Annotated in this window: 47 protein-coding genes and 2 tRNA genes (2 of these 49 running past the window's edge); 24 read left to right on the plus strand and 25 right to left on the minus strand. The window is 64.8% G+C overall.

Annotated elements, in window-relative coordinates:
* The 3 genes from ACI48I_RS02990 to ACI48I_RS03000 form a co-directional block, all read left to right on the plus strand.
* Positions 1-2,580: the 3' portion of a response regulator gene (locus ACI48I_RS02990; protein ID WP_227496694.1), read on the plus strand. The gene continues 330 nt to the left of window position 1, outside the view; the window shows 2,580 of its 2,910 coding nt (coding positions 331-2,910); its start codon lies beyond the left edge, outside the window; its stop codon occupies positions 2,578-2,580.
* 26 nt (positions 2,581-2,606) lie between these two features.
* A complete protein-coding gene (locus tag ACI48I_RS02995; protein ID WP_498573297.1) occupies positions 2,607-4,832 on the plus strand; it encodes a hybrid sensor histidine kinase/response regulator in 2,226 nt (741 codons plus the stop codon).
* Positions 4,833-4,965: 133 nt separating this feature from the next.
* Positions 4,966-5,766, plus strand: a complete 801-nt coding sequence (locus tag ACI48I_RS03000) for a sulfite exporter TauE/SafE family protein (RefSeq protein WP_193688567.1) — start codon at positions 4,966-4,968, stop codon at positions 5,764-5,766.
* A gap of 91 nt (positions 5,767-5,857) precedes the next feature.
* Here the strand turns inward: ACI48I_RS03000 and lgt are convergent, their stop codons facing one another.
* A complete protein-coding gene (lgt, locus tag ACI48I_RS03005) occupies positions 5,858-6,667 on the minus strand; it encodes a prolipoprotein diacylglyceryl transferase (protein WP_498573298.1) in 810 nt (269 codons plus the stop codon).
* Between the two features lie 2 nt (positions 6,668-6,669).
* A complete protein-coding gene (locus tag ACI48I_RS03010) occupies positions 6,670-7,560 on the minus strand; it encodes a LysR family transcriptional regulator (protein WP_498573299.1) in 891 nt (296 codons plus the stop codon).
* Between the two features lie 126 nt (positions 7,561-7,686).
* Here ACI48I_RS03010 and ilvD point away from each other — a divergent pair, with 126 nt between their 5' ends.
* Positions 7,687-9,372 (plus strand): dihydroxy-acid dehydratase, encoded by a 1,686-nt coding sequence (ilvD, locus tag ACI48I_RS03015; RefSeq protein ID WP_498573300.1) that lies wholly within the window; start codon positions 7,687-7,689, stop codon positions 9,370-9,372.
* A gap of 186 nt (positions 9,373-9,558) precedes the next feature.
* Here the strand turns inward: ilvD and ACI48I_RS03020 are convergent, their stop codons facing one another.
* On the minus strand, positions 9,559-9,783 hold the full coding sequence (locus ACI48I_RS03020) for a TIGR04438 family Trp-rich protein (protein WP_193688571.1): 225 nt from the start codon (positions 9,781-9,783) through the stop codon (positions 9,559-9,561).
* Positions 9,784-9,956: 173 nt separating this feature from the next.
* Here ACI48I_RS03020 and ACI48I_RS03025 point away from each other — a divergent pair, with 173 nt between their 5' ends.
* Positions 9,957-10,265, plus strand: a complete 309-nt coding sequence (locus ACI48I_RS03025; RefSeq protein ID WP_193688572.1) for a c-type cytochrome — start codon at positions 9,957-9,959, stop codon at positions 10,263-10,265.
* Positions 10,266-10,381: 116 nt separating this feature from the next.
* Here ACI48I_RS03025 and ACI48I_RS03030 read toward each other — a convergent pair whose 3' ends face one another.
* From ACI48I_RS03030 to folD, 5 genes are all read right to left on the minus strand, one after another.
* Positions 10,382-11,515: a branched-chain amino acid ABC transporter substrate-binding protein gene (locus ACI48I_RS03030; RefSeq protein WP_193688573.1), complete on the minus strand. Its 1,134-nt coding sequence runs from the start codon at positions 11,513-11,515 to the stop codon at positions 10,382-10,384.
* 289 nt (positions 11,516-11,804) lie between these two features.
* Positions 11,805-12,176 carry a hypothetical protein gene (locus ACI48I_RS03035; RefSeq protein WP_193688574.1) on the minus strand — a complete coding sequence of 124 codons (372 nt, stop codon included), beginning with the start codon at positions 12,174-12,176 and terminating at the stop codon, positions 11,805-11,807.
* Positions 12,173-12,598 (minus strand): DNA polymerase III subunit chi, encoded by a 426-nt coding sequence (locus ACI48I_RS03040; protein ID WP_193688575.1) that lies wholly within the window; start codon positions 12,596-12,598, stop codon positions 12,173-12,175. Before ACI48I_RS03040 ends, ACI48I_RS03035 begins: the two co-directional genes overlap by 4 nt.
* A gap of 92 nt (positions 12,599-12,690) precedes the next feature.
* Entirely contained in the window at positions 12,691-14,775 is a 2,085-nt protein-coding gene (locus ACI48I_RS03045; protein WP_498573301.1) for a M3 family metallopeptidase, read from the minus strand.
* 30 nt (positions 14,776-14,805) lie between these two features.
* The gene (gene folD, locus ACI48I_RS03050; RefSeq protein WP_227496695.1) at positions 14,806-15,714 is read right to left on the minus strand and encodes a bifunctional methylenetetrahydrofolate dehydrogenase/methenyltetrahydrofolate cyclohydrolase FolD; all 909 of its coding nucleotides are present in this window, start codon (positions 15,712-15,714) and stop codon (positions 14,806-14,808) included.
* A gap of 326 nt (positions 15,715-16,040) precedes the next feature.
* On the opposite strand from folD, the gene aceE reads away from it, so the two are divergent.
* From aceE to ACI48I_RS03075, 5 genes are all read left to right on the plus strand, one after another.
* On the plus strand, positions 16,041-18,737 hold the full coding sequence (aceE, locus tag ACI48I_RS03055; RefSeq protein ID WP_193688577.1) for a pyruvate dehydrogenase (acetyl-transferring), homodimeric type: 2,697 nt from the start codon (positions 16,041-16,043) through the stop codon (positions 18,735-18,737).
* Between the two features lie 94 nt (positions 18,738-18,831).
* Positions 18,832-20,487: a dihydrolipoyllysine-residue acetyltransferase gene (gene aceF, locus ACI48I_RS03060; RefSeq protein ID WP_498573302.1), complete on the plus strand. Its 1,656-nt coding sequence runs from the start codon at positions 18,832-18,834 to the stop codon at positions 20,485-20,487.
* A 12-nt stretch (positions 20,488-20,499) separates the two neighbouring features.
* Positions 20,500-22,305, plus strand: coding sequence for a dihydrolipoyl dehydrogenase (lpdA, locus tag ACI48I_RS03065; protein ID WP_498573303.1), 1,806 nt, complete (start codon positions 20,500-20,502; stop codon positions 22,303-22,305).
* An 87-nt stretch (positions 22,306-22,392) separates the two neighbouring features.
* The gene (locus ACI48I_RS03070; RefSeq protein ID WP_498573304.1) at positions 22,393-23,310 is read left to right on the plus strand and encodes an NAD(P)-dependent oxidoreductase; all 918 of its coding nucleotides are present in this window, start codon (positions 22,393-22,395) and stop codon (positions 23,308-23,310) included.
* A 144-nt stretch (positions 23,311-23,454) separates the two neighbouring features.
* Positions 23,455-23,778 carry a hypothetical protein gene (locus tag ACI48I_RS03075; protein WP_193688581.1) on the plus strand — a complete coding sequence of 108 codons (324 nt, stop codon included), beginning with the start codon at positions 23,455-23,457 and terminating at the stop codon, positions 23,776-23,778.
* 13 nt (positions 23,779-23,791) lie between these two features.
* Here the strand turns inward: ACI48I_RS03075 and ACI48I_RS03080 are convergent, their stop codons facing one another.
* The gene (locus tag ACI48I_RS03080) at positions 23,792-24,211 is read right to left on the minus strand and encodes a DUF2141 domain-containing protein (protein WP_498573305.1); all 420 of its coding nucleotides are present in this window, start codon (positions 24,209-24,211) and stop codon (positions 23,792-23,794) included.
* A gap of 114 nt (positions 24,212-24,325) precedes the next feature.
* Here ACI48I_RS03080 and ACI48I_RS03085 point away from each other — a divergent pair, with 114 nt between their 5' ends.
* Complete coding sequence (locus ACI48I_RS03085) at positions 24,326-24,847, plus strand: sterol desaturase family protein (protein ID WP_498573306.1); 522 nt, start codon at positions 24,326-24,328, stop codon at positions 24,845-24,847.
* Here the strand turns inward: ACI48I_RS03085 and crtB are convergent.
* The 7 genes from crtB to ACI48I_RS03120 form a co-directional block, all read right to left on the minus strand.
* Entirely contained in the window at positions 24,765-25,742 is a 978-nt protein-coding gene (gene crtB, locus ACI48I_RS03090; protein ID WP_498573307.1) for a 15-cis-phytoene synthase CrtB, read from the minus strand. The genes ACI48I_RS03085 and crtB overlap by 83 nt on opposite strands.
* Positions 25,739-27,229: a phytoene desaturase gene (locus ACI48I_RS03095; RefSeq protein ID WP_498573308.1), complete on the minus strand. Its 1,491-nt coding sequence runs from the start codon at positions 27,227-27,229 to the stop codon at positions 25,739-25,741. The genes crtB and ACI48I_RS03095 overlap by 4 nt, the downstream gene beginning before the upstream one ends.
* On the minus strand, positions 27,226-28,401 hold the full coding sequence (gene crtY, locus ACI48I_RS03100; protein WP_498573309.1) for a lycopene beta-cyclase CrtY: 1,176 nt from the start codon (positions 28,399-28,401) through the stop codon (positions 27,226-27,228). Before crtY ends, ACI48I_RS03095 begins: the two co-directional genes overlap by 4 nt.
* Positions 28,398-29,699 (minus strand): glycosyltransferase, encoded by a 1,302-nt coding sequence (locus tag ACI48I_RS03105; protein WP_498573310.1) that lies wholly within the window; start codon positions 29,697-29,699, stop codon positions 28,398-28,400. The genes crtY and ACI48I_RS03105 overlap by 4 nt, the downstream gene beginning before the upstream one ends.
* A gap of 41 nt (positions 29,700-29,740) precedes the next feature.
* Positions 29,741-30,727, minus strand: coding sequence for a polyprenyl synthetase family protein (locus ACI48I_RS03110; RefSeq protein WP_193688588.1), 987 nt, complete (start codon positions 30,725-30,727; stop codon positions 29,741-29,743).
* Positions 30,728-31,017: 290 nt separating this feature from the next.
* A complete protein-coding gene (locus tag ACI48I_RS03115) occupies positions 31,018-31,203 on the minus strand; it encodes a hypothetical protein (protein ID WP_193688589.1) in 186 nt (61 codons plus the stop codon).
* Positions 31,204-31,336: 133 nt separating this feature from the next.
* Positions 31,337-31,993: a TetR/AcrR family transcriptional regulator gene (locus tag ACI48I_RS03120; protein ID WP_193688590.1), complete on the minus strand. Its 657-nt coding sequence runs from the start codon at positions 31,991-31,993 to the stop codon at positions 31,337-31,339.
* A 112-nt stretch (positions 31,994-32,105) separates the two neighbouring features.
* Between ACI48I_RS03120 and ACI48I_RS03125 the strand changes: the two genes are divergently transcribed.
* Genes ACI48I_RS03125 through ACI48I_RS03135 form a run of 3 tightly spaced genes read left to right on the plus strand, consistent with a single transcriptional unit; the run spans position 32,106 to position 36,407 of the window.
* On the plus strand, positions 32,106-33,290 hold the full coding sequence (locus ACI48I_RS03125; RefSeq protein WP_193688591.1) for an HlyD family secretion protein: 1,185 nt from the start codon (positions 32,106-32,108) through the stop codon (positions 33,288-33,290).
* Positions 33,291-33,299: 9 nt separating this feature from the next.
* Positions 33,300-34,904: a DHA2 family efflux MFS transporter permease subunit gene (locus ACI48I_RS03130; RefSeq protein WP_193688592.1), complete on the plus strand. Its 1,605-nt coding sequence runs from the start codon at positions 33,300-33,302 to the stop codon at positions 34,902-34,904.
* A gap of 30 nt (positions 34,905-34,934) precedes the next feature.
* Positions 34,935-36,407 (plus strand): efflux transporter outer membrane subunit, encoded by a 1,473-nt coding sequence (locus ACI48I_RS03135; protein ID WP_498573311.1) that lies wholly within the window; start codon positions 34,935-34,937, stop codon positions 36,405-36,407.
* 49 nt (positions 36,408-36,456) lie between these two features.
* On the opposite strand, the gene ACI48I_RS03140 is transcribed toward ACI48I_RS03135, so the two are convergent.
* Positions 36,457-36,996, minus strand: coding sequence for an REP-associated tyrosine transposase (locus ACI48I_RS03140; RefSeq protein WP_193688594.1), 540 nt, complete (start codon positions 36,994-36,996; stop codon positions 36,457-36,459).
* 196 nt (positions 36,997-37,192) lie between these two features.
* Here ACI48I_RS03140 and ACI48I_RS03145 point away from each other — a divergent pair, with 196 nt between their 5' ends.
* The 7 genes from ACI48I_RS03145 to ACI48I_RS03175 all read left to right on the plus strand — a co-directional run bounded on the left by ACI48I_RS03145 (position 37,193) and on the right by ACI48I_RS03175 (position 46,158).
* A complete protein-coding gene (locus ACI48I_RS03145) occupies positions 37,193-38,926 on the plus strand; it encodes a DUF8614 domain-containing protein (protein ID WP_498573312.1) in 1,734 nt (577 codons plus the stop codon).
* A gap of 170 nt (positions 38,927-39,096) precedes the next feature.
* The gene (locus tag ACI48I_RS03150; RefSeq protein ID WP_498573313.1) at positions 39,097-40,725 is read left to right on the plus strand and encodes a methyl-accepting chemotaxis protein; all 1,629 of its coding nucleotides are present in this window, start codon (positions 39,097-39,099) and stop codon (positions 40,723-40,725) included.
* Between the two features lie 85 nt (positions 40,726-40,810).
* Positions 40,811-41,491: a hypothetical protein gene (locus tag ACI48I_RS03155; RefSeq protein WP_498573314.1), complete on the plus strand. Its 681-nt coding sequence runs from the start codon at positions 40,811-40,813 to the stop codon at positions 41,489-41,491.
* Between the two features lie 121 nt (positions 41,492-41,612).
* Positions 41,613-42,731, plus strand: coding sequence for a BON domain-containing protein (locus ACI48I_RS03160; protein ID WP_498573315.1), 1,119 nt, complete (start codon positions 41,613-41,615; stop codon positions 42,729-42,731).
* 169 nt (positions 42,732-42,900) lie between these two features.
* Positions 42,901-43,737 carry an HDOD domain-containing protein gene (locus ACI48I_RS03165; protein WP_227496696.1) on the plus strand — a complete coding sequence of 279 codons (837 nt, stop codon included), beginning with the start codon at positions 42,901-42,903 and terminating at the stop codon, positions 43,735-43,737.
* A gap of 207 nt (positions 43,738-43,944) precedes the next feature.
* Positions 43,945-45,387, plus strand: coding sequence for an NfeD family protein (locus ACI48I_RS03170; protein ID WP_498573316.1), 1,443 nt, complete (start codon positions 43,945-43,947; stop codon positions 45,385-45,387).
* Between the two features lie 9 nt (positions 45,388-45,396).
* Positions 45,397-46,158, plus strand: coding sequence for a slipin family protein (locus tag ACI48I_RS03175; protein WP_193688601.1), 762 nt, complete (start codon positions 45,397-45,399; stop codon positions 46,156-46,158).
* Here the strand turns inward: ACI48I_RS03175 and ACI48I_RS03180 are convergent.
* The 6 genes from ACI48I_RS03180 to ACI48I_RS03205 form a co-directional block, all read right to left on the minus strand.
* Positions 46,155-47,363 (minus strand): MFS transporter, encoded by a 1,209-nt coding sequence (locus tag ACI48I_RS03180; protein ID WP_498573317.1) that lies wholly within the window; start codon positions 47,361-47,363, stop codon positions 46,155-46,157. The genes ACI48I_RS03175 and ACI48I_RS03180 overlap by 4 nt on opposite strands.
* Before the next feature lie 108 nt (positions 47,364-47,471).
* Complete coding sequence (locus ACI48I_RS03185) at positions 47,472-48,074, minus strand: rhomboid family intramembrane serine protease (RefSeq protein ID WP_193688603.1); 603 nt, start codon at positions 48,072-48,074, stop codon at positions 47,472-47,474.
* A complete protein-coding gene (gene rhlP, locus ACI48I_RS03190; RefSeq protein ID WP_193688604.1) occupies positions 48,067-48,891 on the minus strand; it encodes a rhombotarget lipoprotein in 825 nt (274 codons plus the stop codon). The genes ACI48I_RS03185 and rhlP overlap by 8 nt, the downstream gene beginning before the upstream one ends.
* Before the next feature lie 117 nt (positions 48,892-49,008).
* The gene (locus ACI48I_RS03195) at positions 49,009-49,605 is read right to left on the minus strand and encodes an IMPACT family protein (protein ID WP_193688605.1); all 597 of its coding nucleotides are present in this window, start codon (positions 49,603-49,605) and stop codon (positions 49,009-49,011) included.
* 65 nt (positions 49,606-49,670) lie between these two features.
* Positions 49,671-49,746 (minus strand) — tRNA-Lys (locus ACI48I_RS03200).
* Between the two features lie 87 nt (positions 49,747-49,833).
* Entirely contained in the window at positions 49,834-50,349 is a 516-nt protein-coding gene (locus ACI48I_RS03205) for a hypothetical protein (RefSeq protein ID WP_227496698.1), read from the minus strand.
* 216 nt (positions 50,350-50,565) lie between these two features.
* Between ACI48I_RS03205 and ACI48I_RS03210 the strand changes: the two genes are divergently transcribed.
* Genes ACI48I_RS03210 through ACI48I_RS03220 form a run of 3 tightly spaced genes read left to right on the plus strand, consistent with a single transcriptional unit; the run spans position 50,566 to position 56,252 of the window.
* On the plus strand, positions 50,566-53,526 hold the full coding sequence (locus ACI48I_RS03210) for a type VI secretion system Vgr family protein (protein ID WP_498573318.1): 2,961 nt from the start codon (positions 50,566-50,568) through the stop codon (positions 53,524-53,526).
* 12 nt (positions 53,527-53,538) lie between these two features.
* Entirely contained in the window at positions 53,539-55,257 is a 1,719-nt protein-coding gene (locus tag ACI48I_RS03215; RefSeq protein WP_498573319.1) for an esterase/lipase family protein, read from the plus strand.
* Complete coding sequence (locus ACI48I_RS03220; protein WP_498573320.1) at positions 55,254-56,252, plus strand: T6SS immunity protein Tli4 family protein; 999 nt, start codon at positions 55,254-55,256, stop codon at positions 56,250-56,252. Before ACI48I_RS03215 ends, ACI48I_RS03220 begins: the two co-directional genes overlap by 4 nt.
* Positions 56,253-56,442: 190 nt before the next feature.
* Here ACI48I_RS03220 and ACI48I_RS03225 read toward each other — a convergent pair.
* Together ACI48I_RS03225 and tfpB are read right to left on the minus strand one after the other, a co-directional pair.
* A tRNA-Lys gene (locus ACI48I_RS03225) sits at positions 56,443-56,518 on the minus strand.
* Positions 56,519-56,577: 59 nt separating this feature from the next.
* Positions 56,578-57,671 carry the 3' portion of a type IV pilus assembly ATPase TfpB gene (tfpB, locus tag ACI48I_RS03230; RefSeq protein ID WP_498573321.1) on the minus strand. The gene runs 730 nt beyond the window's last position, so only the last 1,094 of its 1,824 coding nucleotides appear in the window; its start codon lies beyond the right edge, outside the window; its stop codon occupies positions 56,578-56,580.

Here is a 57,671-nt window from a genome sequence, read left to right on the forward strand (position 1 = left end):
TACGACGACGATGGTTCCCTGATCGGTTTCGGCAAGGTGACGCGCGACGTCACCAAGGCGCGCGACGCACGCGAGCGCGAACAGCGGGCCCAGGATGCGTTGCTGCAGGCGCGTACCGAACAAAGCAAGCACCTGCTGCGCCTGGTCGAGCAGGCGCCGGGCTTCGTTTGCTTCTTCCGCGGCCCGACGCATGTCTACGAATTGCAGAACGAAGCGCACCACCGGCTGGCTGGCCACCGCGACATCATCGGCAAACCCGTGCGCGAGGCCTTGCCGGAGCTCGCGGGCCAGGGCTTCTTCGAGCTGCTCGACGACGTGTACCAGTCGGGCCAGCCGCACGTGGGCCGCGGCGTGCCGCTCACCGTGCACCGCCCGGACGGCGCGGCAGTCGCCAGCTATATCGACTTCGTCTACCAGCCCATCTTCGACGAGAACGGCAGCGTGCTGGGGATTTTCTCCCAGGGCAGCGACGTGACCGAGCAGGTCATCAATGCGCGTTCCCTGGTACAAAAGCAGAGCGAGCTCGAGCAGACCATCCTGGACCGCACCAGCGCCCTCGAGGATGCGCGCCGGGCGCTTGCCCGTGCCGATGCGCTGCAGCTGAGTAATACCTTTTTCCAGAGCCTGTTCGAGCAGGCGCCCGGTTTCATCTGCGTGCTGAAAGGGCCGGCGCATGTCTTCGAACTGGCCAACGGCGCCTACCGCAAGCTCACCGGCGAGCGCGACCTGATCGGGAAAGACGTCCGCGATGCCTTGCCGGAGGTGGAAGGCCAGGGCTTTTTCGAGCTGCTCGACAAGGTGTATCAAACCGCAACGCCCGTGGTTGGCCAGAGCGTGCAGCTCGAACTGCAGGACGTGCCCGGCAAGATCGTCACGCATTTCGTCGACTTTATCTACCAGCCGATCCTGGATGCGCAGGGCCAGTCGACCGGGATCTTCGTGCAGGGCAGCGACGTCACGAAGCAGAAGCAGGCCATGGACGAGGTGCAGAAATACCAGAAGGAACTGGAGAGCCTGGTCGAGGAACGCACCACCGAACTGCAGTCGGCGCAGGCGGCGCTGCAGCACTCGCAAAAACTCGAGGCCATCGGCAAATTGACGGGCGGGGTAGCCCATGACTTCAATAATATTCTCCAGGTCATCGGCGGCAACCTGCAGCTGCTGCGCGACAGCAGCGTGCGCGAACAGCTCCCGCTCAAGCACGTCGATACCGCGCTCGGCGCGGTCGAGCGCGGCGCGAAGCTGGCCGCGCAGCTGCTTGCGTTTGCCCGTCGCCAGCCCCTGCAGCCGGTCGTGATCAGTCCGGCGCGGGTAGTGCAGCAGATGGATGAGCTGCTGCGCAGGGCGCTGGGCGAGACGATTGCCGTGGAAACGATCCGCGGCGGCGGCCTGTGGAACACCTGCGTCGACCCTTACCAGCTCGAGAACGTGATCCTGAACCTGGCGATCAATGCGCGCGACGCCATGCCGTCGGGCGGCAAGCTGACGATCGAACTGGGCAACGCCATGCTCGACGACGACTATGTGGCCAGCCAGCACGATCTCGCGCCGGGCCAGTATGTCCTGATCGCGATTTCCGACAACGGTTCCGGCATGACGCGCGAGGTGCTCGAACGGGCCTGCGAACCCTTCTTCACGACCAAGCCCGAAGGCCACGGCACCGGGCTGGGCCTGTCGATGGCCTATGGCTTTGTCAAGCAGACCGGCGGCCACTTCCAGATCTATACCGAGGTCGGGCACGGCACGACCATCAAGATGTATTTCCCGCGCTCGTATAAAGCGGAGGCCAGCGAGCCGGTCGTCAAGAGCGGCCCGGTCATGGGCGGCAACGAAACCATCCTCGTGGTCGAGGATGACCTGGCGGTCCAGGCAACCGTCGTCGAAATGCTGCGCAGCCTGGGCTACAAGGTGATGAAGGCCGATCATGCCGCCGCCGCGCTGGCGATCCTCAGCAGCGGCGTGCCGATCGACCTGCTGTTCACCGACGTGGTCATGCCGGGCCAGCTGCGCAGTCCGGAGCTGGCGCGCCAGGCACGCCTGATCCATCCGGACATCGCGGTCCTGTTCACCTCGGGCTACACCCAGAACGCCATCGTCCACGACGGCAAGCTCGATGCCGGCGTGCAGCTGCTCTCGAAACCGTATGCGCGCGACCAGCTGGCACGCAAGCTGCGCCAGCTGCTGTCCAGCGAGCAGGCCCAGGCAGGCCGGGCGGCGCAGGAGGCGCCCCTGGAAAGCGTGGGCGCGACCAGGCGTGTCCTGTTCATCGACGACGATCCGGATTTGCTGGCCACGACCTGTGCGCTGCTCGAAATGCTCAACCAGCGCGTCGACGGCACGAGCAATGCGGCCGACGCGCTCGCCATGCTCGGACGCAACCATTACGACGTGCTCATCACCGATTACGACCTGCCCGGCATGGACGGGATCGAACTGGCCCGCCGTGCGAAATCGTGCCAGCCGGAACTGAAGATCGTGATCGCGAGCGGCTATGGACACCTGGACGAAGCGAAGGCCCTGGGCGCCATCACCTTGCCCAAGCCCTTCTCTCCGTCCGACCTCAAGCGTATCCTCGCATGACCCACACCTATTATTGATCGGACACCATGAAGGTCAGGTCGCATATCGCTTTGCTGGTGTCGGCCATCCTCGTGCCGACCGTCCTGTTTTCGCTCGTCGTGCTCAACGTGCTGCTCACCGCCGAGCGCAAGGCGGCGCTGCGCAGCATGCAGGAACTGGCGCGCGCCTCGGTCAACATCATGGACCGCGAAATGACTTTCGCGATGGCGACGGCGCAGGCCCTGAGTACTTCGCGTAACCTGAACGAGGGCAATTTCGAAGCTTTCTACGAGCAGGCCCGCGCCTCCAACCGCGGCCGCGACATCAACGCGGCGCTGCTCGACGAACACGGGCAGCAAATATTCAACACGGTCCGTCCCTACGGCACCCGCATTGGCGCGCCCGACGCCGCCGCCGTCGCCCGTGTGAAGCAAGTCGTGGAGAGCGGCAAGCCCGTCTACAGCGGCCTCATCAAGGGACGGGCGACCGGAAAGTTCGTGGTCAGCGTCGAGTATCCCGTCACGATCGCGGACGGGCGCCGTTTCGTCGTGGACGAATGGATGTTTTCCGAGCACCTGGACCGCTTGCTGCTTGCCAAGGACATTCCGCGCTCCTGGCTGATCTCCGTGTTCGACAGGCAGGGCATCACGATCGCCCGCAATATCAACCCGGAAAAGTTCGTCGGCCAGCCGCCGCGCAACGAACGGCTCAAAACGATCCTGTCCGGCTTCGAAGGGATTTCGCGCGCCTATACGCGCGACGGCGTGGAAATGTACGGCGCCTGGGAACGTTCGGCCATGACCGGCTGGTCGGTCGGCGTCGGCGTGCCGGTCGACGAGATCGAGCAGACCGCGGTGCATACCGTGGCGCTGACCGCGGCCGGGTTCCTGACCGCGCTCCTGTGCGCCATCGGCGGCGCGGTGCTGTTCGGGCGGCGCCTGATCGGCGCCATCGACCAGGCGTCGGCGGCCGCCGAAATGCTGCCCGCCTACCAGGTGCCCCCTGTCGCCGATCTTCGCGTCGAGGAAATGAACCGGCTGCAGATGGCGCTGCACCGCGCCGGCCACCTGCTCGTCGCCGGCGAAACGACCAGGCAGCAGAGCCTGGAAGAGGCGAAGCATGCCCGCGTGCAGGCCGAGCAGGCGCAAAAGGTGGCGGAAGACCAGAACCGGGCGAAGGACGAGTTCCTGGCCATGCTCGGTCACGAATTGCGCAACCCGCTGGCCGCGATCGCTTCCGGCGTCGCGATGCTGAACCTGCCGAACCTCGATGCCGGCCGCAGCGCCAACGTCAAGGCGATCATCGGGCGCCAGACCCGGCACCTGACCCACCTCGTCGACGAGCTCCTCGACGCCCACCGCATCCTCAACGGCAAGATCACGCTGGCGCGCACGCCGCTCGACCTGAAAGCGGCGGTCGAGGCCTGCCTGGCCTCGTTCGAGGCGCGCGGCGCAGCCAGCTCGCACCGCTTGAGCGCGCAGCTGGCGCCGGCGATGATCGAGTCCGACCCGACCCGGCTGGAACAGATGATCGCCAACCTGGTCGACAATGCGCTGAAGTACACCCCGGAGGGAGGGCAGGTCGAGGTCAGGCTGCGCACCGAAGACGGCAACGCGGTACTGGAGGTGGCCGACAGCGGCATCGGCCTGTCGCCGGAGCTGCTCGCCAGGGCCTTCGATGTCTTCGTCCAGGGCCAGGTCGTCAACCGCTCCAAGGGCGGGCTGGGCATCGGCCTGGCCGTCGTCAGCGCGCTGGCCCGCCAGCAGGGCGCCACGCTGGAGGCGCACAGCCCTGGACTGAACCAGGGCAGCGTCTTCACCCTGCGCTTTCCCCTGGCCGCTGCGCTGCCGGCCGTGGAAGCACCGCCGGCGGCAGGCGCGAGGACCGGCAGCGCGCGGGTCCTCGTCATCGAAGACAACCGCGATGTGCGCGAGGCGATGTTCCTGATGCTGTCCCAGCATGGGTTCACCGTCCAGGTGGCGGAGAACGGCCAGGCAGGTATCGCGGCCGCATCAACGCATCTGCCTCAGGTTGCCCTCGTCGACATCGACCTTCCCGACATCTCGGGATTCGAGGTGGCCCGCACCCTGAGAAGCCTGCCCGCGACGGCTGGCATCCAGCTGTTCGCGGTCACCGGTTACGGCCAGGCGGCGGACCGCGACAAGGCCCTCGCGGCCGGGTTCGACGGCCACTTCACCAAACCGGTCCCGGTCGAAGCGCTGGTTGCGGCGATCAATCGATCGAGCGCAGCGGCCGCGCCGACATTCGGCTAGTATGCCTGTCTCATCCGTTCGATAAGCAAGGCTGGCCGATGGCACCCACGTTCACGTTTTACACTGCCGCAGGCGCCTCCTGCGCGGCGCACGATCATCCGCGAGCGTCCGCTCGCCCGCGCGCGGAGGGCCCATGGACCCGATGATGATCCTGGCCCTGCTGGCCATGGGCTGCTTCGGCGGTTTCGCGGCCGGCCTGCTCGGCATTGGCGGCGGCATGATCCTGGTGCCCTTCATCAGCGCCGTGCTTGCGGCGCGCGGCGTTCCCGAGTCGCTCGTCGTCCACATGGCAATTGCCACCTCGCTCGCCACCATCGTCTTCACCTCCCTGTCCTCGGTGCGCGCGCACCACAAGCACGGCGCGGTGGTCTGGCGCATCGTCGCCTTGCTGGCGCCGGGGATCCTGGTCGGCTCGACCATCGGGCCCTGGATCGGCAAGCAGATGAATACGGCGACGCTGTCCTGGTTCTTTGGCGCCTTCGTCGCGTTTTCGGCCACGCAAATGCTGGTCAACAGGAAGCCGGCCGCGGCGCGCGATTTACCCGGCACGACCGGCATGTTCGCCGCGGGCGGCGTGATCGGGATCCTGGCGGGCCTGGTGGGAGCAGGGGGCGGCTTTGTCTCGGTGCCCTTCATGACCTGGTGTAACGTCCGCATCCACAATGCGGTGGCCACCAGCGCCGCGCTCGGGTTTCCGATCGCGTTCGCAGGCACGCTGGCGAATGTATTTTATGGCTGGGGCGAGCCGGGGCTGCCCCAATATTCGCTCGGCTTCATCTATGTGCCGGCTTTGCTGATCATCGTCGCGGCGAGCGTGACGATGGCGCCGCTGGGGGCGAGAACGGCGCACCGGATGCCGGTGCGCCAGTTGCAGAAGGTGTTTGCGGTGATCCTGTATGCGCTTGCCGCGTACATGTTCTGGAAAGCTTTGTAGGGTGGGCGGCTAAACTCCGAAGCGTGAAGGGCGCGCAGCGTGAACGCCGCCCACGCGTTCAACGCACGCGCGTATGGCGCCCACCCTGCATTTACACCCGCACCGCCTGCTTGCCTTCGCGCGAATAGGCCCAGGCCAGCATGATCAGCGCCGCGACGATCATCGGCAGCGACAGCACCTGGCCCGAGGTGATCGGCAGGCCGGCAACCGTCGTTTCCCAGTCCGGCACGCGGAACCATTCGGTGAAGAAGCGCGCGCAGCCGTACAGCAGGGTGAACATCGCGCCCACCGCCAGCCGTGGACGCGCCTTGCGTGCAAACGGCCACAGGATCAGGAACACGAGGATGCCGTCGACCAGCATCTGGTAAATCGGCGACGGGTGGCGCGGACCTTCGACGCCTGGCCAGATCATCGCCCACGGCAGGCTCGGGTCGGCCAGGCGGCCCGGCAGTTCGTGGTTGATGAAATTGCCCAGGCGGCCGGCGGCATAGCCGAGCGGGACCATCGGGGCAATGAAGTCATACACGTCGAGCAGGTTGCGCTTTGCTTTCCGCGCCCACAGGGCCATCGCGATCAGCACGCCGATAAAACCGCCGTGGAAGGACATGCCGCCTTTCCAGACCTGGAAAATCTCGAGCGGGTGGGCCAGGAAATGGGCCGGCTGGTAGAACAGCACCTCGCCCAGGCGCCCGCCGATCACGACCCCGAGCATGCCGTAGAACAGCATGTCGTCCAGGTCCTCGGCCTTCCAGCCCTGCGCGGCAATGTGGGGCTGCCTGATGCGCACGCGACCGAGCAGCAGGAACAGGCCGAACGCGACCACATACATCAGGCCATACCAGTGGATGTCCACCGGGCCGATGGAAAAGGCGATCGGGTCCGGATTCGGGTGTACCAGCATAATTAAGTTTTCCTCGCTAATTCTAAAAATCCCCTCAGCACCGGCGATGTATTGTCGCGGCGCCAGGCCAGGCCGAGTTCGACCTGCGGCGTGGCGCCGGCCAGGGCACGGTATTCTACGCCGGGGCGCATCAGGTTCGACACGGATTGTGGCACAAGTGCCAAGCCCATGCCCGCGGAGACGAGGCTGACGATGGTCTGCATCTGGATCGCTTCCTGCTTGACCTCGGGAGAGAGGCCCGCTTCGCGGAAGCAGCTGAGGATGGCGTCGTGCAGGGCAGGGGCGCTCTTGCGCGGGAAAATGATCAAAGGCAGGTGGCGCAGCGTTTTCAGGTCGACGTTTTTTTTGCTTGCGGGGAGGGTGCCCGCAGGTGCGCACATCACCAGCGGCTCTTCCAGTACCTTCATGTAGTCGAGCTGGGCTTGCGCCTTGTCCGACAGCGGCGGAATGACGAGGCCGGCGTCTATGCGCTCGTGCAATAAATCGTCGATCTGCAGGTCGGTGGTCGCCTCCTGCAGCACCAGCTGGACGTTCGGATAGGCCGTGCTGTAGTCGCGCAGCAAGCCCGGCAGGACGCTGTAGTCGGCCGGGGTGACAAAGGACAGGGCCAGGCGCCCCGACTCGCCGGCGGCGGCGCGGCGCACGAGTTCGGGGAGGCCAGCCGCGCCTTCCAGCAAGCGGCGCGCCTCGGGCAGCAGGGCGCTGCCGGCGCCCGTCAGGGCGACCTGCCTGCGGTTGCGCAGGAACAGCGGCGCGCCCAGGCTTTCCTCGAGCGCGGCGATCGCCTGCGACAAGGGCGGCTGGGTCATGTGCAGGCGAGCGGCGGCGCGGCCGAAGTGGAGTTCTTCGGCGACCGTCAGGAAATAGCGCAGCTGGCGCAGTTCAAGGTTCATCGATATGCGTTTCCATGGGTTGCGGGTCGCCTGATATGTTCGGCGTATCACAGGCACGCGAAGCTTACAATTGACGGCCCCCGGCGCGCAAGGCATTCTGACAAGACTGCTTTCGAGGAGTCCATCATGCTTGAGAAGCCGCGCTACAACCGCCGATCCCGTAACGTCACCGAAGGCGTCGCCCGCAGTCCGAACCGCTCGATGTATTACGCGATGGGGTATCAGGCGGAAGACTTCGACAAGCCGATGATCGGCATCGCGAACGGCCATTCCACGATTACGCCTTGTAACTCCGGCCTGCAGAAGCTGGCCGACATCGCGATTGCGACCGTCAGGGAGAACGGCGCCAATCCGCAGGTGTTCGGCACGCCGACCATTTCCGACGGCATGTCGATGGGAACGGAGGGCATGAAGTTCTCGCTGATCTCGCGCGAGGTCATCGCGGACTGCATCGAAACCTGCGTCAACGGACAATGGATGGACGGCGTCGTCGTCATCGGCGGCTGCGACAAGAACATGCCGGGCGGGATGATCGCACTGGCCCGCGCCAACGTTCCCGGCATCTATGTCTACGGCGGCACGATCAAGCCGGGCCACTGGAAGGGGAAGGATCTGACCATCGTATCGAGCTTCGAGGCGGTCGGCGAATTCACGGCCGGGCGCATGAGCCAGGAAGATTTCGAGGGGATCGAGAAAAACGCCTGCCCCTCGTCCGGGTCCTGCGGCGGCATGTACACGGCCAATACGATGTCTTCGTCCTTCGAGGCGCTCGGGATGTCGCTGCTGTATTCGTCGACCATGGCGAATCCGGACGACGAAAAGGTGGATTCCTGCGCCGAATCCGCGCGCGTGCTGGTCGAAGCGGTGAAGCGCGACCTGAAGCCGCGCGACATCATCACCCGCAAGTCGATCGAGAACGCGGTGTCGCTGATCATGGCAACGGGCGGCTCGACCAATGCCGTGCTGCACTACCTGGCGATCGCTCACGCGGCCGAGGTCGAATGGACGCTCGACGATTTCGAGACCGTGCGCCGTAAAGTCCCGGTGATCTGCAACCTCAAGCCCTCGGGCCAGTACGTCGCGACCGACCTGCACAAGGCCGGCGGCGTGCCGCAGGTGATGAAGCTGCTGCTGGACGCGGGCCTGCTGCATGGCGACTGCATCACGATTACCGGGCGCACGCTGGCCGAGGAACTGGCGGACGTGCCATCCGCGCCGGCCGCCGGGCAGGACGTGATTCGTCCGATCGACCAGGCGCTGTACGCCCAGGGCCACCTGGCGGTCCTGAAGGGAAACCTGTCGCCGGAAGGCTGCGTGGCCAAGATCACCGGCCTGAAAAACCCGGCCATCACCGGCCCGGCGCGCGTGTTCGACGACGAGTATTCGGCCATGGACGCCATCATGGCCAAGCGCATCCAGCCCGGCGACGTGCTGGTCCTGCGTTATCTCGGACCGAAGGGCGGCCCCGGCATGCCGGAAATGCTGGCGCCGACGGGCGCGCTGATCGGCCAGGGACTGGGCGAATCGGTGGGTTTGATCACGGACGGGCGCTTCTCGGGCGGCACCTGGGGCATGGTGGTGGGACACGTGGCGCCCGAAGCCTATGAGGGCGGGACGATCGCGCTGGTAGAGGAGGGGGATTCGGTGACGATCGATGCGAACCAGCTCTTGATTCAGCTAAATGTGCCGGACGAGGAAATCGCCCGCCGCCGCGCCGCGTGGACGCGGCCGGCGCCGCGGTATACGCGCGGGGTGCTGGCGAAGTTTGCGGCGCTGGCGTCGAGTGCGAGCAAGGGCGCGGTGACGGGATAATAAGGTCGCGTACCGTAGGGTGGGTACTTGTGCCCACGCGGTCCGGCGCTCGATCCATCGAAACGAATGATTTGAAAACGGCCGTTTGATCACCCGACGTTTATATCGGATTATTTTCGATACGCATGCCTGGTACCGCGTGGGCTCGAGAGCCCACCCTACGTTACGCGACCGTTCCGGGCGAGCTTATTTGCGCTTGTCGAACGAATTCTTCACGCGCGCCTTGCGCCGCTTGTCGTCCTCGTCATGCGCCTTCTTCTTATCCCACCCAAGCAGCTTTTCCACGTACTCGAACCAGATAAACGCGAACACCATCAGCCCGACGATCCACCACCAGGACAGCTCGGCAAACTTCCAGACTTCAAAAAAGCGCAGCACCAGCAGCGCGGCAATCAACAGGATCAGGGGCATGACATTCTCCAGAATCCGGCCATCTTACAAACAAATTAGTGCTCTGTGGCAAAATATGACCGGAGCGTGGAAACCGTGCAACCTCAAAACGTAAGCGAGGTTACAGAGTGTGACGGCGGGCATTCATTGAATGGAAACACGGTAGAATGCAGGCATTACAAATGGAGAGTTACATGAAACGGTCCCTGATCTTGTGCGGTGTGTTGTCGGTGCTGGCATCGTCGAGCGCGTTTGCGCAAGCCGACCTGGCCAAAGCGAAGAATTGCATGGCTTGCCATGCAATCGGTACCAAACTGGTCGGTCCTGCCTACAAGGACGTGGCGGCGAAATATGCCGGTCAAAAAGGCGCGGAAGACAAACTGGTCGCCAAAGTCATGAAAGGCGGCTCCGGTTCCTGGGGTCCGGTCCCGATGCCGGCCAACCCGCAGGTGAGCGAAGCGGAAGCGCGCAGCCTGGTGAAGTGGGTGCTGTCGACCAAGTAATCGCCCAGGCAAGCGATCCAGCAAGCGACAACGCGGCCTGCTTCGCGGCAGGCAAAAACAAAGCGCGCCGGCGTCAGCCAGGCGCGCTTTTTGTTTGTGCGAGGTGATGGACCGGATCAGCGAATCACATCCATCTTGCTGCGCTTGCCGCCTTTAAACGTGTACAGGGTCAGGGCGCCATTGTTGATGTCGCCGGAGGCATCGAAGGCGATGTCGCCGGTCACGCCCTTGTACTTGATCTTCTTGAGTTCCGGCAGGTACTTGGCGGGCTCGGCCGAATTGGCCTTCTGCATCGCCGCCGCCATCACCATCACTGCGTCGTAGACGTAGGGCGCGTACAGCTGCACCTCGATGCCGGTCTTCTGCTTGAAGCGGGCGCGGAAGTCGCTCATGACTTTTTCCTGCTCGGCGCCGGTGACGCCGCCGGCTTCGGCGCAGATCACTTTACCTTCGCCGACGGCATCGCCCGCCAGGCGTCCGAGTGCTTCGGTGCAGATGCCGTCGCCGCCCATGAAGCGCGCGTCGATGCCGAGCGCCTTCATTTGTTTCAGCATCGGGCCGCCGACCGAATCCATGCCGCCGAAGAAGACCAGGTCCGGCTTCTTCGCGCGGATCGAGGTCAGGATCGCCGTGTAGTCGGTGGCCGTGGCGCTGGTGAATTCCTTGCCGACGATTTTCACGCCCGGCCCCTTGGCGCCCTTCACGAATTCGGTGGCGACGCCCTGGCCGTAGGTGGTGCGGTCGTCGATGACGGCGATGTTCTTCGCTTTCAGGGTATCGACCGCATACTTGCCCAGCGTGCCGCCGAGCTTGGCATCATTCGCCACGACGCGGAAGGCGCCCGGGAAGCGCTGTTTGGTGTACTGGGTGGCGGTGGTGGCCGGCGAAATCTGCGGGATGCCGGCGTCGTTGTAGATTTTTGACGCGGGCACGCTGGTGCCAGAGTTCAGGTGGCCGATGACGCCCTTGACCTTGGCGTCGACCAGCTTCTGCGCAACGGCCGTGCCTTGCTTCGGATCCGAGCCGTCGTCCTCGGCCACCAGCTGCAGCGTGACCTTCTGGCCGTTGATGGTGAAGCCTTTTGCGTTGAGCTCGTCGATCGCCATGCGCGCGGCGTTCTCGTTGTCCTTGCCGAGGTGCGAATTCGGGCCCGAGACCGGGCCGACGTGGCCGATCTTGACGACCTGCTGGGCGCTGGCGCTCCCGGCAATCAGCATCGCGATGGCAAGGGGAATGAGCTTGGTGGTCATACGTTCTCCAAAATGGTGGGATGACGGGCGCCCGGTTCACTGCCGGCGTACGCCAGTTGAAGCAGAGCAAAGGTACAACAAATCAGAAGGGAGGGAAAGCGGTATTGCGCGGGGTGGGCATGCGTAGTGCGCAGGAGGGAGAAGACGCACGCTTTGAGGGGGATGAAGGCTGCGGCGCACCGATTCAAGGCGTTGTAGGGTGGGCACTCTGTGCCCACGCGGTACAACACGTGCGAGCAAAAGGACAGGTACGTAACGCGTGGGCTCGGAGAGCCCACCCTACGGTGCGCTAGGCTTTTTGGCCGAACTGAAGGCCGGCGACCTGCTGCGCCACCACCTGTTCGACTGCCTGGCGCAGGCCGATGTGGATCTGGTCGCCGGCGGAGGCGAGGGCATTGCGTACGACGGCATCGATTTGTGGCTGCAGCTGCGCCACGACCCGTTCGACGATGCGGCTTTCGAGTTCGTCCCAGTCCGGTTCCGGCTGCGTCTGGAGGGCGGCAGGCGCCTCCGCTTCCGCCAGTTCCTCGGCGACCGCAATCGCCGCCTCCGCCTCGGCCTGGCCGGCGTCCGTGGCCGGTGTCGGCTCCGGACCCATCGGCTCCAGCACCACTTCAGTCAACACGGGAATGCTGCTATCGAAGGCGGGGTTCTGGCTCATGATTGTCCTGCGACGAAGTGGGTCAGCGGATAGGACTGCTTTTTATAGGCGACATAGCGCTGGCGCCCGGCGGCGGCATCGAGCTCGTCGTTCGAGATGATCTCGAAGACACGCGCGAATTCGGCGACATTGCTCGGCGTGCGGCGCGTGAGGTTGACCAGCATCTCATGATGCGGCAGCGCCGCTTCTTCGCTGTCGGTGATGATGATCGGCGTTTCGGACGCCAGCGGATCGCCCGCCATCACGTGCGGCAGGAAATCGATATTCGACAGCGTCCACAGCGCCTCGTTCAGGGCCGCGGCCTGGGCGGCGTCCTCGGCCAGCAGGACGATTTTTGCTTTCGCCGAATACGCCTTGCGCGCCAGGCGGCAGGCGTAGGCGAGCTTGTCGGGAATATTGGTGTGGAAGTCGATCCGTGTCATGGACCAGATTGTAAACCGGTCCGCCGGGCGGTGGTTGGTTTGCATCGCTGGGCCGCAGTGAACTTTCCGCCGCGGCCCAGGTCATTACGAACTTATGCGTTCATTCCATTATGACGCAGCAGCGCGTCGATCGACGGCTCGCGGCCGCGGAACGCCTTGAACGATTCGAGCGCCGGGCGCGAACCGCCGACGGCCAGGATCTCGCGCTGGAAGCGCCGTCCAGTCTCCGCCGACAGCTCTCCGCCGCCGGCCTCGATCGCTTCCTCGAAGGCCGCATAGGCGTCCGCCGACAGCACCTCGGCCCATTTATAACTGTAGTAGCCGGCCGCATAGCCGCCCGCGAAGATGTGGCCGAACGAGTGCTGGAAGCGGTTGAAGGAGGGCGGAATCATCACCGAGAACTTGCTGCGCACATCGTCGATCAGCTGCTGCACCGATTGCTGGCTGTTCGGGTCGAAGTCGTAGTGCAGGTGCATGTCGATCAGCGAGAACTCGACCTGGCGCAGGGTCTGCATGCCCGACTGGAAGTTCTTAGCCGCCAGCATCTTGTCGTAGAGCGCGCGCGGCAGCGGCTCGCCCGTCTTGAAGTGGGCGGTCATGCCTTGCAGCACGTCCCATTCCCAGCAGAAGTTCTCCATGAACTGCGACGGCAGCTCGACCGCATCCCATTCGACGCCCGAGATACCCGATACCGACAGCTCCTCGACTTCGGTCAGCATGTGGTGCAGGCCGTGGCCGAATTCGTGGAACAGGGTCGTCACTTCGTCGTGCGTGAACAGCGAGGGCTGCAGCTTGCCGTCGACAGTTGCCGGCGGCGTGAAGTTGCAGGTCAGGTAGGCGACTGGGGTCTGCACGATGCCGCCCGTCGTCATGCGGCGTCCGCGCGCGTCGTCCATCCACGCGCCCTGGCCCTTGCCGGCGCGCGCGTACAGGTCGAAATAGAACTGGCCGATCAGCTGGCCGTCGCGTTCGATGCGGTAGAAACGCACGTCCGGATGCCAGACGGGCGCCGTGTCCGGCTTGATCGCGACCGAGAACAGGGTCTGCACCACCTTGAACAGGCCTTCGATGACCTTCGGCTCGGGGAAGTACTCCTTGACTTCCTGCGCCGAGAAGGCATAGCGCTTTTCGCGCAGCTTTTCCGACGCGTAGGACAGGTCCCAGGCCTGCATGTCCTCGATTCCCAGCTCGTCCTTGGCAAAGGCACGCAGCTCGGCCAGGTCTTTCTCGGCGAACGGACGCGCGCGGCGCGCCAGGTCCTCCAGGAAGGAAATCACGTGCTCGGGGCTCTCGGCCATCTTCGGCACCAGCGACACTTCGGCGAAGTTGCGGTAGTCGAGCAGCTTCGCTTCCTCGTCGCGCAGTTTGAGCAGCTGGGCGATGTTGGAACTGTTGTCCCATTTCTCCAGTTCGCTGAACACGGCGCCCATGTCCGACGCCTTTGTCGCGCTGGCGCGATAGATCGTTTCGCGCAGCTGGCGATTGTCCGCGAATTGCAGGACCGGGAAATAGGACGGGAAGTGCAGGGTGAACTGGTAGCCGGTCTTGCCCGCCGCAACAGCCGCGGCTTTCGCGGCGGCCTTGGCGTCCTCGGGAATGCCTGCCAGTTCGGCTTCGTTTTCGACGATGAGCTTGTAGTCGTTGGTTGCGTCGAGCACGTTTTCCGAGAAGCGCGTCGAGATCGCGGCGTGCTGCTCCTGGATGGCGGCGAAGCGTTCCTTTTTGTCGCTTGGGAGTTCGGCGCCGCCCAGACGGAAGTCGCGCAGGGCGTTTTCAACGATGCGTTTACGGGCCGGGCTCAGGTTGACGTAGTCCGGGTTGGCGCGGATCGCCTTGTACTTGGCGAAGAGCAGCTCGTTCTGGCCGAGGGTGGTCCAGAACTCGGTGACTTTCGGCTGGTTTTCGTTGTAGGTGGCGCGCAGTTCCGGCGTGTCGGCCACATGGTTCAGGTGGTTGACGATGCCCCAGGCGCGGCCCAGGCGTTCGGTCGCTTCCTCCAGGGGCACCACGAAATTGTCCCAAGTGACGTTGTCGCTCGGCGCTTCGAGCCTGGCGACGACCTCGGTGGCCTCCTGGATCAGCTGCTCGATGGCCGGCGTGACGTGTTCCGGGCGGAAGGCATCGAAACGCGGCAGGTCAGAGAAGTCAAGAAGGGGATTACTGGTATCAACGCTCATGGTGTTCCTTCCTAAAGTTTATGCGACAGCTTATGCAACACCAGGTTTCGGATCCATTCCCGTGGCCTGGCTGAGCACTTCCTGGCGCTTGCCGAGCACGCGTTCCGCGGACTCGACCGTATTCATCAACAACATGGTGATTGTCATCGGCCCGACGCCGCCCGGCACCGGGGTGATGTGCGAGGCCACTTCGCGTACGCCGGCGAAATCGACGTCGCCGCACAGCTTGCCGGCGTCGTCGCGGTTCATGCCGACGTCGATCACGATCGCGCCCGGTTTCACCATGTCGGCGGTGACGGTGTTGCGGCGGCCGACGGCGGCCACGACGATGTCGGCCTGGCGCGTGTAGACGCCCAGGTCCGGCGTCGCGCTATGGCATATGGTCACGGTGGCGTTGGCTTGCAAGAGCAGCAGTGCCATTGGTTTGCCGACGGTGTTCGAACGGCCGATCACGACCGCGTGCTTGCCGCGCAGATCAGTGCCGGTGGACTCGATCAGCTTCATGCAGCCGTAGGGCGTGCAGGGGCGGAAACCCGGCAGGTTGGCGACCAGTTCGCCGGCCGACAGGACCGAGTAGCCGTCGACGTCCTTGCTGGTGGAAATGGCTTCGATGACCTTGCTTGGGTTGATGTGGCGCGGCAGGGGCATCTGGACCAGGATGCCGTGGATGGCCGGGTCCTCGTTGAGGGCGGCGATGCGGGCGAGCAGGGCGGCCTCCGTCAGGTCGGCCTCGTATTTTTCCAGCACCGAGTGAAAGCCCACGTCGCCGCAGGCCTTGACCTTGTTGCGCACGTAGACCTGGCTGGCCGGATCTTCGCCGACCAGGATCACGGCAAGGCCGGGCTGCTGGCCGGCGGCCGTGAGTTTGGCTGCACGCTCGGCGATTTCGGCGCGCAGTTGCTGGGAAAGTTGGACTCCGTCGATCAGTTGGGCTGGCATGGTGGGGCTCATCACTGGACAAAGATGAAATTATACGGCGCGCACGGCGAATCCACGGAATCGCGCGCCGCGCTCCGTGGTTCATTGTCATATTTACAGAGTTGGTAGTGATGAGGGATGGCGGGCATGTGCATTGCATACCGGATCCCCGTCGGCCAGCGCATTTGCACAGGCGATTCCATATTATGAAATGATATATCGTAATTTGAAAAAGACCACTTCCACTGGTAGAATCTCGTGGCTTGATTCATATTGATTGTTCATCAAATACGCCGGCGGGCGATCTGGAGATCGACGTGGGCCACCAAAACCAAGGAGACGCACCAATGTCAGCTCAGCTCGATCAGTTGACGGCCCAGGCCGCCAATGACCCGGATTCGCTCGAAACCAAGGAATGGCTCGACGCGCTCGAAGCGGTCATCGAAAACGAAGGTACCGAACGCGCGCACTACCTGATGGAGCGCCTGGTCGACCTGGCGCGCCGCCGCGGCGCCCACGTCCCGTTCTCCAGCAACACCGCCTACGTCAACACCATTCCTGCCCACCTGGAGGCGCACTGCCCGGGTAACCTCGAATACGAAGAGCGCCTGCGCTCGTGGATGCGCTGGAACGCGATGGCGATGGTGGTGAAAGCCAACCGCGCCGACGGCGACCTCGGCGGCCACATCTCGTCCTTCGCCTCGCTGGCCAACATGCTCGGCATCGGCTTCAACCACTTCTGGAAAGCCCCGAGCGACAACCACGGCGGCGACCTGCTCTACATCCAGGGCCACAGCTCGCCCGGCATCTACGCGCGCGCCTACCTCGAAGGCCGCATCACCGAAGAGCAGATGCTGAACTTCCGCCGCGAAGTCGACGGCAAGGGCCTGTCTTCGTACCCGCACCCGAAACTGATGCCGGACTTCTGGCAGTTCCCGACCGTCTCGATGGGCCTGGGCCCGCTGATGGCGATCTACCAGGCGCGCTTCCTGAAATACCTGCACGCCCGCGGCATTGCCGACACCGAAGCCCGTAAAGTCTGGGTCTTCTGCGGCGACGGCGAGATGGACGAGCCGGAATCGATGGGCGCGATCGGCATGGCCGCACGCGAACGCCTCGACAACCTGGTCATGGTCGTCAACTGCAACCTGCAGCGCCTGGACGGTCCGGTGCGCGGCAACGGCAAGATCATCCAGGAACTGGAAGCGGACTTCCGCGGCGCCGGCTGGAACGTCGTCAAGGTCGTCTGGGGCCCGGGCTGGGATGCCCTGCTGTCGAAGGACAAGGACGGCATCCTGCAGCGCGTGATGATGGAAACCGTCGACGGCGAATACCAGAACTACAAGGCGAAAGACGGCGCCTACGTGCGCAAGCACTTCTTCGGCAAGCACCCCGAGCTGCTGAAGATGGTTGCCAACATGAGCGACGACGACATCTGGCGCCTGACCCGCGGCGGCCACGATCCGCACAAGATCTACGCCGCCTTCAAGAACGCGCAAGAGAACAAAGGCACGCCGACCGTCCTGCTGGTCAAGACCGTCAAGGGCTTCGGCATGGGCAAGTCGGGCGAGGCGCGCAACACCGCGCACCAGACCAAGAAGCTCGACGACGAGGCGATTCGCGAAATGCGCGACCGTTTCGCCATCCCGATCCCGGACGACAAGCTGGCCGAGATCCCGTTCTTCAAGCCGTCCGACGACGCGCCTGAAATGAAATACCTGCACGAGCGCCGCGCGGCCCTCGGCGGCTACCTGCCGCAGCGCCGCCAGAAGGCCGACGAAACCCTGATCGTGCCGCCGCTGGAGTCGTTCAAGTCGGTGCTCGACGCGACCGCGCCGGGCCGCGAAATCTCGACCACGCAGTCCTATGTCCGCGTGATCACGAGCCTGCTGAAGGACCAGAGCCTGGGCCAGCGCATCGTGCCGATCCTGGTCGACGAATCGCGTACCTTCGGCATGGAAGGCCTGTTCCGCCAGATCGGTATCTTCAACCAGCAGGGCCAGTTGTACGAGCCGGTCGATAAAGACCAGGTCATGTACTACCGCGAAGACAAGGCCGGCCAGATCCTGCAAGAGGGTATCAACGAAGCGGGCGGCATGAGCTCGTGGATCGCGGCTGCAACGTCCTACTCGTCGAACAACCGCCAGATGGTGCCGTTCTACACCTTCTACTCGATGTTCGGCATGCAGCGCGTGGGCGACCTGGTCTGGCTGGCGGGCGACATCCGCGCCCGCGGCTTCCTGATGGGCGGCACTGCCGGCCGCACGACGCTGAACGGCGAAGGCCTGCAGCACGAAGACGGCCATAGCCACATCATCGCCGCGACGGTGCCGAACTGCCTGCCGTACGACCCGACCTTCGGGCACGAAGTGGCGGTGATCATTCATGACGGCCTGCGCCGCATGGTGACGGAACAGGAAGACGTGTTCTATTACATCACCATCATGAACGAGAACTACGAGCAGCCGGGCCTCAAACCTGGCACGGAAGAGGGCATCCTGAAAGGCATGTACCTGCTCCAGGAAGGCGACGCCAGCCTGCAGAACCGCGTCCAGCTGATCGGCTGCGGCACCATCCTGCGCGAGTCGATCTTCGCTGCCGAACTGCTGAAGAACGACTGGGGCGTCGCCGCCGACGTCTGGTCCGCCCCGTCGCTGACGCTGCTGGCGCGCGATGGCCAGGACTGCGAGCGCTGGAACATGGTCAACCCGGAAGCCGAACAGCGCGTACCGTACGTGACGCAGCTGATGCAGAACTCGACCGGCCCGATCGTCGCGACGACCGACTACATGCGCCTGTTCGCCGAGCAGATCCGCGCCTACATGCCGAAGGACCGCACCTATAAAGTGCTGGGCACCGACGGCTTCGGACGCTCGGACAGCCGCGTGAAACTGCGCGAGTTCTTCGAAGTGAACCGTTACTACGTGACCGTTGCCGCCCTGCGCTCGCTGGCCGATGAAGGCAAGATCGAGATGTCGGTCGTGGCCCAGGCGATCGCCAAGTACGGCATCGATGCGAACAAGCCGAATCCTGTGACCCAGTAATGTAAATGAGTGGTAGTTCGCCGTTGCTCCACCCCGCGGGGGGGAGCAACGGCCATACATTCGCACCCATACAAAAAATAACGGAGCTAACACTATGAGCATTGTGGAAGTCAAAGTCCCGGACATCGGCGACTTCAAGGAAGTCGAAGTCATCGAACTGATGGTCAAAGTCGGCGACACGATCAAGGTCGACCAGTCGCTCGTGACCGTCGAATCGGACAAGGCCAGCATGGAAATCCCGTCCAGCCATGCGGGCGTGGTCAAGGAAATCAAGGTCAAGGTCGGCGACAAGGTCGCCGAGGGCTCGCTCGTACTGATGCTCGAAGAAGCTGGCGGCGCTGCCGCCGCACCAGCGGCCGCACCGGCGCCTGCTGCCGCGGCACCGGCCGCTGCTGAAGCTGCGCCTGCCGTTGCCCCGGCCGCCGCCGCACCGGCCGGCGCCGGCGCACTCGTCGAAGTCACCGTGCCGGACATCGGCGACTTCAAGGAAGTCGAAGTCATCGAACTGATGGTCAAGCCGGGCGACCAGATCAAGGTCGACCAGTCCCTGATCACCGTCGAATCGGACAAGGCGAGCATGGAAATCCCGTCCAGCCACGCCGGCACCGTCAAGGAAGTGAAGGTCAAGGTGGGCGACAAGGTCGCCGAGGGTTCGCTCGTGCTGGTGCTCGAAGCGGCCGGCGGTGCGTCCGCAGCTGCGTCGTCTTCCGCACCGGCTGCCGCCGCGCCGGCCCCCGCCGCCGCTGCGCCATCCGCACCGGCAGCCGCCGCGCCGGCTCCGGCTCCGGCCGCAGCCGCGCCAAGCCAGGGCGTCACCGGCTCGAAAGCCCACGCCTCGCCGTCGATCCGCAAGTTCGCCCGCGAACTGGGCGTCGACCTGGCACGCGTGCCGGGCACAGGTCCGAAGAACCGCATCACCCAGCAGGACGTGCAGAACTTCGTCAAGGGCGTGATGGCCGCTCCGGCCGCTGCCGCTGCGCCAGCGAAGGGCGGCACCGGCGTCGGTCTCGACCTGCTGCCATGGCCGTCGCTCGACTTCTCGAAGTTCGGCCCGACCGAACTGCTGCCGCTGTCGCGCATCAAGAAGATCTCCGGCCCGAACCTGCACCGCAACTGGGTCATGATCCCGCACGTGACGACCTTCGACGAAGCGGACGTGACGGACCTGGAACAGTTCCGCGTCGATTCGAACGCGGCATTGGCGAAGCAGAAGTCGGCGGTGAAACTGACCATGCTGGCTTTCGTGATCAAGGCATCGGTCGCCGCGCTGAAGAAATTCCCGCAATTTAATGCCTCGCTGAGCGCAGACGGCGCCAGCCTGATCCTCAAGCAGTACTACAACATCGGCTTCGCGGCCGACACCCCGAACGGCCTGGTGGTTCCGGTCGTGAAGGATGCCGACAAGAAGACCGTGTCGCAGATCGCCACCGAAATGGGCGAGCTTTCGGCACAGGCACGCGACGGCAAGCTGTCGCCTGCGAACATGCAGGGCGCGACCTTCACCATTTCGTCGCTCGGCGGCATTGGCGGCACCGCCTTCACGCCGATCATCAATGCGCCGGAACTGGCGATCCTCGGCCTGTCGAAGTCGGCCATGAAGCCGGTCTGGGATGGTTCCACTTTCCAGCCGCGCCTGATGCTGCCGCTGTCGCTGTCCTACGACCACCGTGTGATCGATGGCGCCGGCGCCGCGCGCTTCGCCGCCTACCTGGCCGAAGTGCTGGCCGACCTGCGCAAGACCCTTCTGTAAGGAGCGCCGAGAATGAGCACTGTTGAAGTAAAAGTCCCGAACATCGGCGATTTCAAGGACGTCGAAATCATCGAACTGATGGTCAAGCCCGGCGACACGATCAAGGTCGACCAGTCGCTGGTCACCGTGGAATCCGACAAGGCCTCGATGGAAATCCCGTCGACCCACGCCGGCGTGGTCAAGGAACTGTCGGTCAAGGTGGGCGACAAGGTGAACGAAGGTTCGCTGCTGCTGATGCTCGAAGAGGGGGCCGGGGCTGCTGCACCTGCTGCGCCTGCAGCTGCGCCGGCCGCCGCTGCCGCACCGACCGATTCGTATGCTCCAGCGCACAAGGCTGACGCCGCCGCTCCCGCGAGCGCGCCCGTTCCGGGTGCCGCCAGCTACAGCGGCCAGGTCGACATCGAATGCGAAATGATGGTGCTGGGCGCCGGTCCCGGCGGCTATTCGGCCGCCTTCCGTTCGGCCGACCTTGGCATGGACACGGTGCTGGTCGAGAAGTACGCCACCCTGGGCGGCGTCTGCCTGAACGTGGGCTGCATCCCGTCCAAGGCGCTGCTGCACGTGGCGCACATCATGGACGAGACCGCGCACATGGCCGACCTGGGCGTGAGCTTTGCCGCACCAAGCGTCGACATCGACAAGCTGCGCGGCTACAAGGACGGCGTCATCAAGAAGATGACCGGCGGCCTCTCCTTCATGGCCAAGGCGCGCAAGGTGAATGTGGTGCAGGGCGTGGGCCAGTTCCTGAGCCCGAACCACATCGAAGTCACCGCTGCCGACGGCGCAAAGAAGGTGGTGAAGTTCGCGAAAGCGATCATCGCCGCTGGATCGAGCGTGGTAAAACTGCCTTTCGTGCCGGAAGACCCGCGCATCGTCGACTCGACCGGCGCGCTGGAACTGCGCCAGGTACCGAAGAAGATGCTGGTCATCGGCGGCGGCATTATCGGCCTGGAAATGGCAACCGTCTACTCGACCCTCGGTGCGCGCATCGACGTCGTCGAGATGATGGATGGCCTGATGCAGGGCGCGGACCGCGAGGCGGTGAAAGTCTGGCAGAAGTACAACGCGCACCGCTTCGACAACATCATGCTCAAGACGAAGACCGTCGGCGTGGAGGCCCTCCCTGAAGGCATCAAGGTCAGCTTCGAAGCGGCGGAAGCCGGCGCCACCGCGCCGGAACCGCAGCTGTACGACCTGGTGCTGGTGGCCGTCGGCCGCAGCCCGAACGGTAAAAAAATCGCCGCCGAGAAGGCCGGCGTGGCGGTGACCGACCGCGGCTTCATCGGCGTGGACGGCCAGATGCGCACCAACGTGCCGCATATCTTCGCCATTGGCGACCTGGTGGGCCAGCCGATGCTGGCGCACAAGGCGGTGCACGAGGCGCACGTCGCGGCGGAAGCGGCGCACGGCGAGAAGGCATACTTCGATGCGAAAGTCATTCCGTCGGTCGCCTACACCGATCCGGAAGTGGCATGGGCCGGCCTCACGGAAGACGAAGCCAAGCAGAAGGGCATCAAGGTCGAGAAGGGCCACTTCCCGTGGAACGCGAGCGGCCGCGCGGTCGCCAACGGCCGCGACGAAGGCTTCACCAAGCTGCTGTTCGACACCGAGACCGGTCGCATCATCGGCGGCACCATCGTCGGCACGAATGCCGGCGACATGATCGGCGAAATCGCGCTGGCGATCGAGATGGGCGCCGACGGCGTCGACATCGGCAAGACCATCCACCCGCACCCGACGCTGGGCGAGTCGATCGGCATGGCCGCCGAAGTCTACAAGGGCGTCTGCACCGACCTGCCGCCGGCACGCAAGCGCTGAGCTGCCGAACGGCTGTGAGCCAGACCGAAGCCGGGACCGCGAGGTCCCGGTTTTTTTTCGCGCCGCATTTTCCGGATTGCTGTTTCAATGACCGGATCAGCCACAGGGCGGCACACTCGACAAGGAGCAGGCATGAATATCGGATTTATCGGACTCGGCGCAATGGGACGCGGGATGGCAGCCAACCTGTTGCGCTCGGGGCAGCCGCTGCGCGTATGGAACCGCGGCGCTGGACCTGTGCAGGAACTGGCCGCCCAGGGTGCGCAGGTAGCCGCCAGCCCGGCCGAGGCGGCGGCCGTGGACGTGCTGTTCACGATGCTGGCGGACGACGCATCGACCCGCGCCGTGCTGCTGGACGACGGCGCCCTGGACGCGCTGGCGCCGGGCAGCATTCACGTGAACATGGCGACGGTGTCGGTGGCCTTCGCGCGCGAGATGGCAGCGCTGCATGCCGCGCGCGGCGTCGGCTATATCGGGGCACCCGTGCTCGGCCGGGTCGACGTGGCGGCCGCCGGCAAGCTCAATATCGTGGCGTCCGGTCCGGACGAGGCGATCGCGCGCGTACAGCCGCTGTTTGACCTGATGGGGCAGAAGACCTGGCGTTTCGGCACGGCGCCCGAACAGGCGAATGCGGTCAAACTCGGCGCCAACCTGACCCTGGCCTGCGCGATCGAGGCGATGGGCGAATCGGCGGCGCTCGTCGGCGCGCACGGCATCGAGGCGGCCGGCTTCCTCGACCTCCTGAGCAACACGCTGTTCGCCGGTTCGCCCGTCTATAAAGGCTATGGCGCGATGATCGCGCAGGAGCGCTACAGCCCGGCCGGATTCAAGCTCTCGCTCGGCCTGAAGGATGTGGGCCTGGCCAACGATGCGGCTGCTGAACAGGGCCTGCGGCTGCGCTTCGGCGCGGTGCTGCGCGAGACGCTGCAGCAGGCGGTGGCGCGCGGCGACGGTGAGCTCGACCTTGCGGCACTGGCGCGCATGTCGGCGCCAGGATCGGCCTGAACGGCGCCGTTCCCGCGCACTGTGTCGGCGTCGCGCAGGCGATTATTTTCCTGTTGTGCCCTGGCGCAGCCGCGCTATGATGGACGTGCAACCGGCGAGCCGATACTGCGCCGGCGCAGCGAATGCGTGTCACAGGAGATTGACATGGAAGAGCACGGTACTGAATATGTCGGGACCTTATTTGTCCTGCCCGCATCGCGGGCTTTCGAACTCAGCACGACGCTGCACGGGGTGCCGGTCACGCTGACCGGTACCATCGCGCAGCACCTGGCGGCGCAATTTGCCGGCAACGATGCGGCAGGCGAGCACATCGACGTGCGGCAGCTGAGCGTGCAGCCGCGCCGGGTCGAAGTCCTGACGCGCGAGATCCACGAGCGGCACCGCGCGCCGCGCAAGGCCCATTTCCTGATGCGGGTGCTCGACGGCGGGGTGCCGGCGGCGCGCCAGGACGCTTCCGTCACCGCCTGAGGCAGCCGGCAGCTCAGCGCAGGCGCACGGTCGCCGTCGCCTGCGTTTCGCCGACCTCGATGGCCGCGTCTTCGAAGCTCGGCGGACCGAACTTGCCGCGCGCATCGCGGCTGAAACCGTAGGGCTCCTTCGGCATGCCGACGAAGTTGCGGTCGAGTTCATTGTTGCCGTTTTCGTCCTGGTAAGCCAGCACGGCCCAGGTGCCGGCGGGCACGCCCTTGACCACGACCGTCGTTTCGCCGGCCTGGGCCGGCGCCGAGGCGCTCCAGGCGCACTGTTTCAGGAAGCGCTCCCTGTCGCAGACGGCGACCTTCACGTTTCCTTTGGCGGTCACGCCCGACACGCGTACTTCGACGGTAGCGGCCATGGCGGCCGTGGCATTCAGCGCGCACATCAAGGCGGCGCAGGCTACAAAGCGGGACAACTGATTCATCGGTGTTTTCCTTGTTCTGGTTTCGTTGCGGCGAGAGGCGGTTTGGTAGCCGTGCGCGCAAGCCCCTTATGGTAGGCTGGGATCATCGCCTTTTCTCTCCTGGTCCCTGCATTCATGCTGCTCAATACGCTCATCGTCGTGGCCACCGTCGTCTTCATGGAAGTGTTTTCCATCGTCGCGCACAAGTACATCATGCACGGCTTCGGCTGGGGCTGGCACCGCTCGCACCATGAACCCAATGTCAACCCTTCGGGCTGGTTCGAAAAGAACGATTTATACGCCGTCGTCTTCGCCGGCGTGGCCATCGCCCTGATCTGGTTCGGCACCGAGGGCATCTGGCCGCTGCAATGGATCGGCGCCGGCATGACGGCCTACGGCTTCCTCTATTTCGTCGCCCACGACGGCCTGGTGCACCGGCGCTGGCCTTTCCAGTACACCCCGCGCAGCGGCTACGCCAAGCGGCTCTACCAGGCGCACCGCATGCACCATGTGGTCGAGGGCAAGGAAGGCGCGGTCTCGTTCGGCTTCCTGTACGCGCCCCCGGTCGCGAAGCTCAAACGCCAGTTGCAGGCACTCCATGGCGGGGCACCGCAACGTCAGCGGGACGCCGCCACAGGCCATCAGGACGCGGCCTGACCGGGCGCAGGCGCGACAACAAGGCGTCCACGCCGCCCATGGCCAGCAGTTTCAGTTTCGTCGCGCGCGAGGTGCCGACCCGTTCGTCCCAGGCGCGCGGTCCGCGTGCCTTGACCTCGATCCCGATCTGGCGATACACCCTGCGTGCCGTGGCGATCGCCCAGGCCGAGCGCAGCGGCAGCGCCGCCACGCCGCCGAGCGCGCAATCGTAATACGGCTCGGCATGGTCGACCAGGCGCGCCGCAATCTTCGCCAGCGCCATGCGATGCCGCGGCAGCGCCAGCTCTTCCGGCGGAATCCCGGCTTCGCGCAGCCACTGCGCCGGCAGGTAGCAGCGCCCGAGCCGCGCGTCGTCGACGATGTCGCGCGCGATGTTCGTCAGCTGGAAGGCCAGGCCGAGGTCGCAGGCGCGGTCGAGCACCTGTGGCGCTTGCGCGCCCATGATCTGGGCCATCATCAGGCCGACCACGCCCGCCACGTGGTAGCAGTAGCGCAGCGTGTCCTCGACGGTGTCGTAGTGCACGGCATCGACGTCCATGCCGAAGCCGGCCAGGTGGTCAAAAGCATGGCGCGGCGCGATGGCGTGGCGCAGCGCGACTTCCTGGAAGGCGGCGAAGGCCGGATCAGGCATCGTTTCGCCCGCGTAGGCGCGGCGCGTCTGCTCGACCAGCCGCGCCAGTTCGCCATGCGGGTCGTGGCTGGGCGCCGCCATGCCGAAGCCCAGTTCCTGGCCGTCGACCACGTCGTCGCAGTGGCGGCACCAGGCATACAGCATCAGCACGCTGCGCCGGGTAGGGGCGTCGAACAGCCTGGCCGCGGCCGCGAAACTCTTCGAGCCGACCTTGATCGTTTCGGTCGCGTGGTCGAGCAGCGATGCGTTCGCTCCAGCGTTCATGCGCGCGCCTCCGCAAGCATCAGGCCTGCAGTCGCCTTGGCCGAGCCGATCACGCCCGGTACGCCCGCGCCTGGATGGGTACCCGCGCCGACCAGGTAGAGGTTGGTCAGCTCCCTGTCGCGGTTGTGCGGACGGAACCAGGCGCTTTGGGTCAGCACGGGCTCCAGCGAAAACGCCGAGCCGACGTGGGCATTCAGCTGGTCGCGGAAATCGAAGGGCGTAAAAATGCGGCTGGTGACGAGCTGGCTGCGCAGGCCCGGCATGTAGCGCTCTTCGAGGTATTCGAAAATCTTGTCGCGGTAGCGCGGCCCTTCGACCTCCCAGTCGATGTCCGCATTGCCCAGGTGCGGTACCGGCGCCAGTACGTAATGGCTGCCGCAGCCGGGCGGCGCCAGCGACGGGTCGGTGACGCAGGGCGCGTGCAGGTAGAGCGAAAAATCGTCGGCCAGCGCATTGCCCTTGAAAATTTCGTCGATCAGGCCGCGGTAGCGCGGGCCGAAGCAGACCGTATGGTGCTGCAGCTGGCTGTGGTGGTGGTCCAGTCCGAAATAGATGACGAACAGCGAATTACTGAAGCGCTTCTTGCGCAGGCTGGCTGCTTCCTGCGCGCCGCGCGGGTGCTGGTTCAAGAGCGAGGCATAGGTATGCACCACGTCGGCGTTCGAGGCCACCGCATCGGCCGGGAAGAAGCGGCCGTCTTCCAGGCGCACGCCGCTGGCGCGCCCGTTCTTCGTTTCGATTTGCGCGACCGATGCATTCAGTTCGATCCGTCCGCCGATGTCCTGGAACAGGCGTACCAGGCCGTTCACCAGCGCGCCGGTGCCGCCGCGCGGGAACCAGACGCCCCAGCGCCGCTCGAGCGCGTGGATCAGCGTGTAGATCGACGAGGTCGCGAACGGATTGCCGCCGACCAGCAGCGAGTGAAAGGAAAAGGCCTGGCGCAGGTGCTCGTCCTGCACGAAGCGCGAGACCATGCTGTAGACGCTGCGCCAGGCCTGCAGCTTGGCCAGCTGCGGGCCGGCCGCGATCATGTCGCGGAAGGTCAGGAAGGGCACGGTGCCCAGTTTGATATAGCCCTCTTCGAACACCGCCTTCGAATACGCGAGGAAGCGCTGGTAACCGGCGACGTCGACAGGGTTGATCGCGTGGATCTGGCGGTCGAGCGCTTCCTGGTCGTTGACGTAGTCGAAATGGCTGCCGTCTTCCCAGCACAGGCGATAGAAGGGAGAGACGGGCAGCATCTCGACATAATCCTCGATGCGTTTGCCGGCAGCGGTAAATAACTCCTCGATGCAGGACGGGTCGGTGATGACGGTGGGGCCGGCGTCGAAGACAAAACCCTGGTCTTCGTAGACATAGGCGCGGCCGCCCGGCTTGTCGCGCTTTTCCAGCAGCGTCGTCTGCGTGCCGCCGGCCTGCAGGCGGATGGCCAGGGCCAGGCCGCCGAAGCCGGCGCCGACGACGACCGCGTTGTTTACTGCGTTCATTCTGGTTTCCTGATCTGGCTGGGATGGACCATGCGCGCGGCGTTCATGGCCGCGCGCACGGGTACGGGAGGCTTACCGCTGAGGATGCGCGCCTTGTCGAACAGGCGCAGGCGGGCAGCATAAAAGCGTTCGATGAGCGGTGCCGGCAGCCGGTAGAAGCGCGCCATGACGCGCCAGCGGCTGTCCGGACTGCCGGCCAAAAACAGCATGCGGTTGAGCAGCCGGAAAAAGCGCTGCGCGCGCCAGGCCTGCTGCGCCTCGATGCGGATGGCCTCGAACAGCTTCGGGGCGCTCAGGTCGGCAAGACTGGCGATGCGTTCGGCCAGGCGCACCGCGTGCGGCAGCGAATAGCCGGTCGTCGAGTGGAACAATCCCGCGCGCAGGCCGGAGGTCGGCTGACCCCTGAAATCCGCCCAGACGCCGTCGACGTCTCCCGTCAGCACGATCGGCAGCGAGCCCTGTTCTTCGCGCAGCACGTCAAGGATCCGCCAGCCGCGCCCCTGCGCATAGGCCGCGATGTTGGCGCGCAGGCGCTCGGGCTCCCAGGCAAGCGTATCGACGTAATGGGTGTCTTCGATCAGTATGCGGTCCGGCCCGAAGGGCAGCAGGTAGACGAAGCGGTAGCCGCCTTGCTGCTCGACGCCGGCGTCCATGATGACCGGGGCGCGCAGGCCATGTGGCGCAGCCAGTCGCACTTCCTGGCCGAGGAAGGTCTGATAGCCGAGCGCCAGGCGGGAACTCGGCTGCGGGCCGCGGCCGTCGATCACGGCGCCGGCCTGCAGCGTTTCGCCGCCGGCCAGGCGGACACTGGTCGGGCTCAGGCCCGCGACCCGGACGCCCGTACGCAGGGACGGTCCCAGCGCGGCCGAGACGACGCGCGCGAAATCGCTTGATGCGATGCTGGCATAGCCGCTCTCGAGCGTGCGCGCGTAACCGGGAAAGACGACGTCATAGCGCGGCCAGCGGTGCGCGACCAGGGGCGCCACCCAGGCCTGCTGATGCAGGTCGAGATCGCCGTCGTGGAAAGACCAGGTGTGGTTGCCGCCGATCGCTTGGTCGGCTTCCAGCAGCAGGATGTCGAGCTCCGGACGCTCGGTGCGCAGGCGCCAGGCGATCAGGCCGTTGGCCAGCCCGCCGCCGACCAGGATCAGGTCGTAGACGCGCTTGTTCACGCTGCCCCCTCACGCTGCACCCGACTATGCGAATCGATGCCCAGCGCGGCTTCGACGATGTCGGCCGCGCGCGCCGTGCCGCCGGCGCTTTTGACGCCCTCGGCCAGCGGCGCGCAGCGCTCCTTGAAACCCGGCTCGTCGAGCAGGCGGCGCAAGCGGCTTGCGATCCCGGACGCGCCTGTAAAACGCGGCGAGGCGGAGAGGCCGACGCCGGCATGGCGGATGCGCGCCGCCACGCCCGGCTGGTCGAAGGCGATCGGCAGCGCCAGGATCGGCGTGTGGTTTGCCACCGCGTCCAGGACCGTGTTCAGGCCCGCATGCGAGACGACGGCATCGGCCCGCGCCAGTGCCGCTTCCTGCGGCGCGAATGCGCAGACCCAGGTGGCGCCAAGGTCTTCCAGCTGCGCGCACTGGCGCGCATCGAGGCCGCCGCAGTGGGCGGCCAGGAGCTGGACGTCGAGCTGGCGGCAGGCCTTGGCGATGCGCTTGAACAGGTCGAAGCGGTGTCCCTGCAAGGTGCCGAGCGAGGCGAAGACGAAGGGGCGGTCCGGGCTGATGGCGGGCAGGGCGTCGATCCGCGCCGGTGCCTTGTGGGAGGCCGCGCGCAGCGGACCGACGTGATGAAAGGTATCCGGCAGCGCCTGGCGCGGGAAATCGAAGGCGGCCACCGTCTGGCTGATCTGCGCCAGCGGCGACAGGCATTCGTGCAGGGCGCCGCGCACGGGGATGCCGAGCTTGCGCGCTGCGGTTTCAAGGGCCCGCCGGTGCGGCGCCATCATCCAGTCGTAGACCCGGGTGCTGCCCTCGAACATGTGCAGCGCGCGCTCGCTGGCGCCCCAGTCGAAGGGCATGACCGGCAAGGGCACGCCCGGTTCGCGGTTCACCGGCAGCGCGCAGGCGATCGAGACGAAGGGCAGGCCAAGCGCTTCGGCCACCAGGCCGCCTGCGGCTTCCATCTGGTCGCCGAGCATGGCGTCGATGCGCAAGGTTTCGCATGCGGCGGGCAGTTCGCGGCACAGCATGGCGGTCGACTCCGCCATGTCGGCGATCACGTGGCGCAGGCCGAGCGGGCTGCCCGGATTGGCCGCGCGCCGCAGCGACTGCGCCAGCGAACCCGGTGGGTGGGTGGCGGCGCCGACGGCGTGGAAATCCAGCCGATCGTCCCTGATGTAGGCGGCGGCGTCGGGCCGCTGCAGGAAGGTCACCCGGTGGCCGCGTTCGTGCAGGGCCAGTGCGAGCGCCGACAGGGCGCTCACATGGCTGTAGAACGCGGGGGCGACCACGCCGAAATGCGCCATGCGCCGTTTCTCCTAGCCGCGCCGGAGCGTCGAAGGCGTGCTCAATGGCGCACCAGGTGCCGGTCCGGCGTCGCAGCAAGCGGGCGGCCGGCGAAGCGAAAGCCGCCACCCTGGCCGAACAGCGTGTCGACGAAGCGGCGCGTGCGCTGCTTGCTGCCGATCGCATCGGTCAGGCAGCGGTCGGCCTCGTCGAGGTGCCGCGCCAGGCGCTTCCTCGCTTCCTCGAAGCCGAGCGCGTTGATGAGCGTGGCCTTGCCGAGGTCCTTGCCGGTATCTTTACCGGTCACGCTCGTGTCGTTGGCCGGATCATCCTGGAAATCGTCGCGGATCTGGAAGGCGTGGCCGGCGGCGAGCGCAAAGGCGCGCAGCGATTCGGCGACGCAGTCGTCGGTCTCGGCCAGGATCGCGGCCATGTCGACCGAGACGCCGAGCAGCACGCCCGTCTTCAACTCATTGGTGCTGGCGATTTCCGCTTCCGAGCGCTGGCCGCCTCCGCGCAGGTCCTCGAACTGGCCGCGCACCAGGCCCTGGCTGCCGACTGTCTCGGCCAGTTTCGCCACCAGCCGTGCGCGCACCTCGGGCCGGATGCCGGGCGCGGTCGCGAGCACGCCGAAAGCGCGGCTGAGCAGGGCGACGGAGGCGAGGATGGCGACGTCTTCGCCGTATTGCACGTGGATCGTCGGCTGGCCGCGGCGCAGCATGGCGTCGTCCATGCAGGGCATGTCGTCGAGGATCAGCGAGGCCGCATGCACCATCTCGACGGCGCAGGCGATATCGACCAGGGCCGGGGAGGCGCAGCCGAGGTCGCGCGCGACCAGCATCAGCAGCAGCGGACGCATGCGCTTGCCGGCGCCGAGGGTGCCGGCGCGCATTGCTGCCGCCAGGGTATCGCTGCCGTTGCCGCTGTCGGGCAACAGCTGCGCCATGCGTTCTTCGAACGCGTGCCGGATCGCGGCCAGTTCCGCCAGCCAGGGATCGCCCGCCATCTCCATGTCGCGCCCGCTGAATCGTCCAGTCATCGTCGTCATGCGCCGATCCTTGTGCTGAATGGTTGGGAAAATTGCTTGATTTGCCATGGATGATACCGGAATCGATCCGGCGGAATCGTCAATGTTTCAATGGTGTGCCTGGGTTGTACGGCTTATTCTCGTCAAATTTGACGCTTTGTGGGCGAACTGGAGACCCGCGTCCCGATATTGTCCCGGTGATATGGCGTGCAATGTCGCGGGTATTTCCGTAGCAGGGCCAATAAAAAATGCCGCCAAGCGCGAGCAGGGCGGCATTCTTATGGTGGCGCCGCGTGGCGCCGGATCGGCGATCAGCCGTAGCTGGTCCAGCTTTGCGGGATCTCGATATGACCCGACTTGGCGGCATCGGCGTAGGCGCGCATTTCGGCGACCACCGCTTCGAGCTGCTCGTTGCCCGGATTTTGCAGGAAGCCCTTCATGCGCTCATGCAGGGACGCCTGCTGGTCGCGCCATTCGTAACGAGAAGTCTTGCTCATATTGCCCCCTTGTGCTGAACCGTCGTGATGTTCTTGTTGATATCCATGACATCCTCCTTGAGATAGGGAGTCAGTTTCTCACAGGGGGTGCACCGGATCGGTGCGATGACGCACATTTCGCTCAGCCGTACAGCTACCTCAGCACCGCGCGATAGAACATCTCCAGGCGCTGCGCCAGCAGGCGATGCGCCTCGGCATGCGATGGTTGATCGTGCGGAAAAACGAAGCGCTGCATGGCGTCCCCGGAAATCCAGCTGGTCAGGAAAGCGGGCAGCTGTTCGAAGGGCAGGTCCTCGCGCAACTGGGCGCGGATGTCGGCGCGCGCAAAAAAGCGTTCGAGCATCTCGCGCGTCATGCGCGGGCCGGTGTCGAAGAAGGTATGCGCCAGTTCCGGGTTGTCGGCCGCCTCCGCGATCACCACGCGCTGCATCGCGATCAACTGGTCCTGGCAGAGCAGGTCGAAGAACTGGCGTGCGAAATCGTCGACGACCGCGCGGAACGGGCGCATGTCGTGTTCCATGTCGGCGATGCGGAAGAATTGTTCGCGGCGCGACACCAGCACGGCTTCGAGCAGCCCGGCCTTGCCGCCGAATTTCACATAGATGGTGCGCACGGCCACGCGCGCGGCGCGGGCGATCGATTCCAGACTGGTGCGGGTATAGCCGTTGGTCAGGAACAGCCGTGCGGCGGCGTCGATCAGGTCGTGCATGCGGGCTTCGACGTCGCTTGCCTTCGGCCGGCCGGCGCCGCGCAGGCAGGGAACGCGGCTTGCTAACGATGATTTGCTCATGGCATCACTGTAAATCACCAACAAATGAAATGCAACCGTTTCATTTCTTGACGAACTGAGGCGCTTGTCGAATAATGTAAGAAGTTACCTATTCCCTTTTCGGAGTTGCTCCATGTCCCAAACGCAGCCTACGGTCGAGCAGAAGCCGCTTGCCAATCCTCCATCAGCCCCGGCCCCGGCCGCCGCCGGCAAGACCCCGCCCAACAAGCGCGTGCTCGTCGTGGTCGGGCTGATCGCGATCGCGGCGCTGGCTGCCGGTGGACGCATGTGGTACCGCAGCCATAACTTCGTCGATACCGAGAACGCCTATGTCGCCGGCCACGTGCACCCGGTGTCGGCGCGCATCGCCGGCGTCGTCACGCGCGTGCTGGTGGAAGACAACCAGCATGTGAAGGCGGGCGACGTCATCGCCGAACTCGACCCGGCCGACCAGCACGTGCGCGTCGAGCAGATCGAGGCGCAGATCGCCAGCGCGAAGCAGCAGGTGATCCAGGCCGACGCGCAGGTCGAACAGGTGCGCGCCCAGGCTCAGGCGGCGCAGGCGCAGGTCGGCCAGTCGCAGGCCCTCGCGCTGCGCGCGCGCCAGGACGCCGAGCGCTTCGGCCAGCTGTACACGAAGCAGATGAAGGCCGTTTCGAAAGCCGAAGTCGATGCCGCGAACGCTGCGCGCACGGCCGCCGCCGCCGACGTCAATGCGCGCCGCGACACGGCCAGCGCCGCCAAGGCGCAGATCAATGCCGCATCCTCCGCGCGCGACGTGCTGAAGGCCCAGATCAAGGTGCTGCAGGCGCAGCTGAAGGACGCGAAGCAGCAGGTCAGCTACGGCCGCATCCTGGCGCCGGTCGATGGCCGCATCGGCCGCCGCAGCGTGGAAGTGGGCGCGCGCGTGCAGCCGGGCCAGCAGCTGGTGGCCGTGGTCGAAGACAAGGTCTGGGTCAACGCCAACTTCAAGGAAACCCAGCTGGCCGGCCTGAAGCCGGGCCAGGCGGTCGAATTGCAGATCGACGCGCTGCCGGACGAACACCTGGTCGGCCGCGTGGACAGCTTCTCGCCGGCCTCGGGCAACCAGTTCGCGCTGCTGCCGGCCGATAACGCGACCGGCAACTTCACCAAGATCGTGCAGCGCGTGCCGGTCAAGATCACGCTGGCCCCGGCCGACGTGCAGCGCCTGACGGGCCGCCTGGTGCCGGGCATGTCGGTGGTTGCCGAGATCGACCTGCGCCAGAAGGCGGAATCGAAGCCGGCCGGGCCGGCGCAAACCGCATCGGCCCAGCCGGCGGCACAGCCAGCTAAATAAGGCGGCTTCATGACGAGTACGACCAAGCCCGCGCCCGCGGTCTTCCCGGGCGCACCCGCCGCCGGTGCGCGCGTCGATGCGCGCACCTGGATCGCGGTCGCCGCCGGCATGCTGGGCGCCTTCATGGCGGTGCTCGACATCCAGATCACCAACTCCTCGCTGCGCGACATCCTGGGCACGCTCTCGGCGACCCAGGAAGAGGGCTCCTGGATCTCGACCGCCTACCTGTGCGCCGAGATCGTCGTGATCCCGATGACGGCGCTGTTCGGGCGCGCCTTCGGCGTGCGCCGCTACATGATCGGCACTACCTCCCTCTTCCTCGTGTTCTCGACCCTGTGCGGCGCGGCCTGGAACCTGGAGAGCATGATCGTCTTCCGCATGCTGCAGGGTTTCACCGGCGGCGCCCTGATCCCGATGGCGATGACCCTCGTGATGACGCGCCTGCCCAGTTCCAAGCGCGCGGTCGGCATGGCGATCTTCGGCCTCACGGCGACCCTGGCCCCGGCCATGGGCCCGACCTTGGGCGGCTACCTGTCCGAGATCTACGGCTGGCCGTCGATCTTCTACATCAACTGGGTGCCGGGCGTGCTGCTGATCGCCGGCATGATCTATGGCCTGGACCGCGAACCGTCGCAGATCAGGACCCTGGTCAACGCCGACTGGCTCGGCATCGGCCTGATGGCGCTCGGTCTCGGCTGCCTGACCATCTTCCTGGAAGAGGGCAATTCGAAGGATTGGTTCGATTCCGAATTCATCATCACCTTCGCGGCGCTGGCGCTGGTCGGCATCCTCGGCTGGGTGGCGACGAGTTTTACGCGCCAGCAGTCCTTCGTGAACCTGCGCCTGTACGGCCAGCGTAACTTCCTGATCGCGACCGTGCTGTCGGCCGTCACCGGCATGGGCCTGTATGGCTCCTCTTATCTGCTGCCGCTGTACCTGGGACAGATCGCCGGCTACACGCCGATGCAGATCGGCGAAGTGATCGCCTGGGTCGGCCTGCCGCAGCTGATCGTGATGCCGTTTGCGGCGGCCTTGTCGTCAAAGGTCGACAACCGCATCATGTGCAGCTTCGGTTTGCTGCTGTTCGGCGGCTCCTGCCTGATGAATGCCTACATGGACGCCACCACCGGCTACGACCAGCTGATGATCACCCAGATCGTGCGCGCGATCGGCCAGCCCTTCGTGATGCTGACGCTGTCGAATTTCGCGATGAACGGCATCGCGCCGAAGGACATGCCCTCGGCCTCGAGCCTGTTCAACATGACGCGCAACCTGGGCGGCTCGGTCGGTATCGCAATGCTGGCGACCTCGCTCACCAACCGCGAGCATTTTCATTCCGCGCGCCTCGGCGAGTCGGTGTCGACCTATGCGGCGCCGACCCAGGAACGTATCGACCAGATGACGCAAGCGTTTGTCGCCAGCGGTATCGATCCGGCTACCGCGGCCAACCAGGCACTGGCCGCGCTCGACCGCATCGTGCGGCGCGAAGCCTATGTGATGGCCTATAACGACGGCTTCTTTATCGTCGGCGCGATCCTGATCGGCTGCATCGCCATGGTCTGGCTCGCCGACAAGGTCAAATCCCCCGGCGGTGCCGGCGGTGGCGGTCACTGATTTCATTGAATTGAAGAGATGAGAAAAACGATGTTCGATTCCTTTGCCAAGCTGTTTCCGCAACGTGCGCTGGCGGTCGGCGTGAGCGCCGCGCTGGCCCTGATGGTCAGCGGCTGTTCCACCATCGGGCCCAATTTCGTGGCCCCGAAAGCGGTCGAGGCGCCGGCTTACCGCCATGCCGAACCGGCTGTCGTTTCCGATGCAGCGCGCCTGCCGGCCCACTGGTGGACCGTGTTCAACGACGCCACCCTGAGCGGCCTGGAAGAGCGCGCCCTGCGCGACAATCCGGGCGCGAAAGCCGCGGCGCAGCGCCTGCTGCAGGCGCAGGCCCAGCTCGGCGTGCTGCGCGCAGGCCAGGCGCCGAACGTGTCGGTGAATGCCGGCGTGTCGAATTCGCGCACCTCGGCCGAGACTTCGCAGGCGCTGGCCCTGGGCGGGCGTTCGATCGAAGGCAACAACTTCTCGGTGGGCGCGGCGCTGTCGTACGAGCTCGATATCTGGGGCCGCGTGCGCCGTGTGATCGAAGCGGCCGACGCCCAGGCCCTCGCCGCCCAGGACGACCGCGACGGCGTGCTGCTGATGCTCTCGAGCCAGGTGGCGCAGAGCTACTGGCAGCTGCGTGGCCTGGATGCCGAACAGGCGATCCTGGCGAACGCGCTGGGCGCCCGGCGCGAAGCGCAGGAACTGGTCGAGGCGCGTTTCGACGCGGGCCTCACCAACGAACTCGATGTCTCGCGCGCCCGCGTCGAGCGCGCGAACGCCGAAGCCGACCTGCACGAGGTGCAGCGCCAGCGCAACGCGGTCGAGCACGCGCTGGCGGTGCTGGTCGGCACCTCGCCGAGCACGCCGCTGCTGCCGGTCGCGGCGAAACCGGCGCTGCCGCTGCCGCCATCGATCCCGGTCGGCCTGCCGGCCAGCCTGCTGGCGCAGCGCCCGGACCTGGCGGCCAGCGTGGCCAGCCTGCGCGCGGCGAATGCGCAAGTCGGCGTGGCCGAGGGCATGTTCTATCCGTCGGTGAGCCTGACCAGCAATTTCGGCTATGCTTCGCAATCGCTGCGCGACCTGGCCGGCGGCAGCGCGCGCCAGTTCTCGATCGGGCCGCTGGCCCTGTCGCTGCCGGTCTTCGACGGCGGCCGCAATCGAGCCAACCTGGACCTGTACAAGGCGCGCTACGAGGAAGCGGTGGCGAACCACGAGAACCGTTTATTGACCGCACTGCGCGAAGTCGAAGACGCCTTGTCGGATGCGCAGCAACGCCAGAAGCAGGGCGACGTGCAGGCCCAGGCCCAGAAAGCGGCCGCGCGTGCGCTGCTGGTGGCGCAGGCGCGTTACGAGCGCGGCATCTCGACCTACCTGGATGTCACCGACGCCCAGCGCAGCGCCCTGGCCGCGGACCGCGCCGCCGCGCAGATCCGTACCCAGCGTCTGCTGGCTTCCGTGGCGGTGGCGCGTGCGCTTGGCGGCGGCTGGACGCAGGCGCCCGCGCTGGCGACGGTGCGCTGACGTAGCGTGGGCATGCCCACGCGTTACGTGTGCATGCCCACCCGACCGCTCAATCCAACTGCAACGTGCGCGCCTCCGCCGTCCCGCCCCAATCCTGGGCATACACCCCATTCCGCACATACCGGTGAAACGTCGAATGCTCCCACTCGGCGACGTTCAACACGAACCCATGCTTCACCGGATTGAAATGCACGTAATCCATATGCCGTTCGAAATCGACATCATTGCGAATCTGGTGCTCCCAGAAGCGCCGCTGCCAGATCGTCGATTCATTACGTTTTTTCGTTGATCGTTTCAAGAGAGCCGGATCGTGCAGCGTCTCGCGGCACACATTCGAGACGTAACGCTTGATCTCGCCCCATCGCCGCCCATAATCAAAGTCCCGCTCGGGCAGCGTCCAGATGCAGTGCATATGGTTCGGCATCAGAACCCAGGCGTCGATGGTGAAGGGACGCGCGACGCGGACGGTGGTGATCGATTGCCGAAGGGCGGCGCGAAACCCGGGGTCGCAGAAGATCGGCCGGCGCTGGAAAGCGACGACAGTGAAGAAATAGGTGGGGCCTGCCTGGAGACGACGGTAGCGTGTCATGGTTCGGCATCGTAATTGGACAGTACGTTTCCCTGATGCGTCAGCGCAAACGTGCACGCGTATGGCCGCGAAATTCGAACGGTGTCCGCGTGGGCATGCCCACCCTACGGTGCACCACCATGTCGTCCAAAACGCCAATTCGGTTCCTTCACCGTATTACAATCGCTTGCTTGTATTCAAAATATAACGGGGACACATGAAACACCTTCTCGCACCACTCGTGCTGGCCATCGCTGCCGGCGCCGTCACGGCAGCCGAGGCGCCTGCCGCCAAGCCACATGCGGCGACTGTCGCCGAACTGAACGCCATGGCGAAACGCTTCGCCCCGGTCGAGCTGCGCGCCGAGACGGCCGGGCTGTCGAAAGGCGACCGCGCGGCGATCGGCAAATTGATCGAGGCGGCGAAGATCGTCGATACCCTGCAGTTGCGCCAGCGCTGGGCCGGCAACGAGGCGCTGTGGGCGGCGCTGCAGAAGGACAGTTCTCCGCTGGGCAAGGCGCGCCAGCGTTACTTCTGGCTGAACAAGGGCCCGTGGTCCATCATCGACGGCAACGCCTCCTTCATGCCGCCCGAGTACGCCGGCATCAAGATCCCGGCGCGCAAACCCGACGGCGCCAATTTCTATCCGGCCGGCGCCAGCAAGGAAGCCCTGGAGACCTGGATGAACGGCCTGTCCGCGAAGGACAAGGAAGCAGCGCAGTGGTTCTTCACCGTGATCCGCAGCGACGGCGCGGGGAAATTCCGCAGCGTGCCGTATTCCGAGGAATACAAGACCGAACTCACCCAGCTGGCCAAGCTGCTGCGCGATGCCGCCGCCAGCACGGACAACGCCTCGCTGAAAAAATTCCTGCTGCTGCGCGCCGACGCCTTCCTGTCGAACGATTACCTGGCCTCCGATTTCGCCTGGATGGACCTCGACTCGCCGGTCGACATCACCATCGGACCGTATGAGACCTATAACGACGAACTGTTCGGCTACAAGGCGGCCTTCGAAGCCTATGTCAACGTGCGCGATCCGAAAGAGACGCAGAAGCTGAACTTCTTCGGCAAGCACATGCAGGAGCTGGAAGACAACCTGCCGGTGGATAAACAGTACCGCAATCCGAAGGTCGGGGCGATGGCGCCGATGGTGGTCGTCAACCAGGTCTACGGCGCGGGCGACGGCAACATGGGCGTGCAGACGGCCGCCTACAACCTGCCGAACGACGAGCGCATCATCCGCGAACGCGGCTCGAAGCGCGTGATGCTCAAAAATATCCAGGAAGCGAAGTTCGAATCGACCCTGAAGCCGATCACGAAACTGGTCCTGCGCCCGCAAGACCAGAAAGACCTCGATTTCGATTCCTTCTTCACCCACATCCTGGCGCATGAAATCACGCACGGCCTGGGTCCGCACCACACGCAGCAGGGCGGCAAGGAATCGACGCCGCGCCAGGACCTGAAGGAAGCCTATTCGACGATTGAGGAAGCGAAAGCCGACGTCACCGGACTGTGGGCCCTGAGTTACATGATGGACAAGGGCCAGCTGAAGGACACGCTGGGGCAGGGGGAGCAGGCCGAACGCAAGCTCTACAACACCTTCCTCGCCTCGTGCTTCCGCACGCTGCACTTCGGCCTGACGGATTCGCACGCGCGCGGCATGGCGATCCAGGTGAACTACCTGCTCGACAAGGGCGCTTTCGTCTCGCACGGCGATGGCACGTTCTCGGTCGACTTTAAAAAAATCAGGCAGGGCGTGATCGATCTCGACCGCGAATTCCTCACCATCGAGGCGCTGGGGGACTATGCGCGCGCCAAGGCGCTGATGGAGAAGTATGTCGTCATCCGCCCGGACGTGCAGAAGGCGCTCGACAAGATGAAAGCGGTGCCGAACGACATTCGCCCGGCCTTTGTAACGGCCACTGCATTGACGGCGCAAGGGCAGCGATAAGCAACATGTCGGATAAATCCATCATTTTGACCAGGTTTTGACCCGGAGCTTAAGGTAAATTTGACGAAATCGCATGGAACTCTGCTATAGTTTCGCTAAATTTCCGCCTGGCAATAAATAGCCTGCGGCGCGACCGGAGCGTCCTTCCGGCTGACCTTGAGCGAGCTTCCATGTTTTCTTCGAAAATGACGATCGGCGTCCGTCTGGCGCTGGGCTTCGGCGCCGTCCTGGCGCTGATGATGGTGCTGACGGCGCTGGCGGTAAGCCGCGTCGGCAACATCGATGCCACCCTGAACCGTATCAATGACGTCAACAACGTCAAGCAGCGTCACGCCATCAATTTCCGCGGCAGCGTGCACGACCGCGCGATCGCGCTGCGCGACGTGGTACTGGCCGGCGACAATGCCGCCGCCCAGCCGGCGATCGAACAGATCCGCGTGCTGGCCGCCAATTACGAGCGTGCCGGCACGGCCCTCGACGCCCTGTTCGCCGCCCGCACCGACATCCTCGCCGACGAAAAGACCGCGCTGGCCGCGATCAAGGAAGACGAGCGCAAGACCCAGCCCCTGATTGCGAAAGTCACCGAGCTGCGCCTGGCGGGCGACCTCGACGGTGCACGTGCGCTGCTGGCGCACAGCGCGGCCCCGGCCTTCGTGTCCTGGCTGGCCAGCGTGAACCGCCTGATCGACCTCGAAGAGCAACTGAACAAGGATGCGGCCGGCGAAGCACGCGCCTTGTCCGGCAGTTTCTTTGCCTGGATGATGGGGCTGTGCGCGATTGCCGTGGCCGCAGGCAGCCTGGGCGCCTGGTTCATCAGCCGCGGCCTGCTGCGCCAGCTCGGCGGCCAGCCGGGCTACGCCGCCGACATCGTGCGCAGCATCGCCGCCGGCAAGCTCGACGTGCAGATCGCCACCGCGCCGGGCGACCGCTCGAGCCTGCTGTTCGCGATGGCCGGCATGCGCGACAGCCTGGTCGACATCGTTTCCCAGGTGCGCAGCGGCACCCTGACGATTGCCGAGGCCTCGACCGGGATCGCGGCCGGCAACCAGGACTTGTCGAACCGTACCGACAACCAGACCCGCACGCTGCAGGACACCGCCGCCTCGATGGGCGAACTGACCGGCACCGTGCGCCAGAACGCCGACAATGCACGCCAGGCGAATGCCCTGGCCGAGTCGGCGTCGAGCGTGGCCCTGAAAGGCGGTGCGGTGGTCGCGCAGGTGGTCGAGACCATGGCCTCGATCAACGCCTCGTCCAAACAGATCGTCGACATCATCGGCGTGATCGACGGCATCGCCTTCCAGACCAACATCCTGGCGCTGAACGCCGCGGTGGAGGCGGCGCGTGCCGGCGAGCAGGGACGCGGGTTTGCCGTCGTCGCCACCGAGGTGCGCAACCTGGCCCAGCGTTCGGCTGCGGCAGCAAAAGAAATCAAGACCCTGATCGGCAGCTCGGTCGAGCGCGTCGACGCCGGCGCCCGCCTGGTCGACGAGGCCGGCAGCACGATGGACGAGATCGTCACCAGCGTGAAACGCGTGACCGACATCATGGCCGAGATCAGCGCGGCCAGCGCCGAACAGAGCGCCGGCATCGAGCAGGTCAACAGCGCCATTGGCCGGATGGACGAGGCGACCCGCCAGAACGCCGCCCTGGTCGAGCAGGCCAGCGCGGCCGCCGCTTCGCTGCAGGATGAGGCGGCGACGCTGGCGGACGTGGTCAGTGTCTTCAAAATGGCACAGCAGGGCAGCGAGACTGTGGCGTCCATGCCGCAACGAGCGCGCCTGGCCTTGTCGGTTTGAACAGGGACAAAAATATTTCTGCGCGGGAAGATATTCTGGGTTCTAGAATTGCCTTGAAGCATTTCGTCGAACCCGGATGTGTCCCATGTTTAAATCCTTGTTGTCCCTCGCGCTGCTCGCCGGCGCAAGCGCCCAGGCTGCCGAACTGACGGCGCTCGAAACGCGCTGGTTACAGGCGGCCTCTCCCGTCCTCGTGTATTCCCAAACTTTAAAACTGCCGATCGACATCATCGTCCAGCCGCAGGCACGCGCCACCGACGTGCCGCTGGCGATGGGTTATGACGGCGGCCGCTGCAAACTGGTCTTGTCGCTGCGCGGCAATCCGCAGGCCGAGGCCGTTTTCGCGGGCGTCGCCGAAGAGAGCCAGGGCGAGCTGATCGAGACGATGGCGGCGCACGAGATCGCCCATTGCTGGCGTCATGCACAGGGCGCCTGGAATGCGCTGCCGGCGGGCTTCGTGGAAGTCGGCGAAGAAATGGCCAGCGACGGCTCCCTGCTGGCGATCGCGCGCGCCCTGCGCGAATCGCGCCGCGAGGAGGCCTATGCCGACCTGGCGGCGCTGGCCTGGATCCGCCACAGCCATCCAGGCGCCTATGGCCGCGTGCACGGCTGGCTGGCGCAAGTGCGCGCCGGGCAGACGCCGCGCGGCGGACACGATACCCGGGCCTGGGTCGCGCTGGCGCAGGATGGCAGCCGCTTCGGCAAGGCCGACGCCCCGTTCGAAGACGCGGCACCCCTGTGGCACGAGGGCTTGTTGAAAGACTGATCCGCTTGGCTGTGCACCCGCGTTTTATGGTTTTTTCGACAAGTGTTCGTTGTCGCACAGATGTCATGGGGTAGGGCGCGTTTAATGACGCTATCACAACAACCTACCCAGGGACACCGCCATGAAAACCTTGCTCGCCACTCTGCTGGCCACCGCAGCCGGCGCTACTTTCGCCGCTGCCCCGACTGCCGCCCTGAACCACGATCCTGCGACCTATCGCAACGTGAGCCAGAAGGCCGCCACCGAGTACAAAGCCGCTACCGCCAAGTGCGATACCCGGAGCGGCAACGACAAGGATGTCTGCATGGCCGAGGCGAAAGCCGCACGCGCGCGCACCGAATCGGATGCCATCGCCAAGTACAACAATTCCGAAAAAGGCCGCGCCAGCGCCCGCAACAAGGTCGCCGAGGCCGACTATGAAGTAGCGAAAGCCAAATGCGACGCCAAGAGCGGCGCCGACAAGGACAGCTGCATGGATAACGCCAAGTCGGTGCGCACCGCTGCGCTGGCCGACGCCAAGGCCGGCCGCGAGGGCTCGGGCGCCGTCGGCGCCAGCGGCAGCGCCGGCCTGGTCGCCAGCACCGACACCAAGGACCCAGCGAAAGCCGCCGCGGTCGCCAAGTGCGAACAGGTTGCCGGCAATGCGAACACCGGTTGCCTGGTCGACAGCAAGGGCAATGTGACGACGATGGCCGGCCGTGCCGAGAACGCCACCGAGCGCGCCGCCGACAACACCCGTGCCGCCACCGCGACCGCAGTCGACAAGACCAGGGCCGTCGCCTCGACCGTTGCCGAGAAGACCAAGGAAGTCGCCTCGACCGTGGTCGACAAGACCAGGGCCGTTGCCTCGACCGTGGCACAGAAGACCGAAAACGCGGCCGAGAACGTCGGCGACAAGTCCCGCCAGGCGGCCGCCAACGCGAAGGAAAACACGAAGGATGCAGCAGCGACCGCTGCCGTGAAGACCGATAACGCGACCGACCGCGCCGCCGACAAGACCCGCGACGCCGGCCGCACCACCGCCGTTGCCGCATCCGACACGGCATTGACCACCAAGGTGAAGGCGAACCTGCTGGCGCAGCCGGAACTGAAATCGCTGGGCATCCACGTCGAAACCGAGAAGGGCGTCGTCATGCTGAGCGGCTTCGTCGAATCGAAGGCCGAAGCGGACAAGGCAGTCAAGGCCGCCAAGGAAACCGAAGGCGTGCACAGCGTGAAGAGCGCGATCAAGGTCAAGTAAGCAGGGAGCCGGTCCTGCACCGGTTTTCCCCTGTGCCGCTTCAGCAGCGCGCGCAGCCGTCGACGATGGCTGCGCGCGTTTGTCGTATGCAAGCCGCATTCCCGGCACCGGCGGCAGCCGGGCGCCGTGTAAACACATGGCCCGGCAGAGGGGCGGTTATAATTTTCAAGTGAACAAACTCGAAGCCTTCGGATACATCGTGGCGCAAGCCTCGCGCGGTGATATCACTTTCCCTACCAGTGTCAATGCCGTGCTGCGCCTGCAGCAGGCGCTCGACGATCCCGATTGTCCGCTCGACGAGGCGATCCGGCTCGTTCTGGCAGAACCGCAACTGGCCGCGCGCACCGTCGCGCTGGCCAATTCCGCCGCCTTCAGCGGCGGCGGCGCATCCGTGACGAACGTGCGCGCCGCCGTCACCCGCATGGGTTACCGGCGCCTGCAGGCGCTCGTCGCCAGCCTGGTGGTGCGCCAGTTCGGCAGCCGCATCAAGGACCCCGGCCTGCGCGCCAAGGCCGAGCAGCTCTGGGAACACACGACCCACGTGGCCGCGCTGGCCTGGTCGCTGGCGCGCCACGTCACCGGCGTCAATCCCGATACGGCCCTGTTCGCGGGCATCATCCACGAGGTCGGCGGCTTTTACCTGCTCTCGCGCGCCGACGAATTCCCCGGCCTGCTGGACGACGATCCGGAAAAATGGGGAGAACTGTGCGAGGACGTGGTCAGCCTCGAAGTCCTGAAAAAGCTCGCGGTCCCAGCTACGGTGGCCGACGCCATCGGTGCCTTGCGCCGCGCCTGGATCAATATGCCGCCCTCGACCCTGCTCGACACGCTGCTGCTGGCGAACGGCTATGCCCCGGTCGTGTCGCCGCTCGGCGCGGCGCTGCCGGCCATGGCGGAACATGCCGACAGCGCCCTCGATTTCGTCATCGACGAAGACTTGCTGGACATGATCCGTGCCGAGGCGCTGGAAACCTGCAAGGCGATGGGCGGGCCGCTGCTGGTCTAGCGTGCCTTGCTTGCGGCCCTCGTCGAATCGCGCGAAAATCAAGCTGAAGAATCGGCCTGAAGCGGCAATGCCGAGGCCTGCACGCGAACTGAGCTGTCGCGTCATGCGCCTGTCGTAGCGCGCCGTCAAACCCGGGCACGAGGGCGGGAACCTGGGCCGAAGCCAGCCGTTCTAACCGCAAGGAGATGTTCTCCACGCGGAGGAAACGTGAATCGTCAGCCGGCAGATGTGTCGTCAGGAATCGGTCAGCATCCGCTGTGGGCGACGCTATGCCTGCTGTTCTTGCTGTTCCTGCTGGCGGTGCCGGCTGCACCGGGCGCCAATGCCGCTCCTTCCTCCAGCCTGCTGACTGTCGACGGGCCGATCGGTCCCGCCTATGCCGACTACATCGAACGCGGCATCGCCGGCGCCGCGGCGCGCGGCGACCGCCTCGTCATCCTCCAGCTCGACACGCCGGGCGGCCTCGACACCTCGATGCGCATCATCGTGCGCGCCATTCTGGCCGCGCCGCTGCCGGTCGCCTGTTTCGTCGCCCCGAGCGGCGCCCGCGCCGCCAGCGCCGGCACCTATATCCTGTACGCCTGCCATATCGCGGCGATGGCGCCCGGCACCAACCTCGGCGCGGCCACGCCGGTGCAGGTCGGCGCCGGTGCGGGGCCGCCGGGTGGCGCGCCATCCGATGCCGGCAAGCCTGCCGAGCCCTCGGCCATGGAGCACAAGGCGGTCAACGATGCCGCCGCTTACCTGCGCGGGCTGGCGCAGCTGCGCGGACGCAATGCGGTCTGGGCCGAGGCGGCGGTGCGCCAGTCGGTCAGCCTGTCCGCGGAGGATGCGCTGGCGGCCAAGGTGGTCGACATCGTCGCACGCGACGTGCCTGGCCTGCTGGCGCAGGCGAACGGACGCGTTGTCGGCGTGGGCGGCCGGCCCTGGCGCGTGGACGTGGCTGGCGCGGCGGTCGTCGAGCTGCCGCCCGACTGGCGCACGCGCCTGCTGGCGACCATCACCCATCCGAGCGTGGCCCTGATCCTGCTGTCGGTCGGCGTGTATGGCCTGCTGTTCGAGTTCATGAGCCCAGGGGCCGTGCTGCCGGGCGTGGCCGGAGCCATCTGCCTGCTGCTCGGCCTGTACGGCTTGCAGCTATTGCCGATCAATTATTCGGGGCTGGCGCTGATCTTCTTCGGCCTCGCCTGCATGCTGGCCGAAGCCTTCCTGCCGAGCTTTGGCGTGATCGGCTTCGGCGGCGTGATCGCCTTCGTGATCGGTGCCTTGCTGCTGTTCGACACCGAGGCGCCGGGTTTTGGACTACCGCTGGGCCTGGTGGCCAGCATCGGCATCGTGGCGGCCTTGCTGGTCGGCGCCACCGCCCAGGTCGCGCTGCGCACGCGGCGCCGGCCGCGGCCCGGGGCGCTGGGCGCGCTCGAAGGCAGCTTCGGCGAAATGCTGGGCGACGCCGCGCGCGAAGGCTGGGCGAATGTGGGCGGCGAGACCTGGCAGGTGGTGGCCGACACGCCCTTGAGGCAGGGCGAACGGGTGCGGGTGCTCGGCCGGCGCGGGCGCGTGCTGCTGGTGGCCCCGCTCGATCTTTCTGCACATCCTGCGGCCCCGGGGCGCGGTCCGCCCGCCAAGGACGCGCCCGCCAATGGTCACTAGGAGAACCTCATGCTGTTCGAATTCAGTTTCGGCTTGTCCCTGCTGGTCGTCGTGGTGCTGGTCCTGTTCGCCATGTCGGTGCGCGTGCTGCGCGAGTATGAACGCGGCGTCGTGTTCCAGCTGGGGCGCTTCTGGGCAGTGAAGGGACCGGGCCTGATCCTCCTGATCCCGGTGCTGCAGCAGATGGTGCGGGTCGACCTGCGCACCGTCGTGCTCGACGTGCCGAAGCAGGACGTGATCTCGCGCGACAACGTGTCGGTGAAAGTGAATGCGGTGCTGTATTTTCGCGTCGTCGATCCAGAACGCGCCATCATCCAGGTGGCCAATTTCATGGAAGCGACCAGCCAGCTGGCCCAGACGACGCTGCGCTCGGTGCTCGGCAAGCACGAGCTCGACGACATGCTGGCCGAACGCGAACGCCTCAACATCGATATCCAGAAAGTGCTCGACGCCCAGACCGATGCCTGGGGCATCAAGGTTGCCAATGTCGAGATCAAGCACGTCGACCTCGACGAATCGATGATCCGCGCGATCGCCCGCCAGGCCGAGGCCGAACGCGAGCGGCGCGCGAAAGTCATCCACGCCGAAGGGGAACTGCAGGCCTCGGAAAAGCTGATGCAGGCAGCCGAAGTGCTGGCCCGGCAGCAGGGCGCGATGCAGCTGCGCTACCTGCAGACCCTGTCCACACTGGCCAGCGACAAGACGGCAACCATCGTCTTTCCGCTGCCGATGGACTTGCTGTCGAACCTGATGAGGAGAGGGGAGGGCTAGACGGCTTCGCGTGCGCGTTCCACCCTGGCCTGGCGTGCCTGCGGCGGCTCGGACGCTTGCGCACGGCGCATTGCCAGCATTGCCAGCGACAGCAGGACACCGGTGAAGGCCAGGCCTGCGGCCACCCATTGGGGCGCGGCATAGGAGTAGCCAAGCGTCAGGGGAATACCGCCGAGGAAGGCGCCGGTGGCATTCCCGATATTAAAACCCGACTGGCCGAGCGAGGAGCCGAGCATCTCCGCTTCGCGCGAATGGTCGATCAGGAGCATCTGGATCGGCGGCCCCATCGCCAGCGCATTCGCGCCGGTGGCGAAGGCCAGTACCAGCATGGCCGTCTGCGAGGTGGCGAACAGGCCGTTCATCAACAGCAAGGCGGTCATCGTCGTGAGCAGGATGACGATGGCGCGGATCGGTGCGAAGCGGTCGGCCAGCTTGCCGCCCGCGGTCACGCCGACCGTCATGCCGACGCCGACGACGGTCATGATCATCGGGATCTGGCCCGGCGCGAAGCGCGACAGCTCGGTCAGCAGCGGGGCGATATAGCTGAACCAGGCGAAGAAACCGCCGGTGCCGATCGAAGTGATGGCCAGCGCCATCCACAGGCCGGGCTTGCGGAAAATCCTGAGGTCCTTGCGCAAGCCCGCGCTCGGGCGTGCTTCGATGAAGGGCACCAGCTGGCGCAGGGCGAGAGCCGTCAGCAGGCCGATCGCGGCCACGACCAGGAACACCAGGCGCCAGCTCATGTTGTGGCCAAGCCAGGTGCCCAGCGGGACGCCGGCGACATTCGCCAGCGTCAGGCCGGTGAACATGGTCGCCATCGCAGCGGCGACTTTGCCCTCGTCGGCCAGGCGGCTGGCGACGACGGCGCCCACGCCGAAGAAAGCGCCATGCGGCAAGCCGGCCAGGAAGCGCGACACCAGCATCAGGCCATAATTCGGCGCCAGCGCGGAGAGGGCATTGAACACGGCGAACATCAGCATGAACCAGATCAGTACGGTACGCGGCGGCCGTTTGGCCAGCAGGCTGACCAGGGTCGGCGCACCGACCACGACGCCGAGCGCATAGGCGGTAATCAGGTAGCCGGCTTGCGGGATCGTGACCTGCAGGCCGCCGGCGATATCGGGGAGGATGCCCATCATGACGAATTCGGTCATGCCAATGCCGAAGCCGCCAAGGGCCAGCGGGAGCAAGCTTTTCTTGATCAAAATAAAGTGTCTTTACAGTGGTGACACCGGCCGGGCGCCATGCCGGGCCGAGTGGAACCGGCCACTATAGACCGCCAGGCTTTCCGAGTCTGCTTTCCGCTTGTGATGTCAGGTATTCGATGCCCTGATAGCGCTAGCTGCACGCCAGCCGGGCAGCAGCGCGCACGCCGCGCCAAGCAGATGCCCCTGCCAGGCGACGGCGACGGTCGGCGGCAGGCCGGCCGCGCTCCATCCCGCACCGATGGCTTGCGCGGCCGTCGACGCGGCGCAGGCCAGGCCGCCTGCCAGCAGGGCGGGACGCCAGCGTCCGGCCAGCGGCCAGAGGGCGATGCCCGCGGCCAGCGCGACGGTGGCGGCAAGCGCCGAAGCACCGCGGTATTCCACCAGGCCGGGCACGGCGAATAGCGCCAGCGAGATCAGGGGAGCAACCAGCAGCAATTGGCGCAGCAGGCGCCGCATGCCCAGGCCGCGTTCGAGGAGGGAGCTGCCGGCGAACAGCACGACCGCGTCGAACAGGGCGTGCTGCCATCCGAAATGCACCAGGTGGCCGGTCCACAGGCGCCACCACTGGCCGGCGAGGATCGCATCGCGCTCCCAGGCCAGCGCCGCGATGGCCGATTCCGGCAGGCAAGCCAGCAACAGGCAGGCGAGCGCCAGGCCGGCCGCCGCGCGCTCGCGTCCAGGCCCGCGCTCCGGTCCGTCCTCAGGCACGCCGCCTCGCATGGCCCAGCCACAACAGGCCCAGCGCGCCCAGCGCAGCCAGCCAGCCGGCGCTGCCGCCGCCCTTGTAGCCCGCCTTGTTCGCGACTTTAAATTGCGGATCGGACTTGACGCGTTCGCGGAAGCGGCCCAGCTCGCCCTGCAATTGCGGAATCAATTGTTCGACCGCCTGGGCATAGCCCTGCGACTGGGCGGCGCGCGCCTGTTCGGTGAAACCGGCCCAGGTCGCGGAACCCTTGACCTGGCTGGTGCCCGGCGCCCGGAACAGCAGCTTGCGGCTTTTGACGTCGAACACGGCGGCGTCGAGCAGGGTCTGGACGTCGTAGCGGTCGCCCTGGATCAGATAGGCGCCGACGACGGTCCAGTACAGGACGGCGGCCGCATTCGTGTCGTTGAAGCGGACCTGGTCGTAGGACAGCAGCGCGACGACTTCGACGTCGAACATGCGCGCGACCTGGTCCAGGTTGTCGAAGGCGCCGCCCGGGCGCAGGTAGGAGGTCGGGATGAGTTCGATCTTGCCGATGTAGGCGTGCGCGGAGAAGGCCGCCTTGACGCGCTCGAGCAGCTGCATTCTTTCCGCTTCCGACACAGCCGTGTTGCGGCCACTTCCCGGCACAAAGGCGATGCCGACCCGCACCGGCGGACGCAGTTCGGTGACGGTCGGCGTCATCTCCGGCGCCGCCGTCGCTTTCGGATACAGGAAGTCGACCAGGCTGCCGGCCTGGCGCGTACTGCGCAGCGAAGTCGAGGCGCAGCCGCCGATGGCTGCAGCCAGGAAAATGAGAAGCAAAGTCCGAAAGAGTCGCATGGGCCACCTGTGTCGTTAACAAAGTGGAACGCATGGTGGCACGGAGCGGGATGCACTTGAAGCGCCGGCGCCCGAGTAGCGTTGAACGCGCCGCGCGGTATTGCCGGACGACCTTTTTCAAGCCTCGTCGTCGCCGAGCCAGACGACACGGCCGTGTCCCGCCTCGTTCAGGCGCGCAACCAGCGCCGGCGCATCGGCCTCGGCCAGGCTGAAGGCAAACACGACGGCATCGCCATGGCTGACCTCGAGCAGGGTAGCCTTGGCGGCATCGAGTTCGCGCCGGATCATGCCCTCGAAGGCGTAAGGCGCCGTGCAGCGCAGCTGGGTGTGGCGCACGATGGCGACCTTGTCGGCCTGCAGCAGGGCCTGGGCCACGCTGTCGGTGTAGGCCCGCACCAGGCCGCCGGCGCCAAGCTTGATGCCGCCGAAATAGCGCACGACGGTGGCAAGTACCCCTTCCAGGTCCTGGTGGCGCAGCACGTCGAGCATCGGCCGTCCGGCCGTACCGCTGGGCTCGCCATCGTCGACGGCGGCCGACTGGCCCCCGGCCAGCAGCGCCCAGCACACGTGCGCCGCTTGCGGATGCTGGGCGCGCAGGCCGGCCACCACCGCCTGGGCACTGGCGCGGTCCGTCATCGGCTGCACGCAGGCGATGAAACGGCTCTTCTTGATGATCAGTTCGTGGTGGACGGGAGAGGTCAGGGTCTGGCGCATGGGCGCTGCTCCGAACGCGGAAACAAAAACGCCAACCGTGAAGGTTGGCGTTTTCGCTGAATCTTTGGTAGGCCGTGCGGGATTCGAACCTGCGACCAACGGATTAAAAGTCCGCTGCTCTACCAGCTGAGCTAACGACCCGAAGAAGGCAAGATTATAGCCGGACTCTTGCGAATGTCCAAGAATTTCCTGCGACACCGTGCATAAAGACCCGTTACGACCTGAAAATCAGGTTTCCACGTGCTCGTCTTCCTTCTGCGCTTCGTGCATGGCTGCCGGTTCGAGCTTTTCGGCTTCGACGTTCGCCCGTACAAACACACCCCAGCACGCCAGCAGGATCGCTGCGGCAACCCCAATCGACGCAACGTGCGGCAGCAGCTCGGGCTTGGTGTGCAGGAACTGGAACACGCCGACCAGGCATTCGACCCCGAGCGACACCACCACCACGATCAGGAAGCGCGACAGGAAGCGGCGCAGGCGAGTCGGCGAGCTCACGTGTACCGCACGCTGTACTTCTTCCTCCAGCACCGTCTGGCCCAGTTCGAGGGCGGCCACCGCAATCGTCAGCAAGCCGATGCATTCCAGGATCAGCCGGAAGCGGTCCTGTACCGACTGCTCGTCGCCCGGACGCAGGGCCGACCAGATCTCCATGGCGCCGAGGACGATGAGCGACAAGCCGCAGACGAAGAAGAGCAGGGCGATCAATATGAATCCGCCGGTGGCGATCTTTTGCAAATATTTCACGGTGAACCTTCTGTCTGAATATGTGGAAACTTTAGCATCATTCGGCGCCACGCTTCCGTTCGGCAGGAGCTGGAGGACAGCACCGGGTGTTGCCAAATCAACGCGTCCATCGAGCGCCATGACGCGCCGCAAACGTCCTCATCAGTGACGCTTGTATCGTGGCAACGACCGCGATTTTCCTTGTTATCGCTCATGCATGAGGAGGTTCAACATCCAATGACTACTGCGCTGGTACGACAGGTCACCGCTGCCTTGGCGGAGTTTGCAAGTGGCAGCCGCTTGTACGCCTTATCGATTGGCGACGGCGAGGCCGGATCGGGCCTGGACAGCCTGCTGGTCGAAGCCTTCTGCGCCAGCGAGGCCGTGCAGGAAATCGGCTGGCGCGACGTGATCGTCCTGTCGACCAGCGCCCATCTCGACCCGGCTGCGCTGCTGGGACAGCCGGCGGCGCTCGACATCAGCCTGGCAGACGGCACCCGCAGCCGTTTCGGCGGCGAGCTCAACGAGGTCGTCATGCTCGGCAGCGACGGCGGCCTGGCGCGCTACCGGCTGCGGATTGTGCCCTGGCTCTGGCGCCTGGGACAGGTGAGGAACAGCCGGGTATGGCAAGACCGCAGCGTCGTCGAGATCGTCGATGCGGTCCTGAAAGACTATCTGCCGCTCGCGCGCTGGCGCTGGAGCGAGGAAACCAGTCCCTACATGGCGCAGGCCGTGCCGCGCAGCTATTGTTGCCAGTACCGGGAGACCGATCTCGCCTTCGTCGAGCGGCTGCTGGCGGAGGAGGGGCTGGGCTGGCGCTACGAACAGGGTGAACAAGGTGCCGGCATCGTCCTGTTCGCCGACAGCACCGATCCGGCCGCCGTGCCGCCCGACGCCAGCAGCGAAGCCGGCGGCGCCGTGCGCTTCCATGGCGTGCGTTCCGTCGAAGCGAGCGATACGGTGCAAGCGCTGGCGGCGCAGCGCCGCCTGCACGCTTCCCTGACGACCGTGCTCAGCTACGACTACAAGGCCAGGCAGCTCGTCACCGGCAGCTCGCCGGGGCGCAGCCGCCAGGGCAGGGAGCTCCCCGCTCTGGAATCGTATGACGTGCCGGGCCAGTACGCCTACGCCAACCGCGAACAGGCGCGGCGCCATGCCGACCTGCAGATGGAGAGGCAGGAAGCGCGTGCGGCCCTGTGGCAGGGCCGCTCCACGGTGCGCACCCTGCGGGCGGGTACGCGCCTGGCGATCAGCGGCATGCCGCTCGGCCGCTTCGGGGACACGGCCGCGTTGACGGTGCTGCGGGTGACCAGCGTCGGCGTCAACAATATGCCCCCGCCCGCGCAGCACGCGTTGGCCGAACTGTTCGGGCCGATTCCCGACCTGCTGGAAGAGATGGCAGCGCGCGACCTTCCTCCCGACTTCGCGCTCGCCCTCGCCCAGGCACGCGCCACCGGCTACGCCAACTGCTTCGAGGCCATTCCTGCCGATGTGCCCTGGCGCCCGGTCCAGGAAAACAGCGACGGCCGCCAGCGTGCCCGTCCGACCGCACACGGCGCACAAAGCGCCATTGTCATCGGCGCCGACGGCAGCGACCAGCCGAACGGCGCCGACGAGCTGTACTGCGACCGCCTGGGACGGATTCGGATCCGCTACCACTGGCAGGACAGTGACCGGGCGAGCTGCTGGGTGCGCGTCGCGCAACGCTCGGCCGGCGGCGGCATGGGCTGCCAGTTCCTGCCGCGCATCGGGCAGGAAGTGATGGTGCAATTCCTCGAGAACGACATCGACCGCCCGATCGTCGTCGGCGCCCTCTATAACGGGCAAGGGGAAGGCGGGATCGCACCGACGCCGGGCGGCATCGGGGTTGCTGAGCCGAAGGCGCCTTTTGATCGCGCACACGACCACGCGTCTTCCGCCCAAGGCAACCTTGCGGGCGGCAACAGCCCGGTCTGGCACGGCGCCTCGGGCGACAGCGGCGGCCACCGCAACGGCGCCGCCCAGTGGGGCATCCGCAGCAAGGAATTCGGCGGCGCCGGCTACAACCAGCTGCTGTTCGACGATACGGACGGGCAGGGGCGGGTCCAGCTTCGCAGCACCCATGCTGCAAGCGAATTAAACCTCGGCCATCTGATCCACGCTGCCGACAACTACCGCGGCAGCTTTCGCGGCACGGGCGCCGAACTGCGCACCGATGCCTACGGCGCGGTACGGGCGGGCGCGGGCCTGCTGATCACGAGCTACAAGATCGCGCACAGCGCCGCCGCGCGCGACCCGGCCGGCGAGGCTGCCGGCGCAATCGCCATGTTGTCCCAGGCAACAAAACTGGCCGAGTCCTTCAGCTCGGCGGCGCAGACGCACCAGACGGTGGCACTGGCCGGCCACGTCGGCGCCGCTAAAGCCAACACCAGTGTGCTCGACGACAAGGCCGCCCCGCTCAAGGCCATGCTGAGGAGTGCTTCGGGCATGTCGGGCAAGGACAGCTTCGGTGCCGGCGATGCCAGGCTCCCGCACTTCAGCGATCCGCTGATCGCCATCGCCGCGAAGGATGGCTTAGGCGCGAGCGCCGGGCAAAGCCTGCAACTGGCGAACGGCGAAACCGTGACCGTCATGAGCGGCCAGGACACGCAATTCGTCGCCGGCGGCCAGATGCGGGTTCACTCAGGACAGGCAATCGGCGTACTTGGCGGGGCGGTGAAAGCGGGCGAGGGCGGCGTCGGGCTGCAGCTGATCACGGCGAAGGACGCTATCGACATCCAGGCGCAGGCCGATGACCTGAAAGTGCAGGCACGCGACGAGATCAACGTGATCAGCGCGAATGCGCATATCGACTGGGCCGCGGCGAAGCGGATCAGTTTATCGACGGCGGGCGGAGCAAATATCACGATCGAGGGCGGGAATATTACGGTGCAGTGTCCGGGGAAGATCAAGGTGCATGCGGGGAAGAAGAGTTTTGTCGGCCCGGCTAATGCGAATTATGAATTACCTACGTTGCCACGTGGGGCGATGAAATTCGACGAAAAATTTCAAGTTTCGGATCCGACGGGGGAGCCATTGAGAAACATGCGGTACAGAGTTACCAAACAAAATGGTGGAAGAGTCGAAGGCGTAACGGATCAGAATGGAATGATCTCGTTGCAGCAAGGTTTTTCAGCTGAACGGATAACGATAGCGATACTCGGACGAACAGACAAATAAGAGAGGTAGCGCATGGATCATCAGTCTGGAACGAAACAACGCTCTGCTATTCTATATCCAAGCGAGAGCGGCAGATTGGAAGCTGCTTGGACGCTAACTGATACAAAATTAACAGATGCTGTACGACTCACGGTTCCCCCTTCCCATGCCATACCAATTGTTTTCGTTCCTGGGATCATGGGATCCAATTTGTGCACCTTGCAAAATAAACCCGTTTGGCTGTTGAATAGCGTCGGTAACACACCAGTGGGCCTTGCTTTGAAATGGGCCGCCAAGGCTGCCGGCCAGCGGCAGCGCATACTGCATCCACGGAAAACCAAGGTTTTTAAGGATGGGGCCGTCCCAAAGGAAAAATCTCCATCAATGCGGACTCTTGACGATTTTATCCGGCGGGGTTGGGGCGAGATTTCGGAGGCTAGCTATCATAAATTTTTACTTTGGCTTGACGGAAAATTGAATAGCGATGGCAATCCTGCTAATTGGACAGATTTTACGCATTCTTCTCTTCCTTCGTTGTCATCCGCAGGAGAGAAACTGAGTGCTCGATTGCCTGCAGGGTTGGAAATGGAAATGCCGGGCTTGCCGAAAACCGCAGATGGTGGAGGCATGGTTCCCAAAATATCCTCGGACGAACTTATTAAGCGTTCCAAGGCTCTCTTCCCCGTTTACGCATTTGGTTATAACTGGCTGGGGTCAAATTCAGACGCAGCGTCATCTTTAATGGAGCGAATCGAAATTATCATTAAGGAAAACAATTCTGGACCGATGACGTGCAAGCAGGTGATCTTGGTGACGCATTCAATGGGCGGGCTAGTGGCTCGAGCATGCAGTCAATTGCCCAGTATGTCTGAAAAAATTCTTGGAATCGTTCACGGAGTAATGCCCGCCACGGGTGCTGCGGTAGCATACCGCCGTTGTAAGGTAGGAATGCGAGACGAAAACTTTGGGGCTGGATTGGTTATCGGGTCAAACGGAAAAGAAGTTACTGCTGTGTTCGCACAGGCCCCTGGTGCTCTGCAGCTTCTCCCTTCAGAAGACTATGGAGCCGGATGGCTGAAGGTAGCTGATTCTTCGAGGACACCACTTGCGGCCCTGCCGGTATCCGATCCATACAAAGAGATCTATCTCGAGCGGGAAAGTTGGTGGGGGCTTGTTCGCGAAGAGTGGTTAAGTCCTGAGGACGGCGAGCCCATCGATTGGAACATATTTTCGAAAAATATCCTGATAGCGAGGGCCTTCCATCGTTCCATTGCGAAAAAGTATCATCGTAATACTTATGTTTTTTACGGCGGTGGAATAGAGAAAAAGAGTTTCGAAAAAATTTGTTGGAATATAAAGAAAGAAGTTCGTGACGGATATCAGTCCGGTGTTACGAATTTGAGTGGGGTCGTGAAGTTGCGTCACGAAGAGATTTCGACAGATGGGTCGAACAGTTTATACGTGAACCAGTCGCCTAGGCAACGTTCTGGCAAAAAACACACTGACATGGAATCGGGCGCCGATGATAAAAACGGCTGGATTATCCAATGCGCCGGTTATGACAGTGCTGGAGATGGGACCGTACCGAAAATATCGGGAAATTTTCCGCTTGGTAGCGGCGGGATGTCCATAAAGGAACAGTTTGAATTGTCTGGTATCGAACACGAGCCAGCGTATAGGGATTCTCCTATCGCGCAGATAGTTACATATTACGCAATTACTAAACTAGCAGCCATTGCGAACTTGTCATGAGAAAAATCTCTCTTTGCATTATATTTGCGATGTCGGTCTCTTCATGTACAGCCGAGAAAGAAGGAAAGTCGAACATGTATCTTCTAAACGATCCGATGATTTCCCATTGTGTCGGGCGAAACATTATTGAATTGCCCGAGTCATTTGTATCGTCTTCCTTAACTACTGGAACCTTTAAACCTGTAGGGGCGGATCCGCAAGACCCAGCGTTTGAGGTCACTGTGTACACTAAAGAAATGAATCGCTCAATATTTGAGATGGAAATTGCCAAGCGCCGTGCTGAACTTAAGGGCAAAGCTGACCAGACAGTAAACATCTTTAAGCTGGAAAGGAAATTAAACGAAAACGCCACGTTATTTCGCGTACAGGAGATTGAAGATGCTTACGTGAGCGAAGTTATTCTCTTGGCGGGGACAGTTATGGTGACCGTGCGTTACGATTCCTTTCATGGGCAATATTTGGAGGCGGAAGATCGTCTCTCGAAATTTCTGGAGAGAATCAGCAATAACAAGATGGAAGGTTCGGCAGGTTTTTGTTTGGGGCGGATCGGAATCAGGGGCGATTTCAAGGTGGAAAAGGGGAACTACCTTTTTCGAAACGGTAAGGGAGCTGACTTCGAATTTGATGTAGATACTTATAGTCCAGATGAACATGTACCACTTCTTGCTAGAATGTCTGGACCCAACTCCTTGTTAACAATTTTCGATGTTGATCACACGGTATTGCGTGCAAGAGAAAGATCTGTAGCAGGTATGCGTACACAAGAGTGGTTGGGTTGGGCTAAGGTCAGTGACGAACCCGACGGAAAAAAAATTCAGTTTAGCTTGGAGACGATGCGCAATACACCAGGGAAAACAACCCCGAGCCTGACGGTTGCGTTCGAAACTGCGCAGCCCCTTGAAGACGGACGTCCAACAAAGACCGAGATTTCAGAAAAACAGGCTATTCTGCTATGGGATTCTGTCGTTGACTCAATTCGTCAAACAGGAACGTAGGCCCAAATAGTTGCGACTGCATGACTCGATGTGGATTAAATCTTTATATCGAGAAGTTCGATTGGGAATAGGCTCTGTAAGATCACTCTGATAGAGCTACAGGGGCCTGGGAGGTTTTTGAAAAGACGCGGCGCAAAACAAAAAAGGCGCCATGATCACTCATGACGCCTTCATTGTTACAGCAAATTCGTGGTAGGCCGTGCGGGATTCGAACCTGCGACCAACGGATTAAAAGTCCGCTGCTCTACCAGCTGAGCTAACGACCCGAAAGAGGCAGCATTATAGCCGGCGATTTGTGTTTGCGCTAGTGCCAACTGGCGAAGCCCTAGGAAACCGACAACGCCGCCGTCACCTTCAGCACTTCCTCGGCCGTCGTCGCGCCCTCGATGATCTTCATCGCGCCGGCGATGCGCAGCGGCTTCATGCCGTCAAGGATGCTCTGCTGGCGCAACCCAGCCAGGTCGGCCGCGTCCCCGATGCGGCGCGTGAATTCATCGGAGACCGTCAGCAATTCATACAGCCCGGTCCTGCCGCGATAGCCCGTCTGGCGGCATTCGGGACAGCCGATGGGACGATAGACCGTCGCCGGCTTCGGCAAGTTCCACGCACCGCCCAGGCTTTGCCAGACGTCGTCGCTCAGCTCGCCATTCGGGGCCTTGCAGTCCGGGCACAGGGTGCGCACCAGGCGCTGGGCCATGACGCCGATCAGCGTTGCTTCCAGCAGGTAATCGGGCACGCCCAGTTCCAGCAGGCGCATCACGGCCGATGGGGCGTCGTTGGTGTGCAGCGTCGAGAGCACGAGGTGGCCGGTCAGCGCCGCCTGGATCGCCATCTCGGCGGTGGCCAGGTCCCGGATCTCGCCGACCATGATGATGTCCGGGTCCTGGCGCATCAGGGCGCGCACCCCGTCCGCGAAGGAGAGGTCGATGCCGGGTTGCACCTGCATCTGGTTGAACGAGGCCTCGACCATCTCGATCGGATCTTCCACTGTGCAGACATTCACCTCGTTCGTCGCCAGCGCTTTCAGGGTCGTGTACAGCGTCGTCGTCTTGCCGGAACCCGTCGGTCCGGTGACGAGGATGATGCCGTGCGGACGGTTCGTCAGCGCATCCCAGCGTGCGGCGTCGTCCGGCGGAAAGCCGAGTTCGGGCAGGGTCTTGACGACCACTTCCGGATCGAAAACACGCATCACCAGTTTTTCGCCGAAAGCGGTCGGCATGGTCGACAGGCGCAGCTCGACTTCCTGGCCGGCGGCGGTACGGGTCTTGATGCGGCCGTCCTGGGGGCGGCGCTTTTCGATGACGTCCATCCGGCCCAGCAGCTTGATGCGCGCCGTCATCGCCAGCATCACGGCGGCGGGTACCTGGTAGACCTGGTGCAGCACACCGTCGATGCGGAAACGGATGACTGCGATGTCGC

This window comes from Massilia sp. LXY-5, assembly GCF_059801075.1.

Bases quoted from the DNA above. Each gene is read 5' to 3' on its own strand.
- ACI48I_RS02995 (WP_498573297.1), top strand. From the start codon at position 2,607: ATGAAGGTCAGGTCGCATATCGCTTTGCTGGTGTCGGCCATCCTCGTG.
- ACI48I_RS03000 (WP_193688567.1), top strand. From the start codon at position 4,966: ATGGACCCGATGATGATCCTGGCCCTGCTGGCCATGGGCTGCTTCGGC.
- lgt (WP_498573298.1), bottom strand. From the start codon at position 6,667: ATGCTGGTACACCCGAATCCGGACCCGATCGCCTTTTCCATCGGCCCG.
- ACI48I_RS03010 (WP_498573299.1), bottom strand. From the start codon at position 7,560: ATGAACCTTGAACTGCGCCAGCTGCGCTATTTCCTGACGGTCGCCGAA.
- ilvD (WP_498573300.1), top strand. From the start codon at position 7,687: ATGCTTGAGAAGCCGCGCTACAACCGCCGATCCCGTAACGTCACCGAA.
- ACI48I_RS03020 (WP_193688571.1), bottom strand. From the start codon at position 9,783: ATGCCCCTGATCCTGTTGATTGCCGCGCTGCTGGTGCTGCGCTTTTTT.
- ACI48I_RS03025 (WP_193688572.1), top strand. From the start codon at position 9,957: ATGAAACGGTCCCTGATCTTGTGCGGTGTGTTGTCGGTGCTGGCATCG.
- ACI48I_RS03030 (WP_193688573.1), bottom strand. From the start codon at position 11,515: ATGACCACCAAGCTCATTCCCCTTGCCATCGCGATGCTGATTGCCGGG.
- ACI48I_RS03035 (WP_193688574.1), bottom strand. From the start codon at position 12,176: ATGAGCCAGAACCCCGCCTTCGATAGCAGCATTCCCGTGTTGACTGAA.
- ACI48I_RS03040 (WP_193688575.1), bottom strand. From the start codon at position 12,598: ATGACACGGATCGACTTCCACACCAATATTCCCGACAAGCTCGCCTAC.
- ACI48I_RS03045 (WP_498573301.1), bottom strand. From the start codon at position 14,775: ATGAGCGTTGATACCAGTAATCCCCTTCTTGACTTCTCTGACCTGCCG.
- folD (WP_227496695.1), bottom strand. From the start codon at position 15,714: ATGCCAGCCCAACTGATCGACGGAGTCCAACTTTCCCAGCAACTGCGC.
- aceE (WP_193688577.1), top strand. From the start codon at position 16,041: ATGTCAGCTCAGCTCGATCAGTTGACGGCCCAGGCCGCCAATGACCCG.
- aceF (WP_498573302.1), top strand. From the start codon at position 18,832: ATGAGCATTGTGGAAGTCAAAGTCCCGGACATCGGCGACTTCAAGGAA.
- lpdA (WP_498573303.1), top strand. From the start codon at position 20,500: ATGAGCACTGTTGAAGTAAAAGTCCCGAACATCGGCGATTTCAAGGAC.
- ACI48I_RS03070 (WP_498573304.1), top strand. From the start codon at position 22,393: ATGACCGGATCAGCCACAGGGCGGCACACTCGACAAGGAGCAGGCATG.
- ACI48I_RS03075 (WP_193688581.1), top strand. From the start codon at position 23,455: ATGGAAGAGCACGGTACTGAATATGTCGGGACCTTATTTGTCCTGCCC.
- ACI48I_RS03080 (WP_498573305.1), bottom strand. From the start codon at position 24,211: ATGAATCAGTTGTCCCGCTTTGTAGCCTGCGCCGCCTTGATGTGCGCG.
- ACI48I_RS03085 (WP_498573306.1), top strand. From the start codon at position 24,326: ATGCTGCTCAATACGCTCATCGTCGTGGCCACCGTCGTCTTCATGGAA.
- crtB (WP_498573307.1), bottom strand. From the start codon at position 25,742: ATGAACGCTGGAGCGAACGCATCGCTGCTCGACCACGCGACCGAAACG.
- ACI48I_RS03095 (WP_498573308.1), bottom strand. From the start codon at position 27,229: ATGAACGCAGTAAACAACGCGGTCGTCGTCGGCGCCGGCTTCGGCGGC.
- ACI48I_RS03105 (WP_498573310.1), bottom strand. From the start codon at position 29,699: ATGGCGCATTTCGGCGTGGTCGCCCCCGCGTTCTACAGCCATGTGAGC.
- ACI48I_RS03110 (WP_193688588.1), bottom strand. From the start codon at position 30,727: ATGACGACGATGACTGGACGATTCAGCGGGCGCGACATGGAGATGGCG.
- ACI48I_RS03115 (WP_193688589.1), bottom strand. From the start codon at position 31,203: ATGAGCAAGACTTCTCGTTACGAATGGCGCGACCAGCAGGCGTCCCTG.
- ACI48I_RS03120 (WP_193688590.1), bottom strand. From the start codon at position 31,993: ATGAGCAAATCATCGTTAGCAAGCCGCGTTCCCTGCCTGCGCGGCGCC.
- ACI48I_RS03125 (WP_193688591.1), top strand. From the start codon at position 32,106: ATGTCCCAAACGCAGCCTACGGTCGAGCAGAAGCCGCTTGCCAATCCT.
- ACI48I_RS03130 (WP_193688592.1), top strand. From the start codon at position 33,300: ATGACGAGTACGACCAAGCCCGCGCCCGCGGTCTTCCCGGGCGCACCC.
- ACI48I_RS03135 (WP_498573311.1), top strand. From the start codon at position 34,935: ATGTTCGATTCCTTTGCCAAGCTGTTTCCGCAACGTGCGCTGGCGGTC.
- ACI48I_RS03140 (WP_193688594.1), bottom strand. From the start codon at position 36,996: ATGACACGCTACCGTCGTCTCCAGGCAGGCCCCACCTATTTCTTCACT.
- ACI48I_RS03145 (WP_498573312.1), top strand. From the start codon at position 37,193: ATGAAACACCTTCTCGCACCACTCGTGCTGGCCATCGCTGCCGGCGCC.
- ACI48I_RS03150 (WP_498573313.1), top strand. From the start codon at position 39,097: ATGTTTTCTTCGAAAATGACGATCGGCGTCCGTCTGGCGCTGGGCTTC.
- ACI48I_RS03155 (WP_498573314.1), top strand. From the start codon at position 40,811: ATGTTTAAATCCTTGTTGTCCCTCGCGCTGCTCGCCGGCGCAAGCGCC.
- ACI48I_RS03160 (WP_498573315.1), top strand. From the start codon at position 41,613: ATGAAAACCTTGCTCGCCACTCTGCTGGCCACCGCAGCCGGCGCTACT.
- ACI48I_RS03175 (WP_193688601.1), top strand. From the start codon at position 45,397: ATGCTGTTCGAATTCAGTTTCGGCTTGTCCCTGCTGGTCGTCGTGGTG.
- rhlP (WP_193688604.1), bottom strand. From the start codon at position 48,891: ATGCGACTCTTTCGGACTTTGCTTCTCATTTTCCTGGCTGCAGCCATC.
- ACI48I_RS03195 (WP_193688605.1), bottom strand. From the start codon at position 49,605: ATGCGCCAGACCCTGACCTCTCCCGTCCACCACGAACTGATCATCAAG.
- ACI48I_RS03210 (WP_498573318.1), top strand. From the start codon at position 50,566: ATGACTACTGCGCTGGTACGACAGGTCACCGCTGCCTTGGCGGAGTTT.
- ACI48I_RS03215 (WP_498573319.1), top strand. From the start codon at position 53,539: ATGGATCATCAGTCTGGAACGAAACAACGCTCTGCTATTCTATATCCA.
- ACI48I_RS03220 (WP_498573320.1), top strand. From the start codon at position 55,254: ATGAGAAAAATCTCTCTTTGCATTATATTTGCGATGTCGGTCTCTTCA.